General features: G+C 63.8%; 44 protein-coding genes, 1 tRNA gene and 9 pseudogenes. 30 read left to right on the forward strand and 24 right to left on the reverse strand.

All coding sequences use genetic code 11. The features are described 5' to 3' along the window. Window positions 1-146: 146 nt before the first annotated feature. Both NW75_RS24955 and NW75_RS05000 read left to right on the forward strand, forming a co-directional pair. Complete coding sequence (locus NW75_RS24955) at window positions 147-437, forward strand: hypothetical protein (protein WP_197057715.1); 291 nt, start codon at window positions 147-149, stop codon at window positions 435-437. Next, complete coding sequence (locus tag NW75_RS05000) at window positions 434-1,435, forward strand: site-specific integrase (protein ID WP_197057716.1); 1,002 nt, start codon at window positions 434-436, stop codon at window positions 1,433-1,435. Before NW75_RS24955 ends, NW75_RS05000 begins: the two co-directional genes overlap by 4 nt. Before the next feature lie 42 nt (window positions 1,436-1,477). Here the strand turns inward: NW75_RS05000 and NW75_RS05005 are convergent, their stop codons facing one another. The 3 genes from NW75_RS05005 to repC form a co-directional block, all read right to left on the reverse strand. Further along, window positions 1,478-2,005: an RES family NAD+ phosphorylase gene (locus NW75_RS05005; RefSeq protein ID WP_033964119.1), complete on the reverse strand. Its 528-nt coding sequence runs from the start codon at window positions 2,003-2,005 to the stop codon at window positions 1,478-1,480. After that, entirely contained in the window at window positions 2,002-2,391 is a 390-nt protein-coding gene (locus NW75_RS25925) for an MbcA/ParS/Xre antitoxin family protein (RefSeq protein ID WP_167356472.1), read from the reverse strand. The genes NW75_RS05005 and NW75_RS25925 overlap by 4 nt, the downstream gene beginning before the upstream one ends. 214 nt (window positions 2,392-2,605) lie before the next feature. After that, window positions 2,606-2,872 carry a replication initiation protein RepC gene (repC, locus tag NW75_RS05015; protein ID WP_033964123.1) on the reverse strand — a complete coding sequence of 89 codons (267 nt, stop codon included), beginning with the start codon at window positions 2,870-2,872 and terminating at the stop codon, window positions 2,606-2,608. A gap of 17 nt (window positions 2,873-2,889) precedes the next feature. On the opposite strand from repC, the pseudogene NW75_RS05020 reads away from it, so the two are divergent. The 6 genes and pseudogenes from NW75_RS05020 to NW75_RS05040 form a co-directional block, all read left to right on the forward strand. Then, window positions 2,890-5,493: pseudogene (locus tag NW75_RS05020) on the forward strand (Tn3-like element ISMpo10 family transposase); the annotation flags it as partial. 88 nt (window positions 5,494-5,581) lie between these two features. Then, on the forward strand, window positions 5,582-6,811 hold the full coding sequence (locus NW75_RS25930) for a ParB/RepB/Spo0J family partition protein (protein WP_231564963.1): 1,230 nt from the start codon (window positions 5,582-5,584) through the stop codon (window positions 6,809-6,811). Between the two features lie 74 nt (window positions 6,812-6,885). Further along, on the forward strand, window positions 6,886-7,086 hold the full coding sequence (locus tag NW75_RS25935) for a hypothetical protein (RefSeq protein ID WP_231564964.1): 201 nt from the start codon (window positions 6,886-6,888) through the stop codon (window positions 7,084-7,086). Then, window positions 7,083-7,640 carry a hypothetical protein gene (locus NW75_RS25940; protein WP_231564965.1) on the forward strand — a complete coding sequence of 186 codons (558 nt, stop codon included), beginning with the start codon at window positions 7,083-7,085 and terminating at the stop codon, window positions 7,638-7,640. The genes NW75_RS25935 and NW75_RS25940 overlap by 4 nt, the downstream gene beginning before the upstream one ends. Before the next feature lie 137 nt (window positions 7,641-7,777). Then, window positions 7,778-8,700, forward strand: a pseudogene (locus tag NW75_RS05030) (ArdC family protein). Further along, window positions 8,697-9,737, forward strand: coding sequence for a phosphoadenosine phosphosulfate reductase domain-containing protein (locus NW75_RS05040; protein WP_231564966.1), 1,041 nt, complete (start codon window positions 8,697-8,699; stop codon window positions 9,735-9,737). The pseudogene NW75_RS05030 and the gene NW75_RS05040 overlap by 4 nt, the downstream one beginning before the upstream one ends. Before the next feature lie 38 nt (window positions 9,738-9,775). On the opposite strand, the gene NW75_RS05045 is transcribed toward NW75_RS05040, so the two are convergent. Continuing rightward, a complete protein-coding gene (locus NW75_RS05045) occupies window positions 9,776-9,958 on the reverse strand; it encodes a hypothetical protein (protein WP_156142969.1) in 183 nt (60 codons plus the stop codon). 120 nt (window positions 9,959-10,078) lie between these two features. Between NW75_RS05045 and NW75_RS05050 the strand changes: the two genes are divergently transcribed. Next, on the forward strand, window positions 10,079-10,714 hold the full coding sequence (locus tag NW75_RS05050) for a hypothetical protein (RefSeq protein ID WP_033964128.1): 636 nt from the start codon (window positions 10,079-10,081) through the stop codon (window positions 10,712-10,714). Between the two features lie 137 nt (window positions 10,715-10,851). Continuing rightward, window positions 10,852-11,349, forward strand: a complete 498-nt coding sequence (locus tag NW75_RS05055) for a DUF6927 domain-containing protein (RefSeq protein ID WP_231564967.1) — start codon at window positions 10,852-10,854, stop codon at window positions 11,347-11,349. Between the two features lie 299 nt (window positions 11,350-11,648). On the opposite strand, the gene NW75_RS24965 is transcribed toward NW75_RS05055, so the two are convergent. The 6 genes from NW75_RS24965 to NW75_RS05085 are packed head-to-tail and all read right to left on the reverse strand — an operon-like array spanning window position 11,649 to window position 19,590. Next, entirely contained in the window at window positions 11,649-13,994 is a 2,346-nt protein-coding gene (locus NW75_RS24965; protein WP_197057717.1) for a TOTE conflict system archaeo-eukaryotic primase domain-containing protein, read from the reverse strand. Beyond that, entirely contained in the window at window positions 13,991-15,862 is a 1,872-nt protein-coding gene (locus tag NW75_RS05065) for a TniQ family protein (protein WP_197057718.1), read from the reverse strand. The genes NW75_RS24965 and NW75_RS05065 overlap by 4 nt, the downstream gene beginning before the upstream one ends. Window positions 15,863-15,891: 29 nt before the next feature. Next, complete coding sequence (locus tag NW75_RS05070) at window positions 15,892-17,025, reverse strand: TniB family NTP-binding protein (protein ID WP_197057719.1); 1,134 nt, start codon at window positions 17,023-17,025, stop codon at window positions 15,892-15,894. Continuing rightward, on the reverse strand, window positions 17,022-17,504 hold the full coding sequence (locus tag NW75_RS05075) for a hypothetical protein (protein ID WP_156142970.1): 483 nt from the start codon (window positions 17,502-17,504) through the stop codon (window positions 17,022-17,024). Before NW75_RS05075 ends, NW75_RS05070 begins: the two co-directional genes overlap by 4 nt. Further along, window positions 17,420-19,138, reverse strand: a complete 1,719-nt coding sequence (locus NW75_RS05080) for a DDE-type integrase/transposase/recombinase (RefSeq protein ID WP_033964135.1) — start codon at window positions 19,136-19,138, stop codon at window positions 17,420-17,422. The genes NW75_RS05075 and NW75_RS05080 overlap by 85 nt, the downstream gene beginning before the upstream one ends. Further along, on the reverse strand, window positions 19,135-19,590 hold the full coding sequence (locus NW75_RS05085) for a hypothetical protein (RefSeq protein ID WP_033964136.1): 456 nt from the start codon (window positions 19,588-19,590) through the stop codon (window positions 19,135-19,137). Before NW75_RS05085 ends, NW75_RS05080 begins: the two co-directional genes overlap by 4 nt. Window positions 19,591-19,952: 362 nt before the next feature. Here NW75_RS05085 and NW75_RS05090 point away from each other — a divergent pair, with 362 nt between their 5' ends. The 3 genes from NW75_RS05090 (at window position 19,953) to NW75_RS05100 (ending at window position 21,575) form a co-directional block, all read left to right on the forward strand. Then, window positions 19,953-20,696, forward strand: coding sequence for a hypothetical protein (locus NW75_RS05090; RefSeq protein ID WP_033964137.1), 744 nt, complete (start codon window positions 19,953-19,955; stop codon window positions 20,694-20,696). 110 nt (window positions 20,697-20,806) lie between these two features. Next, on the forward strand, window positions 20,807-21,007 hold the full coding sequence (locus NW75_RS05095) for a hypothetical protein (protein ID WP_033964138.1): 201 nt from the start codon (window positions 20,807-20,809) through the stop codon (window positions 21,005-21,007). A 61-nt stretch (window positions 21,008-21,068) separates the two neighbouring features. Continuing rightward, window positions 21,069-21,575 carry a hypothetical protein gene (locus NW75_RS05100; protein ID WP_033964139.1) on the forward strand — a complete coding sequence of 169 codons (507 nt, stop codon included), beginning with the start codon at window positions 21,069-21,071 and terminating at the stop codon, window positions 21,573-21,575. 217 nt (window positions 21,576-21,792) lie between these two features. Here the strand turns inward: NW75_RS05100 and NW75_RS25945 are convergent, their stop codons facing one another. Next, a complete protein-coding gene (locus NW75_RS25945; RefSeq protein ID WP_231564968.1) occupies window positions 21,793-22,287 on the reverse strand; it encodes a Dyp-type peroxidase in 495 nt (164 codons plus the stop codon). 41 nt (window positions 22,288-22,328) lie between these two features. Continuing rightward, window positions 22,329-23,099 (reverse strand): annotated as a pseudogene (locus NW75_RS25950) (Dyp-type peroxidase); the annotation flags it as partial. Window positions 23,100-23,273: 174 nt separating this feature from the next. Here NW75_RS25950 and NW75_RS05110 point away from each other — a divergent pair. The 3 genes and pseudogenes from NW75_RS05110 to NW75_RS05120 all read left to right on the forward strand — a co-directional run bounded on the left by NW75_RS05110 (window position 23,274) and on the right by NW75_RS05120 (window position 25,129). After that, entirely contained in the window at window positions 23,274-23,708 is a 435-nt protein-coding gene (locus tag NW75_RS05110; protein WP_052192226.1) for a DUF736 domain-containing protein, read from the forward strand. A 127-nt stretch (window positions 23,709-23,835) separates the two neighbouring features. Then, window positions 23,836-24,827, forward strand: a pseudogene (locus NW75_RS05115) (DUF2493 domain-containing protein). A gap of 65 nt (window positions 24,828-24,892) precedes the next feature. After that, window positions 24,893-25,129, forward strand: a complete 237-nt coding sequence (locus tag NW75_RS05120; RefSeq protein WP_033964140.1) for a DUF6117 family protein — start codon at window positions 24,893-24,895, stop codon at window positions 25,127-25,129. 665 nt (window positions 25,130-25,794) lie between these two features. Here NW75_RS05120 and NW75_RS27675 read toward each other — a convergent pair. Further along, window positions 25,795-26,277 (reverse strand): hypothetical protein, encoded by a 483-nt coding sequence (locus NW75_RS27675; RefSeq protein ID WP_331386001.1) that lies wholly within the window; start codon window positions 26,275-26,277, stop codon window positions 25,795-25,797. Between the two features lie 23 nt (window positions 26,278-26,300). Between NW75_RS27675 and NW75_RS27680 the strand changes: the two genes are divergently transcribed. From NW75_RS27680 to NW75_RS22740, 9 genes and pseudogenes are all read left to right on the forward strand, one after another. Then, window positions 26,301-26,768 (forward strand): DUF2493 domain-containing protein, encoded by a 468-nt coding sequence (locus tag NW75_RS27680; RefSeq protein WP_331386002.1) that lies wholly within the window; start codon window positions 26,301-26,303, stop codon window positions 26,766-26,768. A 254-nt stretch (window positions 26,769-27,022) separates the two neighbouring features. After that, the gene (locus NW75_RS24285) at window positions 27,023-27,169 is read left to right on the forward strand and encodes a hypothetical protein (RefSeq protein ID WP_156142971.1); all 147 of its coding nucleotides are present in this window, start codon (window positions 27,023-27,025) and stop codon (window positions 27,167-27,169) included. Window positions 27,170-27,723: 554 nt separating this feature from the next. After that, complete coding sequence (locus NW75_RS05135; protein ID WP_331386003.1) at window positions 27,724-28,017, forward strand: CopG family transcriptional regulator; 294 nt, start codon at window positions 27,724-27,726, stop codon at window positions 28,015-28,017. Window positions 28,018-28,164: 147 nt separating this feature from the next. Further along, the gene (locus tag NW75_RS05140; RefSeq protein ID WP_033964142.1) at window positions 28,165-30,210 is read left to right on the forward strand and encodes a type IV secretion system DNA-binding domain-containing protein; all 2,046 of its coding nucleotides are present in this window, start codon (window positions 28,165-28,167) and stop codon (window positions 30,208-30,210) included. Continuing rightward, a pseudogene (mobF, locus tag NW75_RS05145) lies at window positions 30,207-33,168 on the forward strand (MobF family relaxase). Before NW75_RS05140 ends, mobF begins: the two are co-directional and overlap by 4 nt. 17 nt (window positions 33,169-33,185) lie before the next feature. After that, window positions 33,186-33,860: a lytic transglycosylase domain-containing protein gene (locus tag NW75_RS05150; RefSeq protein WP_033964159.1), complete on the forward strand. Its 675-nt coding sequence runs from the start codon at window positions 33,186-33,188 to the stop codon at window positions 33,858-33,860. Window positions 33,861-33,935: 75 nt separating this feature from the next. Further along, window positions 33,936-34,211: an HU family DNA-binding protein gene (locus NW75_RS05155; RefSeq protein WP_033964144.1), complete on the forward strand. Its 276-nt coding sequence runs from the start codon at window positions 33,936-33,938 to the stop codon at window positions 34,209-34,211. Between the two features lie 356 nt (window positions 34,212-34,567). After that, window positions 34,568-34,867, forward strand: coding sequence for an SRPBCC domain-containing protein (locus NW75_RS25960; protein ID WP_231564969.1), 300 nt, complete (start codon window positions 34,568-34,570; stop codon window positions 34,865-34,867). 860 nt (window positions 34,868-35,727) lie between these two features. Next, a complete protein-coding gene (locus NW75_RS22740) occupies window positions 35,728-37,329 on the forward strand; it encodes a recombinase family protein (protein WP_081988639.1) in 1,602 nt (533 codons plus the stop codon). Here the strand turns inward: NW75_RS22740 and NW75_RS05170 are convergent. After that, window positions 37,289-37,363 (reverse strand) — tRNA-Glu (locus NW75_RS05170). The two genes, NW75_RS22740 and NW75_RS05170, sit on opposite strands and share 41 nt — an antisense overlap. A 141-nt stretch (window positions 37,364-37,504) precedes the next feature. Here NW75_RS05170 and NW75_RS24295 point away from each other — a divergent pair. Then, window positions 37,505-37,651 carry a lmo0937 family membrane protein gene (locus tag NW75_RS24295; RefSeq protein ID WP_010407531.1) on the forward strand — a complete coding sequence of 49 codons (147 nt, stop codon included), beginning with the start codon at window positions 37,505-37,507 and terminating at the stop codon, window positions 37,649-37,651. Window positions 37,652-37,675: 24 nt separating this feature from the next. Here the strand turns inward: NW75_RS24295 and NW75_RS05175 are convergent, their stop codons facing one another. The 3 genes from NW75_RS05175 to cysS form a co-directional block, all read right to left on the reverse strand. Then, a complete protein-coding gene (locus NW75_RS05175) occupies window positions 37,676-39,262 on the reverse strand; it encodes a class II 3-deoxy-7-phosphoheptulonate synthase (RefSeq protein ID WP_033964147.1) in 1,587 nt (528 codons plus the stop codon). Between the two features lie 676 nt (window positions 39,263-39,938). Then, window positions 39,939-40,874, reverse strand: a complete 936-nt coding sequence (locus NW75_RS05180) for a D-2-hydroxyacid dehydrogenase (RefSeq protein WP_033964149.1) — start codon at window positions 40,872-40,874, stop codon at window positions 39,939-39,941. A gap of 108 nt (window positions 40,875-40,982) precedes the next feature. After that, a complete protein-coding gene (gene cysS, locus NW75_RS05185) occupies window positions 40,983-42,410 on the reverse strand; it encodes a cysteine--tRNA ligase (RefSeq protein WP_033964150.1) in 1,428 nt (475 codons plus the stop codon). 153 nt (window positions 42,411-42,563) lie between these two features. On the opposite strand from cysS, the gene rpsU reads away from it, so the two are divergent. The 4 genes from rpsU to galU all read left to right on the forward strand — a co-directional run bounded on the left by rpsU (window position 42,564) and on the right by galU (window position 44,971). Beyond that, on the forward strand, window positions 42,564-42,770 hold the full coding sequence (gene rpsU / locus NW75_RS05190) for a 30S ribosomal protein S21 (protein WP_010162663.1): 207 nt from the start codon (window positions 42,564-42,566) through the stop codon (window positions 42,768-42,770). Between the two features lie 83 nt (window positions 42,771-42,853). Continuing rightward, complete coding sequence (locus NW75_RS05195; protein ID WP_033964151.1) at window positions 42,854-43,435, forward strand: FKBP-type peptidyl-prolyl cis-trans isomerase; 582 nt, start codon at window positions 42,854-42,856, stop codon at window positions 43,433-43,435. 1 nt (window position 43,436) lies between these two features. Next, window positions 43,437-43,991, forward strand: coding sequence for an FKBP-type peptidyl-prolyl cis-trans isomerase (locus tag NW75_RS05200; RefSeq protein WP_033964160.1), 555 nt, complete (start codon window positions 43,437-43,439; stop codon window positions 43,989-43,991). A gap of 110 nt (window positions 43,992-44,101) precedes the next feature. Then, the gene (gene galU / locus NW75_RS05205; RefSeq protein ID WP_033964152.1) at window positions 44,102-44,971 is read left to right on the forward strand and encodes a UTP--glucose-1-phosphate uridylyltransferase GalU; all 870 of its coding nucleotides are present in this window, start codon (window positions 44,102-44,104) and stop codon (window positions 44,969-44,971) included. Between the two features lie 29 nt (window positions 44,972-45,000). Here galU and NW75_RS05210 read toward each other — a convergent pair. The 7 genes and pseudogenes from NW75_RS05210 to NW75_RS22745 form a co-directional block, all read right to left on the reverse strand. Continuing rightward, window positions 45,001-46,012 (reverse strand): annotated as a pseudogene (locus NW75_RS05210) (NAD-dependent epimerase/dehydratase family protein). A gap of 18 nt (window positions 46,013-46,030) precedes the next feature. Continuing rightward, window positions 46,031-47,329 (reverse strand): UDP-N-acetyl-D-mannosamine dehydrogenase, encoded by a 1,299-nt coding sequence (gene wecC, locus NW75_RS05215; RefSeq protein WP_033964153.1) that lies wholly within the window; start codon window positions 47,327-47,329, stop codon window positions 46,031-46,033. Then, window positions 47,313-48,443 (reverse strand): non-hydrolyzing UDP-N-acetylglucosamine 2-epimerase, encoded by a 1,131-nt coding sequence (wecB, locus tag NW75_RS05220; protein WP_033964154.1) that lies wholly within the window; start codon window positions 48,441-48,443, stop codon window positions 47,313-47,315. Before wecB ends, wecC begins: the two co-directional genes overlap by 17 nt. Before the next feature lie 35 nt (window positions 48,444-48,478). Beyond that, window positions 48,479-49,230 (reverse strand): annotated as a pseudogene (locus tag NW75_RS05225) (HesA/MoeB/ThiF family protein). Between the two features lie 133 nt (window positions 49,231-49,363). Beyond that, window positions 49,364-49,747 (reverse strand): hypothetical protein, encoded by a 384-nt coding sequence (locus NW75_RS05230; protein WP_033964155.1) that lies wholly within the window; start codon window positions 49,745-49,747, stop codon window positions 49,364-49,366. Further along, window positions 49,744-50,189: pseudogene (gene dut, locus NW75_RS05235) on the reverse strand (dUTP diphosphatase). The gene NW75_RS05230 and the pseudogene dut overlap by 4 nt, the downstream one beginning before the upstream one ends. Window positions 50,190-50,246: 57 nt before the next feature. Beyond that, window positions 50,247-50,698 (reverse strand): annotated as a pseudogene (locus NW75_RS22745) (phosphopantothenoylcysteine decarboxylase domain-containing protein); the annotation flags it as partial.

A 50,698-nucleotide genomic window follows, 5' to 3' on the forward strand; every position in this document is an offset into this window, starting at 1 on the left:
CCAGCGCCGCCGGGGAAGGTGGGCGGCCGATGCGGCGGTCAGGGCGGGCGTGAGGCGAACCGAATCCATGCCGGCCAGCCTAGCCGACGCGTGCGGTTTGTGCCAGACTTTCCGCCCCGGAACGCACAGCTTGTCTTTGCGCTCTTATGACTGATAATGTTGGCTTATCGTTCGTGTTGGTCTTTATAGAGAAGATGGCCAGAATCGTCGATCAGAACCCCGAAAATCGTACTCGGCACGGCTCCCCTCGATCACAGGAAACATCCTCGGATGTCGACCGCATCGCGCCCTCGGCCGAGCCGGACGCCTCGACCGACGACCTGCCCGACATTGTCGACCTCGTCATGGAAATGAGCCGCGGTCCCGACGATACCACGGCGACTGACAAGGTGGAGCCGCTTCGCCCCCTCCCCTGCCGGCAGCCACGGGCAAGGTGAACCCTCTTCCCGGCCACCTCGAGCACCTTGCTGACCGGGCGCGGTCCTATGTCGAGGCGGCGAGCTCGGCCAACACGCGCCGTGCCTACGCCTCCGACTGGAAGCATTTTTCCTCCTGGTGTCGCCGGCAGGGTGTTGAACCGCTGCCGCCGGACCCGCAAACCGTCGGGCTGTACATAACAGCCTGCGCCTCCGGCACGGTGACCGGCGACAAGAAGCCGAATTCGGTCTCCACCATCGAACGCCGGCTGTCTTCCCTATCCTGGAACTATTCCCAGCGCGGATTGTCGCTCGACCGCAAGGATCGCCACATCGCAACGGTCATGGCCGGCATTCGCAACAGGCATGCCGCCCCTCCCCGGCAGAAGGAGGCGGTGTTGCCCGAGGATCTGATCGCCATGCTGGAAACGCTCGACCGCGGCTCTCTACGCGGTCTGCGCGATCGCGCCATGCTCTTGCTTGGCTTTTCCGGCGGCCTGCGCCGTTCCGAAGTCACCGGCCTCGATGTCGGCCGCGACCAGACCGAGGACGGCCGCGGCTGGATCGAGATCTTCCCTGGCAAGGGCATGCTCGTGACGCTGCGCGGCAAGACCGGCTGGCGCGAGGTCGAGATCGGGCGCGGCTCCTCCGACGCCACCTGCCCGGTCGTCGCACTGGAGACCTGGCTCAAGCTCGCCCGCATCGGCCATGGACCGTTGTTCCGGCGTGTTACCGGACAAGGCAAGAAGGTCGGCGCCGAACGGCTTAACGATCAGGAGGTCGCCCGGCTGGTCAAGCGAACCGCGCTGGCGGCCGGCGTGCGTGGCGATTTGCCGGAAGGCGAACGTGGCAAGCTCTTTTCCGGCCATTCGTTGCGCGCCGGCCTTGCCTCCTCGGCCGAGGTCGACGAACGCTATGTCCAGAAGCAGCTCGGCCACGCCTCCGCCGAAATGACTCGCAAATATCAGCGCCGGCGTGACCGCTTCCGCGTGAATCTGACGAAGGCGAGTGGGCTGTAAAAGGCCCCCTCCCCTGCCCCGCGTGTTCCCGGTGCGAAGCGGTCAGGAACCTTCGCGCCAGGACAGCTGATCCTTCGGTAGCCGGCCGCTCGGATCAAAGACCCTCACCTCATGCGGGAGGTCGGGGCCCCATGTCCAAAGCACCAGATTCAGATCATCCCTTTCAGCGCCTGGGGCAAAACTCGGCACGAGAACGCCAGCAACACCCTGACCATGGAGCCGGTCATATATCGACCATGACGCGGGCCGATCGCCGTTGGAAAGAGCTGTCGCCCATGCACAGCTCATATCATCAAGATCGACCCGATGCTCGGCTCTCCCTTCCTCTGTCGTCAGGTCGGCGATATCCTCGCAATCAATTTCATACGAGCAGAGCACGCACGGATCTATTCGATGTGCGAAGCCCTGATTGGCTTCCTTGACGGCTGTCATGATGCTTAAGCCGAGATAGAGCGCCGGCACCCCCTTCGGGTTGAAACGCGCACCCCTTACCGCGGCGCCGTCGCCAGATGTCGGCTTGAAGGCCCATCGCGGATCATGCGCCCGATAGCAGGTTCCTACGAACCTCACGCAAATCCGCCAAGCGCCATGTGGTCGAGATAGTCCCGAACGGCCGCGGCCTTTCCTTCCTTGACAAGAGCTTCTGCCGTTCGTCCGCCAAACGCGGGCAAGGGCTGGGCACGATACCAGGCCATGGCTTGTTCCTTGCCGCCGGCCCACTCCGTCACACGGCTGATGATCTCCAGCATTTCACGAAGTCGCCCCTGTGCCTTTGGAGCTCGGCTGCGTTCGGCACGGTAGAGTGTCTCCCGGGCAAGCCCCGCTGTTTCGGCGAGCTGGGTCTTGGACATCCCAAAGCCATCCGCCAACTGGTTGATCGCGATCCGCCCGGCTCGATCCATGTATGACAGCACGAGGGACTCGCTTCGTACTAAAACTTTTTGAGCTTCGGTCACCGTTGCACCTGTCATACCGCAAAACATACTTCTTGTGCAAAATGTATGGCGCTGGTGAGAGAATTGCAATCCTTACCGAGCATCAGGTTCTCGTTCTCTCCGGGACACGAAAATCCAGCCATTTGTCCTCCGTTCGGAGGACAGGTAACGCTGAAACGTTCCAAATGGGCGGAAACCCATGTCGGCGACAGCACCGTCTGACCGGCTAACAGGCTCATCGACTCCGCCTTCGCAGGCTGTTCAAGAGTGAATCCGAGACCTCAAGCCGCGGACCGGGTTCAGATGTCACGTTCTCCGACGTTTGGCGATGTTTTCCTTCATCCAGCCTGGCGCGCAACAGGGCCATGACCATCGGCCAGGTCGAGAATTTCCCTTCCCGCGCCTTGTCGGTCAGGCTGCGCAGATATCCGCCGGCGCTGTTGATCTGGTCGGATCGCTGGTAGATCGCCGCAAGCGCGATTGCCGCCTGAACCTCGCCCATGGCAGCGCTGCGCGAAGCAATGGCTCCTGCCGATCGCGCTGACGACGACCAGCGGGGCTAGGCTGGCGCGCGTGATGCTGGATGAGTGCCGGCGACGGCGCATCATTGTGCCGGGCATCAGTTCGGTCGAGCGGATGGTCGCACAGGCGTTGCTCGATGCCGAACGCCATGTCGCCGAGCATCTGACCCGAGGACTCGATGCTCGACAGCGCCGGCTGCTCGATGCGCTTCTCCTGCCCCACACAGGCACGAACTTGAGCGATCTGGCCTGGGTGCGGCAGTCACCCGGCAAGCCCGGCCGAAAGACATTCGCCGCCATCATCGAGCGACTGACACTGCTTCGGGCCATCGGGATCGATCCGGATATCGCCGTAGGCGTCCATCCCGAGCGCCTCCGACGCCTGTGCCAGGAAGGCGTGCGGCTGACCGCGCAACATGTTCGGACGCTGCAAGCGACGCGGCGTCGCGCCACATTGGTGGCGACCATCCTCGAAACCATCGTTACCCTCACCGACGATGCGGTGCTGATGTTCGATCGCCTGCTTGGGCAGATGTTCCGGCGCGAACAGAACAGCGCGGACACGACACTCAAGCGCAACCGGCGCACCATCAACGGCAAAATCCGGCTGCTTGCCCAACTCGGCGCTGCCTTGCTCGCCGCCAAGATATCAGGTGGCGATATCGGCGCTGCGGTCGAGGCAGCGATCGGATGGAATGATCTCGGCCGCGAGGTCGATGAAGCCCGCAAGCTGATCCGCCCCGATTCGGTCGATCCCGTCGCGGTCGCCGCGACCAATTACCCCGTCCTCCGACAGGTCGGTCCCTCGTTCATCGCCTCGTTCACATTCGGGGCGGTGCCAGCCTGCCATGCGCTCGCGCGAGCGGTCGCGATCATGCGCGACCTTCATTTTGGTCATCTGCGCAAATTGCCTGCAGGCACGCCAGTCGGCTTCATCCGGCAAGCTTGGCGTCGGGCGATCGGCACCGGCATTCCCGATCGCAGGATCTATGAATTGTGCGTGCTGGTCGAGCTTCGCGACCGGCTTCGCGCCGGCGACATGTGGGTCGAGGGAAGCCGACGCTATCGTGCTGTCGAGCAGCAACTCATTCCTGCCCCCGTATTCGCCAACATGCGCGCGGCCGGCCCCTTGCCGATACCGGCACCGGATACGGCCGATATCTGGCTGGCCGAACGACGCGCCCGCCTCGCCCGTCGATTGGCCGAGGTCGAGCGAAAGGCGGAGACGGACGCGCTGGAAGACGTGCAGCTCAGCTTGGGCAGGCTGCGGATTTCGCCCTTGAAGGCGATTACTCCCGAGGTATCCGATACCGCCCTTGCGCCGCTCTATGCGCATCTGCCCGCGATCCGCATCACCGACCTTCTTGCCGAAGTCGATCGATGGACCGGGTTCAGCCAGTGCTTCACGCATCTGCAAAGTGGCCGTGCCGCGGATGAACCACGTGCGATCCTCACGGCGGTGCTCGCCGATGCCACCAATCTGGGCCATACGCGCATGGCGGAAGCCTGCAATCTCGTGACCCAGCGCCAACTCGGTTGGCTCGCCTCATGGCATCTGCGCGAGGAAACCTACGGTCGCGCGCTCGCCCGGCTTGTCGACGCCCAACACACCGCGCCGCTGGCCGCGCTGTTCGGGTCCGGCACCTCGTCCAGCTCAGACGGTCAGAACTTTCCGCTCGACCGCCGCGCCCAGGCAACCGGCGCAGTCAATCCGCACAAGGGGACAGAGCCGGCTGTCTCCTTTTACAGCCACGTCTCGGATCGCTACGCGCCGTTCCATTCCACAGTTATCTCCGCTTCGGCGAGCGAGGCGGCACAGGTGCTCGACGGGCTGCTCCACCACGGCGCCGATCTGCACATCGAAGAGCATCACGTCGATGGCGGGGGCGTCTCCGACCATGTGTTCGCGCTATGTCATCTGCTTGGGTTCCGGTTCGCGCCGCGTATCCCGAATATCGCCGCACGCCGTTTGCACCTGTTTAACGGCATCGAACCCGGCCCCGATATTGCGCCGCTGGTCGCGGGCCGCATCGACGAAGGTCTGATCGAGGCACACTGGGACGACGTGCTGCGACTGGGAACCTCGATCCGCACAGGCGTCGTCAGCGCCTCGATCATGCTGGAACGGCTCGGCTCCTATCCACGCGCCAACGGCCTGGCACTGGCGTTGCGCGAGATCGGTCGCGTCGAGCGTACCCTGTTCACGCTCGACTGGATCGAGCAGCCCGAACAGCGTCGCCGCGCCACCCGCGAACTCAACAAGGGAGAAGCGGAAAATGCCCTGAAACGCGCCATCTTCTTCCATCGCATCGGCCGTATCCGCGATCATGCGCTGCAAGCCCAAAGCCATCGGGCGAGCGCGCTGAACCTCGTCGCCGGTGCCATCGTCCTGTGGAACACGACCTACCTGCAAGCCGCCCGGATGCATCTCGCCAACCTCGGCCGGCCGGTCCCGCCGGACCTGCTGCAACACCTATCACCGCTCGGTTGGCAGCATATCAATCTCACCGGCGATTACCTCTGGACCGATCCCGATGCGCCATCCACCGCGCTCAGACCGCTTCGCCAGATGCGCGCCGTCGAAGGCACGGCAAAACCTTAGCGTATATCTGGGTCCGTTCTGTGTACCGACCCCAGGCTTGCGTGACCGTCGGACAACGGCGCGCTGATCCCCCAATGGAGTATGACCGATGATCCAGTCCGTGAAGGTCAAGAACCTGTCGCTGTCGAAGGACAATGTGCGCAAGTCGAACCGCGATGCCGGCATCGACACCCTCGCCGCCAACATCGCAGCCCAGGGGCTGTTGCAGAACCTGATCGTCACCCCGCTCAAGAAGGCGGGTACGTTCACCGTGAAGGCGGGCGGTCGCCGCTTGCGCGCGCTCCAGCTCCTGATCGAGCAGGGCACCCTCCCCGCTGACCACTCCGTGCCGGTTCTCGTGCTCGGCGACGACGACAATTCGATCGAGGCGAGCCTCGCCGAGAACTTCCAGCGCGTGCCGATGAACCCGGCCGACGAATGCACCGCGTTCAACTTCCTGATCCAGAAGGGCATGACCGCCGAGGATGTCGCCAAGCGACAGGGCGTCACCACCCGCTTCGTCGAGCAGCGTGTCCGCCTCGCCGAGCTGGCGCCGTGCGTGTTCGAGGCGCTCGCAGCCGGCGAGATCACGCTCGGCGTTGCTCAGGCATACGCCGTCACCACCGACATCGACCGTCAGACCCGCGTGTTCACCCAGATGAACAGCTCATACTACGGCGACAATCCCGACAACATCCGACGTGCCATCCTCAACGGGACGGTCAAGGCGAACGACGCCAAGGCTCGCTTCGTGGGTCGCGATGCCTATGTCGCCGCAGGCGGTCGCATCGAGGGCGACCTGTTCGCGACCGCAGGCGACGAGAACTGGATCGATGTCGACGTCATCGAGACGCTCGCGGCCAAGAAGCTCGAAGCCGCGGCGGCCGAACTGGCGCAGGCCGAGGGCCTCGCGTTCGTCACCCCGATCGCGGCGACGCACGTCCCCTACGACGTCGCACATCAGCTTCACGAGTTTCACGCTCCCGCGCGTGCGCTCACCGAGGAGGAAACCGCGCGTGTCGAGGCGCTCTCGGCCGAGAACGACGCCCTGGTCGACCAGCTCGAGCAGGAACTTCCCGACGGCAGCACCGAGGCCGAGGCGGCAAACGCGCGCATCGAGGCGATCGAGCGCGAGCTGGAGGCGATCGACGATGCCCGCCATGAGATCGACCCTGCGGTAAAGGCGCAGATCGGCACGTTCGTTTATATCGGCGGTGACGGCGAGCCGCGCGTTCACACCGGCCTGTTCAGCGAGAAGCCGGTTGTCGACCCAACGCTCCGCCCAAGGCAACGGGCGGCGCAGCCGGGGAAGGTGACTCCGACCAGGGGCCGAAGCTGAGCGCCACGCTGATCGACGAACTGGCGACCCAGCGCCGCCAGATTCTCGTGGCGCATATCGCCAGCGATCCCTCGATGGCGCTCGACCTGACCATCTTCCTGATGGCACAGAATGTCGTGTTCGAGCAGAGCCACATCCCGAACCACTCGACCCTGAAGTCGGGTGCGGCCGCCTTCCCGATCTTTGCCTTCCGGGACGAGGGCTCGATGCGTCTCAGACCATCGACGACCAACGCCAGCGGCTCGATACGAGCTGGGCGGGCCACAAGACCATGACCGAGCGGTTCGACGCCTTCCGTGCGCTCGATGACGAAGCCCGGGGCGCATGGGTTGCATACTCGATAGCACGAACTCTCGAGCCGACACTCAACGTCACCGAGGGCTATCGCAGCAATGGCTTCCACGACCATCTCGGCCGCCTCCTCGACATCCAAGTCGAAAATTGGTGGCGCCCGACGGCCGAGAACTTCTTCGGCCGCGTCAAGAAAGGTGTCATGCTGGAAGCCCTCGAGGAGATTGGCGGCCCGATCCTGCGCGGCCGCTACAAGGACGCCAAGAAGGGCGACCTTGCCGCAACCTGCTCGTCGTTGTGCAATGGTCAGGGAATTGTCGAAGCCGAGATCCGCGAGAAGGCAACGGCGTGGTTGCCCGAAGCAATGCGCTTTGACGGGATCGAGAAACCATCGCGGTCGATGCTGCGCTCGACCTTCATCAATGACGTCGATGATGGCGATCCCGTCGATGACGAGGATCTGGCCGGCGAGGAAGAGGACGGCGCATCCGATCTGGACGCAGACGAGGATCATGAGGGGTTAAGCCAAGCGGCGTGACGCCGGCTTGCACATTTCGAGGCGACTGGGGGCGACACTCTTCACGGAGTGTCGCCCCTCTTTTTGTGACCCGTCGCATCCCTTCGGAGGAGAGGACGCGCAGACGGGTACGCCTCACCACGACCAGGAGAACGACCGTGGCCACGACCACCAATAAACCGTCGCCTGCCGACATCATCACCAACACCATCATCGATAAGCTGGAGGCCGGCGTTCGTCCCTGGGTCAAGCCATGGCGCCCTGGCCTGGGCGGTCGACCGCTACGCGCGACCGGCGACCCCTACAAGGGTATCAACTGCTTCTGGTTGTGGCTGTGCGCCGAGAGCGCGGGCTACAACTCGCGCACCTGGATGACGTACAAGCAGGCGCAGGCGCTTGGCGGACAGGTCCGTGAGGGCGAGCGCTCGCAGATCGCGATCTTCTACAAATCCTACAGCAAGTCCGTCGAATCCGTCGTCACCGGCGATACCACCGACGAGTTGCGCCGCGTGCTGCGCTCCTACGCCGTGTTCAACTGCGACCAGATCGACGGGCTTTCGCCTGATTACTACCCCAGCCCGGTCAGTATCGTCCCTCCCGCTGACCAGCTCCCCGACCGCGCGCAGCGCTTTATCGAAGCGCTGCCGGCGAAGGTCCAGATGCGCGGCGATCGCGCGTTCTACGACCGCATCGCCGACAGCATCACCATGCCGCCCGTCGAACTGTTCTCGACCCGCGCGTATTGGGCGTCGACGCTTGCCCATGAGGCAGGTCATTGGAGCGGCCACCCTGACCGCCTCGATCGCACCTTCGGCAAACGCTTCGGCGACGACGCTTACGCCTTCGAGGAGCTGTCGCAGAGATGACCTCCGCGCTGCTCGGTGCCGATCTTGGCCTGCCGACCTCTCATCTCGATGACCATGCCGCGTATATCGCCTCGTGGTTGAAGGTGCTGCGCAAAGACAGCCGCGCGATCATGACCGCGGCCGCCAAGGCCGAAGCCGCAGCCGGCTACCTGCTCCGCGCGACGGGACTCGACGTCTCGGTCGAGCCCGAGGACCAGATTCGTGAAGCGGCATGACCGGGCAGGACGCCCGCCTCGACCTAGGCGCCTACCGGCGCTTCGTCGTGGCGTTCAGTGGCGGCAAGGACAGCCTTGCCGCCCTCCTGCACCTCCTCAGCCTCGGCGTGCCTTCGCACGCCATCGAGCTGCACCATCATGATGTCGATGGCCACGGCCCGACCTTCATGGATTGGCCATGCACGCCCGGCTATGTCCGTGCGATCGCCGAGCATTTCGGCATCGCGCTCTACGTCTCGTGGCGCGAGGGCGGCTTCGCGCGCGAACTGGCGCGCGACGACGCGCCGACCGCGCCGATCGCGTTCGAGACGCCGACCGGCATCGGCCGTGCCGGAGGTAACGGCCCTGCCGGCACGCGTGGGCTCTTTCCCCAGACGTCTCCCGATCTTCGGGTGCGCTGGTGCAGCCCCGCGCTGAAAATCGATGTGCTCGCGGCCGCGATCCGCAATCAATCGCGCTTCCTCGATGGTCGCACGCTCGTCATCACCGGCGAGCGCGCCGAGGAAAGCCCGTCTCGCGCGCGCTATGCGGCCTTCGAGCCGCACCGCACCTCTACGCTCGGTCGCGGCGTCGACCACTGGCGTCCGGTCCACGATTGGACCGAGCGGCAGGTCTGGGATTTGATCGCACGTTCGCGGATCCGGCCCCACCCGGCCTACGTCCTGGGATGGGGCCGGCTATCCTGCCGTGCGTGTATCTTCGGCTCCCCCGGCCAATGGGCGACGCTTCGCTCCGTCTTCCCGGCCGCTTTCCAGCGCATCGCCGCCAACGAGGCGGCGAGCGGCAAGACCATCCACCGCTCGCTCAGCGTGACGCAGCTCGCGGATCGCGGCACTCCGTTTCCGGCTGCGCTTCTCCATCCCGACGAACTAGCCCAGGCGGACGACCCGGCATGGCGTCTCTCGATCCTAGCGCGTCCTTGGACGCTCCCTGCCGGCTGCGCTTCGGCGATCATGCAGGGCCGTTATAACTCGCTTACGGGCGGTATACTAACTCGTCCGTTATGTATTTTCTCGAGCTGGTCTGATCTTCTTTGATTTCGCCAAAAATCACTCCCAGCTTTCCGATGGCCTCGTCACGTTTTGAGAGATTCAGGCAGCCATTTTTTCAGTCGATCGACCTCTCCCTCCACGTCTTCGAGCCCGTCGCTCACGATGATGTAATAGTCGCTGTTCGGCTTATTCGTATCCGGATCGATCCACACGAGCTGCTTCCGGTCCGCCGTGATCTTCCAATCGCCCCAAACGCTATGGCTCATTCGGTATCCCTTCGGATGTTTCGCCATCAAGAACGGTTCCCGCAATCTAACGATCCCGCGTGAGAGGAGAGGGAGCCTTCGGCCTTTTTGGGCGCGTCCTGGCGCTCGGGAGGTTCGACAATGCTCTACGACACGCATTACCGCCACAATGAGGCACTCTCGCCGGAGGCACTCACCACTCTCCCCGCCGCGCTCCACGCTCTCAACGCAGGCGTCGACGACTGCCGGCGTGCCGGCAAGGCGATCGACCGCGACGCCGCCATCTTGCTGCTGATCCGCAATTTGGCCGCTGTCGCGGAACGCAACGCGCCTAGCGTCAACAATCTGCGGCTCCGCTGCGCGGAAGACCGCATGACCGTCATCGCCGGCTCGGCCTTGCTCGACATCGCCGGCAACAGCGTCGCCGGCGATGTCACGGCGAAGCGTGTCTTCCATCGACAGGCTCGCCTCGCGCTCGCTTCGCTTGGCGAGGCAATCGGCCTCAATCAGCACGACGTCCGGATCGACACCGAGCTGGGGGCTATCACGGACGATGGCACAACCGAGCTGCGCCATGCGGACCTGTCGATCCGGGTCCGTCCGCACAGCTTCCTCCCTGACAGTGAAGTCACCTTCAACCGCTGCCGGGGTGGCGAACACGCTGGCCCCGTCCAGCGTGCGCCGATCGCCGAGCTGCTGGATGCTGCCGCGTTCCAGCGCCGGCTCGCTGTCACGGTCGGCGACGTAGGCGCTCAGCGCCTCGCCGCTGCCGCTTGAACTTCTAATCTCAGGAGCATCGCCATGGGTTGGCTCTACATGCGCGACATGCGCGGGCACGCGACGCCGCGCGCTATCTCGACAACCAATTCACCTACTCGCGCGACGATCACCGCCTCACCGTGTTGGCCTCGTCGATGATCGGGTCGACCTATTATGCCGCGTGCGAACGCATCGAAGCGAGTGGTGATCGGGAGGTGTTCGCCGTCGTCTGCCTCACCAGGCACAACCCGCGCTCCACTGACGGTCATGTCTTCGGGTATAAGGATATGACTGAACACATGGGACCTTGCGAAAGCGAGTGCCCCGCGGCGATCCTTGACGAGCTGACCACCACCGACAGCAAGTACGCATCGGAGTGGCGCGAGCGCTGTCGCGCGAACCTCGTTGCCCGAAAGCTCGAACAGGCGAAGCCGACGCCGAAACCGGGGCAAACCATCATCTTCGATGAACCCATGCGCTTCAGCGACGGCAGCGACCGCGCCCGCTTTGAGGTGGTCGCCAATCCCAAGGGTAGAACGCCGCTCTTCCGTGACCCGGAGAGCCGCGCGATCTGCCGGATCCCGGCCTTCCGCAAGCGGTCCTATCGTATCATCCACGCCGCGATCGTTCCGAAGGACGCGTCCAGTGGCTGACCGTGCGCCCGTGATCGCTGCCTGGGGCGCTGGCGTCGATTCCACCGCCATGTCTGTGGAGAATCGATAAGCGCATATGACGTTGACGGTTGCGGGCGGCGTCCGGCGACCGTCGAGAACCATTAATCTCATTCGCAGAATCGGTTCTCGATTCGCCGGCGGCTTCCGAGAATCGATAAATGATTCCACCCCCAGATTACTCGATGCTGTAGCCGAGCGCGCGATATCCGGCCTGGCGCTTGGCGGCCATGCGCGAGAGCATCGGGACCGCATCGTCGATATAGTCATAGACGAGCACGTCAGTTTTCCCCCGCGTGCCGGCGATGCAGGCGCCCTACATACTGGGCGAGCGTCCCTTTCCAGGAGATCGGCATGGTCAGGAACAGCGTGTCGAGACGGTCGTCATCGAACCCTTCGCCGATGTAGCGGCCCGTTGCGAGAATAAGCCGCTCCTCGCTGTCAGGCACACGCAGTGCGGCGTCCGCTACCTTGCGTTCCGCCGCGCTCATTCCACCCCGCAACACCACGAGGTTCCGCACGAACCGGGATAACCGGCCCTGCAGATATTCGAGATGGTCCTTGCGCTCTGTCAGGATTACCGGCGACCGCTTCGCCTCCAAGGCACGCAGCACGTCATCGAAGATAAGATCGTTTCGGGCCACGTCCTGCGCCAGCGCGGCATAAACCGCCGGCATCGGCGGTCTGTCCATGATCGCGAGCGGCTGCGGCAGCCGGAATGCCGTGCGTCGTTGCCGTGTGCGATGGGCGATCCCGCGGCGGGCAGCCTGGGTTCGCGCATCCACCCGATAGCGGATCGGGCCGCACTGCATGAAGATGATCGGCTGATGCCCATCCTTGCGCGCAACCGTTGCGGACAGGCCGAGCACGAACCTGGCCTTGGCGCGCCGAGCCACAAGCTCGAAGCTCGCCGCGGACAGGTGATGGCACTCATCGACGATGAGGTGACCATAATCGCCAACCAGATCCGAGACCTCGCCGTGCCTTACGAGGCTCTGTATCAGCGCCACGTCGATCACGCCTGTAGGCTTCCGCTTGCCGCCGCCGATCGTCCCGATCAGCTTCGGATCGATATTGAGGAACGTTCGCAGCCGTTCGACCCATTGGCTGAGCAGTTCCTTGCGATGGACGAGCACGAGTGTATTGACCTGCCGCTTTGCGATGAGGTGTGCGGCTACCACCGTCTTGCCGAACGCCGTTGTCGCGGCCAGCACCCCATCATCATGCGGATCGAGCGCGTCGACCGCCTTTTGCTGGGGTTCTTCGAGATCACCCTGGAACGACAGACCGTCCGGGAGCGGAGTCCCTGCCATTCGCTGGTCGTCGATCCTGACAGTGCTTCCATGAGCAGCGATAAGCGCGACCAGTTCGTCGAGGCATCCTCGCGGCAGCCCGATATGTTTCTGGTGAAGCTCCGCGCAGGAGATGATCCTCGGCTTGCCGAACGTCGGCAGGCGCATCGCCTGCGCCCGATAGAACTCGGGATTCTGGAACGCCGCGAGCCTGACGATCTGCGCGGTTAGCGCCGCCGGCAACCCAGTCCGGTCGATGTAGACCTGATCGCCCAGCACGATATCGAGTGTCCCAGACAGCGGTTCGGCCACAGGCAACAAGGGCGGCCGCCGGGACGGTGTCATCCGCCAGGGCTCGGCGGCATGCTCGTCCTCCACCGGCATCCGCACACCCAGCACCCGCCCGCGCATTTCCGCGTCGGCCACCATGCGCGCGGCGTCGTGCGCATCCAGCTGCGACAGCGAAGACAGGAACGCCCATTGATCGGGATAGGGGCGCAACTGCTCATCCACGAACAGGCTGTTTCCCCGCCGACGGGCGTGCCCCTGCAGCGGCAGCGCGATCAGATTGCCGAACCCGCCGAGCGGCATGGTGTCCTGGCTCGGGAAGAAGCGATCATAGGAGCCGAACCCGATCTCCGGACGTCGCTCCATCGTGTCAGTCAACAGCGATGCGCCAAGAGCGCGGGCGGTTCGTGCCGGCACGGCGTCGGCGAAGAAGATCCAGACATGCCCGCCATTGCCGGAACGGGATCGCTCAAGTGCCGCAGGCACCCCTCGCAGGCGGCAGGTTTCCATCATGGCCAGCGCGTCCTCGGCCCAGCTTGCCTTGTCAAAGTCGGCTGCGAGGAACCGGCAACTCTCATCGGAAAGCAGCGGGTAAACGCCTGCCACGAAGTCGCCGGCATCCGATCGCGAGGATGCGCCGCCGCGCAGATGCTTGTCGATCACCTCGTTCGTCACGGGCAGGAAAGCCTGGTGCGCGCACTCGCCGCATTTGACCTGTGGCTTGTCGCAGAGTCCGCGTTTCCATTCGTTGCCGCAGGCGGGTGCATAGCCACCGCGCCCGGTCTTGCGATTGTCCCAGCGCAGTGGGAAGACATCCTCGCGACCGGCGAACAGCCTGCGGAACAACGCGACCTTCTTATCTGTCGGCGATGTCGCGGTCACCGGAGCGTCGGAGAACAGGGAGATCGCATCAGCTTTTCGGTGCTCGGTCGATTGTTGCGTCGCGACGGCGTCCAGCGCTGCGATCACCGCTGCCCGCTCGTCATCCAGCGCCTTGAGCCGGGCCCGCAGCCGCGCCGCTTCATCCGTGCCGGCAGATCCGTTCACATTGCTGCAGTCGTTTCGGGCAACCGATCACGGTAGACTCCGCGGATCACTTTTTCGGCGCTCTCGCGGTGATAGAAGGGCTGCAGCTTTCGGCTTCCAGCGATCGCCGGCACCAGACCGGCGCTCCGCAGATGTTGATGAACCCTCACGGCATGCGTAGCTTTGCCGGGGATGCGCGCCAACTCGGCAGCGCTGACGAAGCGCGCGCCGAACGCTTCGACCTCTGCTCGCCGTAAGGCGGGCATGATCCTGAGGGGTGTCTGTTTCCTGTCGATTGTCAGCCATCCCATTTGCTTGAGCTTTGCGACCGTCGGGATGGTCACGCCGAGGTGCCGCGCAGCTTGCGCCATGAGCATGAACATCGGATCGTCCTCATATTCGAGGCCGGTGATCACTGCGTCGGTATCGACCAGTATCTGCGCAAAGCCCCGTTCGCCGCGCAAGCGGCCCGTAGCCCTGATCTGGCCACGCAGCAGCCCGCCGATAATCGCCTCCGAAGAGCGATAACAGATGCGCACGGCCCGCAGGATCGTCTCGCTGCCTGGCGGCGGCGCTGTGACGAACGGCGCATCGCCGTGCAAAGCCATAAGGAAGCGGTCGAGATCTGCCAGACGATACTGCGCCGGGATCGACGCTCCACCAAGCGGGAAGGCGCGGGGAAGATAATGTCGCGCTATGAGCGCCTTGAACAGCCCGAGACCGACGCCGAGATAACGCCGTGCGTCCTCGGGAGAACAGGACTCGCGGAAGAAGGCCGTCAACGGCTCCTCGAGGGATTTCGGCACGACCATACCCCGGGCGTTGCTCGGCAGCGAGTCGATCAACCTCAATGCCGCAGCTACGGTCGCGACCCGTTCAGCGGATACGCCGCAGAGCTTCGCCAGACCGCCTAGCGTGGTGAGATCGCCTTCTGTTGCGGGTTGGCGGAACAACATCGTGCCTGCTGTTATCGGCACATTCTTCACCACATGATTCCTGACGACCTCCCGGATCGGGTCGAGAGTCGGATTGGTGGACAGGCCGAGCCAGTATTGCAGACGCCCATAGACACCCACAGGCGTCAGACGCTTGAGCGGACATGCCGCCAGCATCCCGTCCAGCATCTTTTCGAACTGGTTGGGGAAGTCCTCGCAGACCGCAAAGCCCGCCGCCATGGTGCGGGCACGTTCCGCCGGCTCCTGCCGGCGCCAGCTGATGATCGATCTGCCCCAGCGTGCGACCGAGCCCACCCATTGCATGATCTCGGCGCGTCCGCGACGCCAGGCTGTCGAGGAACGCGTGGAGATACGGGGTCCATCACCAAGCCTGCCGACAAGATAGGCATCGCCGATCTTGCCGTCCGACGTGATCGCTTCAGTATATTCCTGCGTCAGATCGTGCCCACATGTGCAACGCGCTGGTGAGAGGTCCGAACGGCGGAACACGTGCCGACAGGCAGGACATATCGCCAGCAGCGCCCGACCGTGATGAGGACAACTCGATACCTTCGCCAGGTCCCACCAGGAGCGCCGCCACGGCCGACAGGCGACCGGCCCGTGACCCCGCTCGATATCCGATCGCATGCAGTCCGGGCAGATACGGGCGAAGTGACAACTATAGCTGATATTGCCGCTGCGGCTCACAAGCTCACCTGCAAGGACGCTCCCACCCTCGGTCTGCAGTATCGAGTTACGGAGCAATGTTTCGAGCGGGACGCCGCTGAGCCGCGCGATATCGTGAAAGCGTCGCCCACGCTCCATATCCCGAACGAAGTCGGTCCGGTCGACCAGCGGCACTTGACGCGCAAATTCCAGCTGGGTTTCACAGCCATGCCGCAGGGCAAGCCGGTTGAACAGTGCCCAGCCTGGCTCGAACGTTGCCGGCCGCACCCGCAACGCAAGTCGAGTTGCCGATGCTGTCATAATCCCTCGCGCACGAAGGGCCGCAGGGGTTGCGCGCCCCTTCCGCGCAGCTTTGTGACGCGGCTCATGTTCTTGGGCGACGGAGGTACGGCGTCGCGCAGCCAGATCTCGCGCAGGCGTTCGGCCGAACACAGGAAGGGGTTGTCGTGGTGAGCCGGGCCGCCGCTCGGAACTGACGGTACATCCTCAAGGATCGCATCGAAGTCCAGCATATCCCTGACGTCGGGCTCATAAATCGGATGCCAGCCCGCATGAACCTCTCCCAACAGGTTCAGATCGATCGACCGCTGGCTGATCGCCAGTGCCACGCTCAGCGCCTGGCTCAGATATTTGGAGACGATCCCGATCTCGCCGCCCGTCGCGACGTAGATGCGTTTTGCCATCTCGTGCTTCGCGAGGCCGGACGCATCCGGCAACCCCATCATCTTCTCCATGACGCCGAGCACGCCAGAGAACATCGTGCGGCCGCTCCGCGTCGCCCAGTCATAGGGCTTGAGGATGATCGTCGGTTGCAACCGGCGGCGCAGTTGCATCGTCTTCTCGCCCGCCACGGAGATGTCGAGCAACCGGGGAAGACCCGCGATCACGATCTGGACTTTTACCCGGTTGAGCAACGACTTGATGAACTCGGTCACTTCCGCCGTCATGTCGGGATTATTCTCGTTCACCATGTGATGCCCTTCGTCGATGAAGATCATCTCGGTGCCCGTCTCCTCGGCATAGAAGGCGATCTTCTCGATCACCTCGCTGGCGTTCCAATGGTCCCGCGCACGATAGCCGTAGGCGCCGAGGATCGCCCCCACCAGCGCCCGTCGCGTCGTCCGTTCCGGTGCTTCAACATAAACGATGCGGCGGATATCGGCATCCTCCGTCGCGCTATCGGGATAGTCGGCCATATAGTCCTCGAGCGCCGTCGTCTTGCCGGACCCAGCAGAGCCGATGATGAGCAGGGCCCGGGCCTTGAAGCGTCGGCCGTCCTCGCGCGGGCGGTATCGGCCATGTAACTCGCGGATCGCCGCCTTCGCGCCCATGTGCCGCGTATGCGGGATCACCGTGGTCTCGAACGCAAGCACGGCGTCGGGCACCGCTGGCCGTGCCGGTAACGTCGCGGCGCGACGACGATGTGTCATCGCCTCGGGTCCGACCATTGTGCAACCAGAGCCTCGATGTCCGCGTCGAGATCGATGACGGGAGGCGACGGCACCGGTGCCTGTTTCGCCGCACGTGGTGCGGTTTCTACCGCCGGTGCCGGCGTTTCTATTTCAGGCGGTCGCTCTTGGCCTTCGATCGGCGTGAAGTAGCGACCGTCGGTCTCATACCGCGCCGCCCGCGTCTTGCTGCGGACTTTACTCGCCTCACTTTGCAGATCTCCCGCCGTCTGTTCGGCAAGGCTGCGCGCCGCTTCGAGATCGGCGACCGTCACCGGCGCATTCTTCGGCAGGCTTCGCTTTGCGATCGAGCGATGGATCTTGTGCTGATATTTGGAGACGCCCCGCGATATGCACTGGTCGACACACGGGATCATCAGCCATTCGCCACGCTCGTCGTCGAGCAGCCAGACCTCACCCAGATCATAGGGATCGTAGCGTAACTCCCAGTCCTTCTCCAACCCGCCGCGCGCGCCAGCAGGGGTTCGAGCTTCTCCCGATCAGCATAGAGTAGCCCCTCATATTGGATGCCGATGTTGGAGATGCGCCGGAAGAAGGTCTCTCCGGTCAGCCGTACAATATGGTCGAAGTCGGGAACCGGGCGCACTGGGTAAAGTGCGCTGAGTTCTCGCCAGCGCTCATAGGGCGTGCATTTCAACGTATCGTGGACGCTGTGATGATAGTCGTCGACGATCCACTTGAGGATACGACTGCGCACATCCTCGAGCGACAGCCTTGCCCGCGCCACCGGATCATAGAGATCCATGGTCCGCGACGATGTCGTGCCTTCCTCATGGCTGAACACCTGCACGCCGATGGTCTGGAACACGCGCTCGACCGCGCCCTTCAACCATGGCATTTTCACCGGCAGATTGACGATGCCGATGTCGAGCATCCTGGCGGCCGTCTGCAGCGATTGCGACCGGAACTCCTTGCCGTTGTCGCAGATCAGCCATTCGGGCACGCCGTGGCACGGCCAGTCATGCTCGATATCGGCGAACCCGGAGAGATCCTTCTTCCACAAGGAATGGGCAAGCGCTCTCTGGAGTGAGGCATAGGACGGCGCCTCGAAGCTCAGATGGACCCCTATGATCATGCGGGTGGCGCGATCGAGAAGCGCGGTGAGCCAGGGCCGCCCCAAGGCGCGGCCGCTCTCCGGATGCACCACCACCAGATCGATCAGACAATGATCCACCTCCACTTCTTCGAGCGGCCGTTCTGGCGGGCGCCGCCGCTCGAAGATGCCGAACTTCAGCCAGGCGGCACGCCGGCCGAAGCGACGCTCATATTCCTGTCGCTCGGTATAATTGTCGCGGATAAACACCCGGAAGGTGCGGTCGCTGACCGCAGGAACATCCTGTTCGCGGCACAGATCGACATAGCGGCGATAGGCATAGTTCTTCCGCCGCCGCGGCATGCCCAGATACCAGACTTCGACGGCTTGCCGCATGAGCTTGTAGGTATCGGGATAATCGCCGTTCGCGCGCGCATAGCGGGGTTGGCGTGCCCCGCGCCGATGATAGTGCGGGATCAGGAGCCGGATATCGCGACCGTGCCGACTCCATATGCCATACCACGCCCGTACTGTATAAGGATTGGGCCGGGCCACTGCCTTGGTGCGGCGCGGTTCGCCGTTCCCTTTTCGCCGCTCCGCGACCATCCGGGCCGCAAGCGCGGTATCCTCGCGTTCCCATTGTTCATGATGCGCGTCGAACACGGCCTCAGCAGCAGCGGCATAGGCGCCCATAAGTGTTGGGTGCTCGCCGCGAATCGCGTCGACCATGCGTACATAGGTGTCCCTGCGCTCGGCCTCGCGGCGGATTTCTTCGGGCCAGAACTCCCAGGTTTTCTCCAGCGTCTCGGCGATGGCCTTGGGCAGGCCGTCCGCATTGCAAGGATGATGCGTCAGCCGCCGGGCACCATAGACGATGTCGATTTCATCGTCGCTCCATGTTCGCGCATCGCTGCCGCTCTGCGGTCGCATCAGATAGCCACGGCGCTTGCGCTCAATCACCAACCAGAGCGCCACCTGACCTTGATCGTCTCGGATCGAGAGCGTGTCGCCTTGCTGGAAGCGCATCGGCGTTGCGTTCATTTCGCATTCCTCCCCCGCATGAGGACGGTATCGTCATCGAGCGGTCGCTCGAGATCCATCGCAAACTCGCCGACTGCCACGAGGCCGAGCACGATGTTGACATGCACGGGGCGGCCGCCGAGCGCCTCGGCGGCTGCGCCCAGGTTCGACGGAAAGGGGAGGCGGGTGATTGTGGTGTGGATCGCGTGGAGGTTTTCTGCCGCTAGCACCGCCACCGTTGCGCGCAGGCGTCGCGCATTCGACAAGCGTGGCTGTCGCCGGATATCGGTATCGAGCCACATCTCGTGCCGGGCCCCACGCGCGGCGCACTCGGCTTCGATTGCTGGCAACCGTCCGCCCAATGTCGGGTCAGCCGCCAATCGCGTGGCCAGTTTCACCTGCCGGTAGATGACCTCGCCGCCCACCGTCTCCAGCCGGATATCGGGGGGTGTAACGCCGCTGTCGGCCCGCATCCGTCCAAACGAAGGTTTCCCGTTGCACCCCGAACTGCGCAACATCGGGATCGAAGTCGAGAAGTAACAGCGCATCGCGCTCGAGCAGGCTCTCATAAGGCAGCGCATCGCCAGCCTTGATCGACTGATACCAACCCGTGCACGATCTTCGGCCTGGCCGGTCTGCCGGGTTTCGGGCGAACCGCACCGTTGCGTCAGAACGCAAACGGGCTGATTTGTCGGTCACGCCGACATTCGCTATTCTCCTTATGGGAACGACTCGAATTGCCGGATCAGTATAACTGCTTCCGCAAAGGGCGTTAATCGGTTCCGCTCAGAAGCGCGCAGAAACCTATGCGTATCTCCCAATCTTCCAGAAATGGATGGACGATCACGGCATCGAGCATCATGTCGTCCGTTACGTCCCGAAGCGCTTCAAACATTGGCCGCCCTACTTCACGTTACTTGAGAACTGCCTGACTAACGCGACCCTGCCGTCAATCAGTTTCGGGCGCCATTCGTGTTCGTCGAAATGGAAAATTCAGCCTCAAGACCAATGGGTTGCGAACTGGGAGCCGGCGCGGGCAGCATGGGCTCGCGGCGAGCGTGTTGTCAAGCTGATCGGCTATGACAGCTCGCCTGCCGACACCCGACGATACGCCCACCGCGAGGGACATATTTCGCCCCTCTATGACTATCATTATCCCCTGCGCGACTGGGTTTGGGATCGTGAACGTTGCGCCGCGCGCATCCGCGCAGAGGGCCTTCCCATTCCGATTAAATCCGCCTGCTGGATTTGTGCCGCCCAAAAATCGCACGAATTGATGAGCTTACCCCGTTGGTGCCTCAGGCTGATCGTACTGCTGGAGGCCCGCGCCGCCCCGAGACTTCGTAACGTCGAAGGCCTCTGGCGCAGTTCGACCAAGTCCCGCCCGGGCTCGATGACGCGGTTCATTCGAGACAACGCCTTGCTGGAGGCGAGTGAAATAGACGCCATCATCGCTGGATCTCCGGTCGACTTGGTCGATTTCCAGCGTGTCGCCGCCGATATCCCCGTCGAGCGCCGCCCTCAGATGCGCGAATGGATTGAGCGGTTCAACGAAGGCGTCGATCGCCTCGCAGCCTGACCACCGAATTTCGCCTGGCGCTCCTGACGTCGGTTCCCCCTTGTGCGCTACTGACGCAAAAATGCCGACTTGCCCCTGGTCGATTGATCTTGCGCCGCTGGATCCGACATATGCCCGATGACGACCATCGAAAAACCTACCGCGCCAATGCCGGCGCCGAGCGCGCGGCTGCCGCCAGGACGAACCTGCCAAACAAGCGCGCGATGCATCACCGCTCCGCCGACACCTGGGAAACCATGGCAGCAAGCGCGGAGGCTACAGCCAGGCGCGCGGTGATCAACGAGGCCGCCAAAGCCCAACGCGAAGAATAGGGCGTCACGTCACATGGCTTCCTGTTGACCAAAAGTCAGATGCATCGCCATTTACCCGGCGATGCGCCTGATCGATCACCTTGCCGCTCGCCGGGTTCTTTATCCCCGGCCAATTGCGACCATGCCGGATATCCTTGTGATCGATATCCCATCTCGGTACGCCGCTCCCAGCCTTCCGCTCGGACGTTACTATCCAATCGTCGTAGAGGCCCTCGCGGAACTCGACGAGATCGAGGCGTTCCTTTGCGCCGAACGCTCCTCTCCAGTGGTCCCCGATTTGTTCGACCGACGCGCATCGGCATTGAACAGTAACGCCATCATCTTCTGCCGTTACGCACCGCCGGATCCCGATTGGCCAATTCTTCTTCTCTGCCACTGGCCTGCCAACTTCACCACGATGGTCGCCGCAGCCAGCGATTTCTTCGCGCGTGGATGCTACACTATAGAAATGTTCGCCTCTATCGACGCTCTCGACAAGGCCGAACGCCGCTTGCTCGCCACCCTGGGCCGACACCAGCCGGTTATCGTCAAACCGATCAGCACCGGACTGTCTCTCGGACACTCATAACCGCCGAACCTCTGCGTCGCGATATCGGCATACGGACAAACCCCATTTTCGGGAGTCCGCGCAGCAACCCGCCAACGGCGCCACCTGAAGCCGCGGCGTGCCCAACGACTGCAGAGCGAATTGCCTCCCTGTTCGGCCCAACATCCCAGGGTGCCTTGAGATTCCCTCGCTCAGAATCCCAGCTAAGTACATCGCCTGACCAAGGGTTTTACACCGCTCACGACGGCACGGTTGTTGAACTGATTGGGAGGGACCGACCCGGCGTCTCTCCCGCAGCAATTGCCTGAAGCGCCGGCCGCGCCGGCGCGAAGAAGGTCGTGCCTGTATGCGGCGTCGAGAAGTCCAGCAGCCGGTCGTAAGCGCCGGGTGGGTCGCCGAGGTACATGCGCTGCAGCATCTTCTCGATCACCCACAGATATCGGGAATAGCCGATGAAATAGGTGCCAAACTCCCCATGACCCGCACGGCCGAAGGGCATGTTATCGCGCAGGATGTCATGCTCGTTCCCGTCAGCATCCACGATGGTGGCGAGGGACTTGTGCGATTTGCGCGGAGCATCGTCGTCGTCGATCTCGATATTGTCGATCTTCGTGCGACCCACGATCTCTTCCTGCAACGGCGTTGGCACGCGTCCCCAGGCCCCCAGATCGTGAAGATATTTCTGGATGACGACGTAGCTTCCGCCGGCAAACTCGGCATCCTCTTCGCCCACCAGCGCCGATGCAGGGAGGTCTGGTCAGTCGGATTGGCGGTACCGTCGACAAAGCCCAGCAAGTCCCGCGCATCGAAATAGCGGAACCCGGACACCTCATCCGTGAGGCTCACGGCCGCGCCGAGATTTGACAGCAGGATTCGCTCGAACTCGAAGCAGAGATCGACGCGTTCCGCCCTGATGTGGAACAGCAGATCGCCGGGCGTCGACGGCGCGCTGTGCGGCTGTCCGATGATCGGCGCAAACGGCTTCAGTTCACGCGGTCTCTTCCCCGGATGGAGCCGGTCCCATAGATCGCTGCCGATCCCCGCAATGCAGGACAGACGGGCGGAGAGGTCGCGGAACCCAACGGTTTTGACGAGATCATCGAGCCCGCCGAGAACGGAGCAGATCGTGCCAAGAGCAGCCTCACCGTCAGCGACCGTTAGAACGAGAAAGATCGCCGCTTGCGAGAGCGGCGCGTCGATGCTCTGCGCATCGATCGGCACCCTTTCCCAACTATTCCCCGCCACTCCGACATTCTCCCAGACAAGGTTTGCCCGATCCATAGCCTCACGGCTCACATGACTCTTCCCCGAGACATATAGATTCGGTGATAGGTCTCCCCGCTCGGTTTGTGAGGTATCTCTCCCATCATCCCGAATCCACCCTCTGAAACCTGAAAGCGATTTTCGGCAAGCGGCAAACCACTCATCGCTGCCGATCGAAATCGCCCCTTGATCAGGAACGCCCGTACGCGGGGGCCAGCCGCCCAACTTCCACCCACATAGCCCGACCTCGGCACGGGCACTTGCCTGTGCGCGGGGCGGCATAGGCGCGTTAGCGGCGGTGTGCGCGGCGAGCGGTGGCGGGGCAGGGCGGGGGGAGAGGTCGCATTGCCCCTCGCGCGGCACCGCGCGCGGTGAGGCCGGGAACCAGAGGAAAGGGGGATCTGGAGGAGTGTCGCCGAGATGGTCTCGAGAGCGACATTCGAAGGAGTTGAGACGATGAACATTGGTGAATTCAAGAAGGAGAACGGCCGGCTGATGGGTTCGGTCTTCACGCGCACCATCGATCTGCCGCGGATCGGGCTTCGCCCGGTCCAGAGCCAGAGCGAGAAGGCGCCGATCTACGAGATCGTGGCGCTGAACATCGCGCGGCGCTGGGTGCAGATCGGCGCGCTCTGGGAAGCCGTGTCGAAGAAGACCGGTGAGGTCTTCCTTGCGGGCCAGATCGACGATCCGAGCCTGCCCGAGCCGCTTCCGGTCGCCCTGTTCCCGAACGAGGCGGGTGGCTTCACCGTCGCCTGGCGTCGCGAGAATCTCGGCGGCGGGTTCGGTGGCGGCTTCGGCAGCGGTGGGTTCGGCGCCAGCCAGCGCGACTATGCGCCCCGGACCCAGGACGGCTTCGGTGACAGCACCGCCGGCGCCGACGGCACCTGAACGGCGACCGGACGAACGCGGACGTGGACGAAGACATCCCGTTCTAAGCCGCGTGAACGAGGGCCGGGGGTGCGTCCAGCGCTCCGGCCCTTTTTTTGTTTCCCTTTTCGACAAGGAGTTCGCCATCATGGCTCGAACCACATCCCCGAACAGCGTCAGCCGACTGGCCGACCTTCCCACCCTCTATGCCGAGATGATCGCCACCCCCGAATTTCAGGCGGCCTTCGGCGATCCCATGCCGCTCAGCATCGTCGAACTCGGCGACCAGCCCGGCGAACATGACATGCCCGAACCCTTCGCGGTGCAGGCCGAATGCGGGGCGATCATCGCCACCATCTTTGATCTCTTCGCGGGCACGCGGCTGGAGCCTCTATCCGCAGAGATCGCGTGGGGCTTCGTCAACAGCTTCCATTTCGTCGCCGGGAAACTGGAACGCCGCGAAGACAGCCTCGCTTCCGAAATCGGGGATCTCGTTCGACATCCCGACATGAGCGAGGTCTATAATAACGAGCTGGAGGAAAAGCAGCTCCTCTGCCAGTCGACCGCCGAGCACCGCGAAGCGATCGAGTGCATGCGCGACTATGCGGGCGAGATGTACCGCGCGCAGTCGGGCTGGCCGTGGTCGCCGGCGCGGGGAAGCCGGGCATCCTCCGCATCTTCGGCGAGTCAGATCGCGGCACAGGATTTCCTCCGCGCTCGCGAACTCGCCGCCCGCGAGAAGCACAGCCCGAAGGACCGATCGTCGTCTTTTCCGGACCCGCCCAGTGGCACGATTGGGAAACCCTGTGGGCGCGGCTCGACGAGGTTCATCAGCGCGTGCCGCACATGTCCCTCGTCACGACCGGTCAGCGCAAAGGCGCCGACGCGATCGCGGCCGCATGGGCGGCGCGCAACAGCGTGCCGCTGGTGGCGTTCGGGCTATACGGCTCGGGCCGGAAAACGGCCTTCACGCGAAACCGCAAGCTCGCCGAGCTGAAGCCCGTCGAGGCGGTGCTGTGCGAAGGCTCGGGGTTGCAGGCGAACCTCTATCAGACCCTGAAACAGGCGGGGGTGCCCATCCATGCCTTCCGCAAGGCCGATCAGGTCGCCGATTCCGCGGTGCGCCGGATGCGGGCCTGAACATCGGGGGGGGGGGCGGGGGCCTGGCTCCCGCCTCCTTTCCCACCGTTTCACAGGAGGCCGACATGGCCATACCAGATGTGTATCGGCGCAATTTCGCAACCCTGCGCCGCGCGGCCGAGGACGGTAATCTCGCCCTCATGGAATGCACCGACGCGCTCCCCGGCGTCCCGCGCTACGTGATCTGCGCCGTGGGTCGGGACGACGGCGCTTATGTGATGACGCCGTTCGGCCACCTTCACGACGGGAACCCCTATGAGGCCTATCTGCCTCCCGCAACCGACAGATCGGACCAGTCATGATCGCTTATGGCGGTTGCACCGAGCCCGGCGGTATGGAGCCTGCCGACGAGCGATGGGAAGCGTCGTGTCCACGTTGCGGCGAACCAGCCGAGCACGGGCGTGTCGAGCGCGCGGAAGGCTCGCTCAATATCTATCGCACGGTCGCCTGCGATCATTGCGGGCACCATGAAGGGTTCGATTGGCTGAGTCCCTGACGATCTGAGGTTCCTATGATGGCCGGACGCGTTCCCGCGTGCCGGCTATTTTTATGCAAGTGCGTCGAGCAACCGACAGGCTTCGCCCTTCTCCTTCACCGCCTTGGGAGGGCGTTATGCGCGGCCTAGCGTCTCACAATCCTCAGACGTGCGGGACGGCCAGTGCGGACAAAGGGTCCGCACCGGCCGATGCGATTCGGGGGGCATCGAGCCCCCCGAATCACAGCCTCTCTCTATCTATCAAGAAGTCCAAGGGTGGCACGGGGACAGCGCCGGCCTCAAGGACGACGGGGCCCCACCATTTTCTTTGGCGGATCGACGGCAGCACTTCTGCATCGGTGTTGGTGGCCGCCAAAGAAAATCGTGACCCCCATCGCCGCTTCGCGGTCGCTTCGCGATCCTTGACCCCGTCGCTCAGAGCCCGTGCCGGGGAAAATGCCTCTTAAAATTCAGGAGGCCATCATGACGCATTCACACCGTTCCATTTCGCGCTTCACCGACATCGCCGCGCTCTATGCCGAGGAAACGGCCGAGCCTACGGACCGCTTCGCCGCTGCCTTCACCGAGACCGTAGGTGAGTTCCGGATCGACCGCGCCGAGGACAGCACCGATGCCGGGATGCCCGACCCGCTGGAAGCCGAGCGCGCGACCGAATTGCTGGTCACGACGTTGTTCGACGTCCTGCGCGACACAAGACTGGAGAGCATCGCCGACCGGCTCGCCTGGGGCATCGTTCACAGCTTCCACAAGGTCGCCGGACAGCTCGACGGAGAAGCCGATCGGGCGGCGCAGCAGGTCAACGGGCTGATCCGCTCCGCCGACGGCAGCGAGGTCGCGACGACCGAACTGGAGGAAGCCCAGACGCTCTGCCAGTCCCTCGACGAAGCGCGCGACGCGGTCGCCTGCATGCGCGATCACGCGGCGCAGATGTACCATCCGAGACCGGCCGGCCATGGTCGGCACCGCGCGCGACATTGGTGTCGGGGAAGCGGACCGCCTCGGTCATCGCCGCCACCGACTTCATCGCCGCACGCCGCCAGCGCCGCATCGAGGAGCACGCGCCGCAGGGGCCGGTGGTCATCTTCTCGGGCGGCCAGCAATGGGAGGACCATCAGCTCCTGTGGGATCGGCTCGACGCGATCCACGCCCGGATCCCGGCGATGGTGCTGGCGACGACCGCCCAGAACAAGGGGTGCGACGCGATCGCGGCGGCATGGGCGGCGCGGTCGGGCGTGAAGCTGGTGGCCTTCACGCTCGACGCACGACTGGGCAAGCGGGCGGGGTTCGCACGGAACGAGCGGCTGCTGGCACTGCGCCCCGTCGAAGCGCTGGTCTGCGAGGGGTCGGGACTTCAATCGCACCTCGCCCGGATGGTCCGCGAGAAGCGGGTGCCGGCGCACTTCTTCCGGCTCTCGGATCAGCGCACAGCCAGCGCTGTCGCCTGAGATCGTGATGGGGATCGGTTGGGCATGATGCCCGGCCGGTCCCTTTTGTTGGCGTTGAGGACCGCCCCGCTCGGGAGCCCGATCAAAGATCGGGTCCGTCGCGGGGCGGTGCGACAGCTTTGCTGTCGGCCTCCTGCGCGTGGCTACGCCATGCTCGTCGCTGGGCCGCCCTTCGGGCGACTTTTCGGTTCGGGCGCTGCCGCTGGCAGCGTCTTCAGTGCCGAGACGGCAGGGCTTCCTCCCACCCGAATCGCGTGAGTGAGGACGTCCCTGAAATCCCGCTCGCTCAATGCTTCGATCGGGAGGTCCGTGACCATTCCAGCATATCGGTCGCGCAGGGCGCGGCGGGCACTTTCTACTTCTTCAGCGACCTTGCGCTGACGCGCTTCGAGGTCGGCTAGTCGCTCACGTTCCGTCATTTTGGGCATGTCCATCGTCCTTGTGATGGGTCTGCCCGCCGCCCGGCATTGTAATCCGGGTTGGCCCGCATTCAATCCCGAACTTGGGGTATGGACTTCATGAAGGTCCAAGGCACCGCGATCGAGATGAGCTTGCCGGCGTGCCGCCGGCGAGAAGAAGAAATCCCCTGCCGGGGATTGTCCGCCCGTGCCCGGTCGAGACAACGCAGCGCGCGGAGCGCTGCGAAGGGGAGCACTCACGGCCTTGGCCGTTTGTAATGCACCGTACGCACGGGTGCTGCGCGGCTATTCCGACGATAAATCAATGCTATAAGCCTGTCCGACAAGTCCGACGCTGGACACGGCGCGGCGTCCGACATGTCACCCGCGAACGACAGTGCGTCGAGCAAATCGTTGGATTTGCGCGTCTATTCCTGTCTGACATGTCGGACAGCATAAATCGTTGAAAAACAGCGGCATCCGCGCTATGATGCGCTTGCTTCAAGACTTGCCCGTCGAGCTCCCAGTGCTGGAGCTACGACATGATCAGAATAAGCGTGCGGATCGACAGCGCCCTGCACGACCGCCTCAACCGGCGCGCGGCCGGCGCCGATCTCTCCCTCTCGGTGTTCATTCGGTCCGTTCTCGAACAGGCCGCCGATCCCCGCGGCCGGTACATCTATTCGTCGCAGGACGAGATCCTCGCGACCTGCATTCAAATCCTCACCATCCTCGGCACCTCGATCGGCCAACGGACCCCGGACGTTCTGCAAAAGGGGATGGCGGAGCGCGCGGCATATTGCGGGACAGGGGTCTGCTCGACCCGGAAGCCGACCGATGAGCGGGGATGAACGACGGGCTGATCCCACCCCCACCGCCGAGCTTCAGGCATCGCCGCAGCTGCCGACCATCCCCTGGACGATCGGCTTCCTGCCGCTCCTGTATCTCGGGCATCCCAGATCGGTCCTTCCTGTCCATGTGGACGCGGGAGACGCACGATGAGCATCTTTCGCAACGACACGCTCGGCTCCTGGACCCGCGGCGGACAGGCGATCGTCCACAATGTCCGCATGACAACCCAGGTGTTTTTCCAGACGGTCATCGCGGGGTTCGTCCTCTGGGTGATGGGCACCATCTGGTATGCGCTCGAAATGTCGACGGACTATGAGCGCTTCATCCTGCGCAAACTGGTCGAGGCGAGCTTCAAGGTCGATGCGGCCGCCGGCACCAACGATCCGGTGTTGTTCAAGACGCCGGCGGGACACCAATATTGGACGTCAGCCGATTGGCTGCTCGCCTCCAAACTCGCCAAGCAGACTCTCCATAAGGTCGAGCTCGACCTCATCCACGGGGCGTTGATCGCCGGCGCCTTCGCGCTGCTGGCGCTGTTCTTCGCCTGGTTCACATTCACGCGCACGGGCAGGGGACTCGGCTCGAACGAGTATTTGCGCGGTGCCCGGTTCGGCACGATCCGGCAGGTCAAACACTTGCTCCGCCACCAGCGCAAGGGGAGCTTCTCGATCGGCGGCGTCCCCATTCCGGATGCCTATGAGCCCGAGCATGTGCTCCTGTGCGGCGCGCCCGGCACCGGCAAGACCAACCTCATCGTCAAGATGCTCGAGGGGATCCGCAAGGAGGGCAAGCGGGCGATCGTCTATGATACTGCCGGCACCTTCGTCGAGAAATTCTACCGCCCGGGAAAGGACATTCTTCTCAATCCACTCGACAAGCGCACCAGCCGCTGGTCGCCCTGGGGCGACGTCCCGCGCGATTACCATTATGACCAGATCGCTGAGTCGACGATCCCCGACAAGGCGGGTGATCCGTTCTGGGCGAAGGCCGCCCGCGGCACGCTCGTCGCGGTCATGCGCAAGCTCGCGCATCAGAAGCAAATGCTGGTCTCGATCCTGCTTGATCGCCTGTTGCGGTCCAAGCTGAAGGATCTTGCAGCCTTCGCCGCTGGTACCGATGCCGCGGCTTTCATCAGCCTCGAAGGGGAGCGCACGTCTGCCGGCATCCAGGCCGAACTTGCCTCCGTCATGCGCAGCTTTTCCTATCTCGACGACACCCGCAAAGGGCTGTCGATCCGGGACTGGGTGGCGAACGAAAAGGGGGACGGCTGGCTCTTCATCACCGTCAAGGCCGACCAGCTCCCGTCGCTTCGGCCCCTGATCACGGTCTGGCTCGATATCGCCATTTCGGCGATCATGAGCCTGACGCCCGATCGCCGCCGACGCCTCTATTGCGTCATCGACGAACTCCCCACGCTGCAGAAATTGCCATCGCTGTCCGACTTCCTAGCGCGCGCCCGCAAATATGGCGGGTGCGGTATCCTGGGGTTCCAGTCCTACCCGCAATTGGAGGCGACCTACGGTATCCAGGATGCCGCTGCGATCACCGGCTATTGCTCGACCTGGGTGGCTCTCCGCGCCAACGACACCCCCACGGCAAAGCATGTTTCGGAGAATCTCGGTCAGGTCGAACAGGTCGAGGCGAACGAAGGCATGTCCTACGGCGTCAACGACATGCGCGACGGCGTGAACCTGTCGCGCATGCAGGTGACCCGCCCGCTGGTCATGCACACCGAGGTCACCAATCTGCCCAACCTGTCGGGTTTCCTGCGGTTCGGTCGCAACCTGCCGGTGGTCCATTTCCAGGACCGCTTCAACACCGTCGCGACCATCGCCGACGCCTTTGTCGAACGCGATACGCCGCCGGTGCGCGACCGGGATGGCGAGGCCCTGATCGCCGCGATCCATGCCGAAGCCAAGTCAACCGAGTCGCCATCACCGCCGCGACGCAAGAAGGCTGCACGACCGGTGCCGCCACCGCCTCCGCCAACATCGCCTGACCTCTTCGAGGGCGGCAGCAGTGGGGCCGCCGAGGGGGAGGGGGTTGAACCGAAACCCGCCGAAAACCCGCCGACAGACCCTGTCGCACCTGCTCCGGCCTTCACGCTTGCCCCCCAACGGGGCCGGACCCGCATCGAACTCGATGTCTATGATCGCGAAAATGGCCCGGCCAGGCCGGCGCGGCCGGCATGATCCATCCCCGCCGCCTGAAAGGTACGCCCGGCAATATTGCCCGCTATTATACGGTGGGCGATTATTACACCAAAGGGAGCGACGAACATTCAGAATGGGGTGGCCGGATAGCGGTTGAGTTAGGGCTATCCGGCCCGGTCGATCCCCAGACTTTCCAAGAGTTGCTGGCCGGAAAGATCGACGACCAGCAACTCGGCCGCCACCGTGCCAACGGCGAGATCGAGCATCACCCCCGGCTGGGACTTCGCCGTCAATGCGCCGAAATCGGTATCGATCATGGCGCTGGTGATGGGCGACGAGCGGATAATCGCCGCCCATGAGAAAGCAGTCGGGACGGCGCTCGAATATCTCGAAGAACATGCGTCCCTGCGCCGACGCGACAACGGCCAGATCGTTCACGAGACGACTGGTCGACTGATTTTGCCCGCTTCACCGAACATGCCAGCCGCGAGCTCGATCCCCATCTCCATACCCATGTTGTCGTGATGAACATCACGAACCGAGAGGACGGTTCGTCCTGGGCCAGCCTCGAGACACGGGCGATGTTCGCCGAGCAGATGGTTGCGGGGCAGGTCTATCGAAAACGACCTCGCCCATGAGCTTCGCCAGATCGGATACGAAGTCGAATTCGACCCCAGACGGGGGCTGTTCGAGATCGTCGGCGTTCCCAAGGACTTTATCAAGGACACCTCCCAGCGCGCTGGACAGATCGATGCCCATGCCAAGGAGCATGGGCTCACCGGACAGGCAGCGCGTCGCCAATCCTTCTACCAGACGCGCGGTCCCAAGGTGACGGCGACACTCGACGAGTTCCACATCCAGTGGGCCGCGCGCGCGAAACCCTATGAGGCGGACCTCGCCAAACTCACCGCGCAGGTCGAGGAACGGGGCACGTCGATCATCGACGTCGACCGCCGAACCGCCGGTCGCGCGAGTCTGTTCGGCCTGCGGCAGGCGGAGACACGCGAAGCCGTGAACAATCTCGGCCGCATGTACGGGTTGGCGCTGGCCAGCCATGTCGGAGAGGTGAGGCTTGCCGATGTCCGGCCGTTGCTTGCCGAGCATGAGGCGAAGCACAAGCTCCTCGTCACCCGTGCGCCGACGGGCGATCAGACTCTAACCCGCGGCCGGACCAGCAGGCGCAGCGCTCGCCAGGAAATGGCGCTGTCGCAGCACCTCGCTTTGGCCCTGGATGATGCCCGACCCATCGCCACCGCCGACCGCCTCCTGGTCGCGCTGGAGACCGCTGGCCTCACGCCCCATCAGGAGCAGGCCCTCGTTCAATCGGCCTTGTCGCGGGACCGGGTCACTGGCATCCACGGCGTCGGCGGCGCCGGCAAATCGACGTTGATGAATACCCTGAGACAGGCGGCCGAGCCGGGAACGGTGCTGGTCGCGCTGGCCCCCACATCGTCAGCCGCTGCGACCACGGGTCAGATCGCGGGTGTCGAATCGAGAACGGTCGAAAGCGTTCTCACCAGCGGTGGTCGCGGCATCACCGACCGCCATGTTCTCCTCCTCGATGAGGCCGGGCAACTCGGGACACGCCAGGCCATTCGCATCCTCGAGATCAGCCGGATGACGGGCGCGCGGCTGATCCTGCTCGGCGATGACAAGCAGACCGGCGCGATCGAACAGGGGAAGCCCTTCTGGCTGATGCAGAAGTTCGGCCTCGCCACGGCGCAACTCACCGAGTCGATGCGCCAGCAGACCAAAAGCATGAAGGCCGCGGTCACCCATGCGCGGGCCGCGGAATATGCCGCCTCGCTGTCACACCTCGACAAGGTCGTGAGCGGGGAGGGGGCCGAGGCGCTCGCCAAGGGCCTCGTCGCGGAATGGACCCGGCTCAAGCCGGAGAACCGCGCCACCACGAACATCCTGGTGCTCGACAATGCCACCCGGCTGATCGTGAACTCAAAGATTCGCGAAACCCTGAAATCGGAAAGCGCGATCGCGGCCGAAGACGCACGGCTCCAGGTCCTGACGCCGAGCGGCATGTCCGACCAGGAGAAACACTATGCCCGATTTTATTCAGGCGGCCAGGTCGTGACCTTCACGCGGGATCAGCTCGGCGCGGGGATCGCGCGCGACGTCCAATATCGTGTTGTCGGTATCGGACGCGCCGAGAACGGGCGGCAGGTCGTGCGACTGGTCGACGAAAACGGCCGGATGATCCGCTGGGATCCGCGGCAGAGTCAGGTCAAGCAGATCAACGTGTTCAACGCGGAGAATCGCGACCTCGCGGAAGGCGATCGCATCCAATGGCGTCTGGTGAACAATGCGCTCGATCTAAAGAATGCCGAGCGTGGCACGGTCGAAAAGATGGATGGAACCGTTGCCACGATCCGTTGGGACCGAGGCGAGCGCGTGCAGCAGATCGACCTGTCCGAGCACAAGCACTGGGACCACGGATACGCAGAGACCGTATATTCCGCGCAGTCCAAGACCTACGCCCGGGTGTATGTGCTGGCGCCGGTCAATTCCGGGCTCGTGAACGGCCAGAATTATTATACGGCGATCACCCGCGCGCGCTTCGGCGTGAAGCTCTGGACCGAGGACGAGAAGCGCCTCGCCGAGAAGCTCGAGACCCATTCCGGCGAAAAGACGTCCGCGCTGGAAGGGCTCGGAAGGCTGGACAGGGATAGCCGCGACAGCCTCGCCGCGCGTCATGCAGACCCGATTGAGCGAGCTCGGGCGGACCAGGATCGTGAGCGGTCCGAGCGGCGCGACATGGCCCTTGGCCGGCAACTCGACCAACGGACGAATGCGCCAAGGGGCCTGCCGGAGCGGCTGGCTGAAAATGCCCGCGGGATTGCCGACATCCTCGACCGCTTCCTGCAATCTGTCGTCGATCGCGCGCCTGCCGAAGCCGATCGCGCCGACGCCCGAACCGACCCAGCGCCCGCCCAAGTACATGACTCCCGTGACGCCGATTCCGGCCACGGTCCGGAACATTGATCACGGAGCAGTTTGCCATGAACCACACCGCCTTTGCATTTTCCGCCCGATGCCGCCTCAAATCTATTCTGCGCGCCGGCTGCCTTGCCGTGGTGTTCGCGGCATCCACCGCGGCTTCACCCTCGGCGGGGATGGCGAGACCTTCGGAAGGCGCCATCTCACACTGCATTGCACGTGCCGCTGGTGGGAAGGATTGGCTCGAGAAAACCCTGTGGGGACTGCGCGACCAGGAAGGCGGATGGGTCGGCGCGGAGGTCGCCAATGCCAACGGATCGCATGACCTGGGGCCCCTTCAGATCAATAGTTGGTGGGTGCCAAAGATCGCAGCGGTGCTGCGGCGGCCCGAGCAGGAGGTTCGCACCTGGCTCAAGTCCGATGCCTGCTTCAATGCCGATGTTGCCCGCTGGATCTTCCTGTCGGCCTTGCGGGCGACCGGTGACTATTGGGCCGCGATCGGGGTCTATCACAGCCCCACAGCGTGGCGCCAAAGGCACTATGCCCTGAGCGTCGCAGACCACCTCACGCGGCGTTTTGGCCCTGCGATCTTCGCCGAACGGCCTGTTAGGCTTGGCGGTGCTTCGGTCGCGACGACCCCGCAATCGCCCGACTCGCCCACCAACGAGGCCAAGCGGGAGCGAATGCTCGGGTTCGGCGTGGTAGCGCGCTCCGTATCGTCAGAGGTGCAAGATTAAGCGGCGCGGTGGCAGCAGGCTTGTCGCTCTATCCGCTCCTCGATAGATCAGCAGGGGAACAACCAGGAGTGAAACATGAACAACAGCGACCTCGCCGACCATCTTTCCAGCGCCACCGGCTCGAGCAAGGCCGACGCCAAGAAAATCGTCGATACTGTCTTCGCGGCGATTGCGGACGCGGCGGCGAAGGGCGAGGAGATTTCGCTCAACGGCTTCGGCAAGTTCAAAGTGAAGGCCAGCGCGGAGCGCGAAGGTCGCAATCCCTCGACTGGCGCGACCATCACGATTGCGGCCTCGAAGAAGCTCTCGTTCACGCCCGCTAAAGCGGTGAAGGACAAGCTGAACGGTTGAACCAATTCTTGGTCCAGGCGCGTCCCTCAACGATCGCGCCTGGACCAAGAAAGCCGGCCGTCGTTTTCCTCGTGTGGAGGCCGGTTTGGGGTTTTCCACACTAGGGTTCGGCGGCGATGGGTTCAAAGTTCCTTGTGTCTAAAGCGTCTGCTGGCGCGACTTCGCGACCGCCCTCTATCATACAGGTTTCATGACAGACCCTCGAACCCACACAGCTTCTCGCACCATCGTTGCGCCACCACGTGCCATCTTCCGCGCTTTTCTCGATGCCGAGGCCCTTGCGTCATGGCGTGCGCCCAAGGGCATGACTGCGAAGATCCTCGCTTTCGACCCCCCGTGTTGGGGGCAGCTATCGGATGACATTCGTCTATTCCGAGACCGAGCGTGGCCGAGGCAAATCAACGGAGAATACCGACGTTGTCGAGGCACGCTTCATCGAACTGATACCGAATGAAAAAATTGTCGAGGCTGTCGAGTTCGAGTCCGCCGATCCGGCCTTTGCCGGCACCATGACGATGACCACGATATTCACGGCCGTCGCAAACGGCACGAAAGTGACGTTCACCGCCGAGAACGTCCCCACGGGGATCAGCGAAGCTGACCATCGCGCCGGCATGGATTCGTCATTGAAGAATCTTGCCAATCTCGTTGAATAGGCCCGCAATCGACGCTTAGTCTTTCTATGGGCGTTTGCGAGGAAGATAGCGCCTGACCGCCCGCGACATCATCGACACGCTGAGCACTGTAGATCGGCTCGAGTGCGGGAACTGTTGATAAACGGTGGCACGCGAGTTACAATAACCTTGCTCCAAGACATCCCGCTGAGCTCCATCGATTGGAGCGGCGACGTGATAATGACGGTGCGCCTCGGTGGGGCCTTGCTTTGGCACCTCAGGCAATGCGAATGTCCCTTACACGATAATCGCATCGTACGGCGATGAGGCGCGCCCGATCTTCTAACACGAGGTACGGGAACGCCAATGATTCCTCGGCCGGGCCACGAACGCCTTACGGTCAGTCCAACCCTCCTCCGCAACCTAGAGCGCAGGCTACGGATCAGGAGCCTACTCAGTCTGCATGTGAATCCTCAGCGGGGAGCTCGACCCAAGAGACTCCACGGGAACCTCGCATTGCGAGGCGCGATAAATTCTCACGGCAGCTGATTGAGGATGCCAGTGGGATATTCGCACGACGACTGGGCCGGCCAGTGTCTCAGGACGAAGCGAGGATTCTGCTAGGCGACCTGACCGACTATTATGAGCTCGCCATCGCCCGACGTCGGACCATTGTCGTTCGACAACCGTCAAGGGAATGCGACGACGACACGAACGCCGGATAACCCAGCCAAGCGGTTTGTCTACGCCGAATCGGCAGCTTGACGGGTCAATGCTATCGCAGAATAAATAGTGAACAGAACGGCACGGCGGCACGGCCACAATTCCCCAGCGATAGGCGCGTTTCGCGGTTGGAAGTGGGGAAGGATCGTGATTGAGAGCAGAGAAGGAATTGTGGAACAATGGCGAAACCCAGAGCGAAGCTGAGACGGACGGTGGCACGTGCGTCGGTCCACCACGCATTGAAGAAAGCGGTTCTCTACGCTCGCGTCTCAACGTCGGAGCAGGAGCGCGAGGGATTCTCGATTCCTGCCCAGCTCAAACTTCTCCGAGACTACGCAGCGATCAACGACATCGATATCGTAGCCGAACATGTCGATGTAGAAACCGCGCGGAAGGCCGGGCGTACCGAATTTGAAGCGATGCTTGCGTACCTACGACGCCATCCATCGGTCCGAATGATCCTGGTCGAAAAGACCGATCGGCTGTATCGCAACCTCAAGGACTGGGTGACGCTCGACGAGTTGGATATCGAGATCCACCTCGCCAAGGAGGGTGTCGTCCTTTCCAAGGATTCCAGGTCTTCCGAGAAGTTCATGCACGGCATCAAGGTGCTGATGGCCAAGAACTATATCGACAATCTATCAGAGGAAGCGCGCAAGGGCATGACCGAAAAGGCCGCGCAGGGTTATTGGCCTACCCTCGCTCCACTCGGTTACCGCAACATCCGCAATGATGCTGGGCGGAAGGTGATCGCGGTCGATCCCGAGATCGCACCGATCATTGCGCGCCTGTTCGAGCTGTGCGGAACCGGTAATTTCTCAATCAACGAACTGGCAGCGAAGGCGCGCGAGCTTGGTTTGAGGTATCGTCGAAGCGGCAAGCTCGTCAGCAGTACGAGTACGATTTTCTATATTCTCAGAAATCGGCTCTACACCGGCTCCTATGAGTGGGACGGTAAGCTTTACCAAGGCCTACACGACCCGATCGTCTCGCTCGAGGCTTGGGAACTAGCTCAGGAAGTCATCGATGGCCGTAGCGCATCCAATGTCCGCGCGAGTCCCAAAGATTTCGTCTACACCGGCTTGATGACGTGCGGCCACTGCGGCTGTGCGATGGTCGCGGAGATAAAAAAGCAGAAATACATCTACTACCATTGCACCGGCTTTAAGGGAAAATGCCCTGAGCGTTACGTCCGCCAGGAGGCGCTTGACGTTCATTTCGAACAGATGCTTTCGCGGCTTCGCCTCGACGACGAGATTTTCGGTCTCGTACAGCGAGCGCTCCGCGAGAGCCATGGCGACGAGAGCCGCGAGCGTGATGAAGCCAAGGCGCGGCTGACTGCCGAGGCAGACAAGCTCCAGGAGCGTCTTGACACCATCTACCTCGATAAGGTCGATGGACGTATCACCAAGGAATTTCACGATCGCATCGCTACCACCTGGCGGGAGGAGAGAGCGCGGGCGATCCGAGGACTCGAGCACCTCAATAATGCCGACGAGGCCTATGTCGACGATGGCGTGGCGCTGCTCGATGTCGTCAGGAACGCCCACAAAGGCTTTGCGGAGATGGCCCCGGAATACCGGCGTCGAGCTCTAAATTTGGTACTTTCGAACTGTACTTGGGCCAATGATCGGCTGACCGTAGAATTCAGGCAGCCCTTTGGAATGCTTGAAGAATTATCACGGGCCGCGTTCACTCTCGGCACGCCAAACCAACCCCAAAATGAGGGTTTTGACAGTTTGGTGACCCCTACGAGAATCGAACTCGTGCTTTCGCCGTGAGAGGGCGACGTCCTAACCGCTAGACGAAGGGGCCGTAAGGCGGAGGAGCGGCCTTACCGATCCCGCCTCGCGGCGTCAAGCGAAGTGCCGCGCGCTCGGAACCTGCCCGGCGCGTGGGCGTTTCCCTAGCCGATACCGCCCGCACCTGCGGAGTGGCGTAATGGGAGGATTTCCGATGCTGTGGACCATCGTCGTCGTTTTGCTGGTGCTGTGGGCGCTGGGTTTTGCCGTTCATATTGGCGGTGGGTTGATCCACTTGCTGTTGGTGATCGCCTTGATCGTCGTGGTCGTTCGCCTGCTGCAGGGCCGCAGCGCGCTCTAACGGATCCGCGCGGCGCGGGGCGGTTCAGGCCGCCGCGCGCCGCCGTTCCGCCATTTCCACGTTCAGCATTTCCGCAAGCAGGAAAGCGAGCTCGATCGACTGGCCCGCGTTGAGCCGCGGATCGCAATGCGTGTGATAGCGATCGGCGAGCGATTGTTCGGTCACGTCGACCGCGCCGCCGGTGCATTCGGTGACATTCTGCCCAGTCATCTCGGCATGAATGCCGCCCGCGATTGAGCCTTCCGCGCGGTGAACCGCAAAGAAGCCGCGCACTTCGGCCAGGATGCGGTCGAACGGGCGCGTCTTATAGCCCGTCGCTGCCTTCACCGTGTTGCCGTGCATCGGATCGCAGCTCCACACCACCGGATGCCCTTCGCGCAGCACCGCGCGCACCAATTTGGGCAGGCCCGCCTCGATCTTATCATGGCCATAGCGCGTGATCAGCGTCATGCGGCCGGGCACGCGGTTGGGGTTGAGCGTGTCGAGCAAGCGCAGCAGCGCGTCGGGCTCAAGGCTTGGGCCGCACTTCATGCCGATCGGGTTGCCGATGCCGCGCAGATATTCGACATGCGCGCTGCCTTCGAAGCGCGTGCGATCGCCGATCCACAGGAAGTGCGCGCTGGTGTCATACCAGTCGCCTGTCAGCGAATCCTGCCGCGTCAGCGCCTGTTCGTAGCGCAGCAGCAGCGCCTCATGGCTGGTGTAGAAGCGCGTCTGCGCGAGTTGCGGCACCGTCTCCGGGCTGATGCCGCACGCGGCCATGAAATCGAGCGCTTCGCCGATGCGGTCGGCGGTTTCGGCATATTTTTTGGCCCAGGGGCTGCGGCCCATATAATCGAGCGTCCAGCGATGGACTTGGGCGAGATTGGCATAGCCACCGCCAGCAAAGGCGCGCAGCAGATTGAGCGTCGCCGCCGACTGGCTATAGGCGCGGATCATGCGCTGTGGATCGGGCAGGCGACCTTCGGGCGTGAACTCGATATCGTTGACGATGTCACCGCGATAGGCGGGCAATTCCACGCCATTTTGCACTTCGACATCGGACGAGCGCGGCTTGGCAAACTGCCCGGCCATGCGGCCGAGCTTCACCGTCGGCAGCTTCGACGCAAAGGTCAGCACCACCGCCATTTGCAGGATGACGCGGAAGGTGTCGCGGATGGTGTTGGCGCTGTGCTCGGCGAAGCTCTCGGCGCAATCCCCGCCTTGCAGCAGGAACGCCTTGCCCTCGGCGACGCGCGCGAGATCGGCGGTGAGGTTGCGCGCTTCCCCGGCGAACACCAAGGGCGGGAAGCTGGCGAGCGTGTCGGTTGCCGCGTCGAGCGCCGCCGCATCGGGATAGGTGGGCATCTGGCGCGCGTCGGCGCGCGTCCAGCTATCGGGGGCCCAGCTGCTCATGTCATTCTCCGTGCGAATCGAAATGTACCAATCGGCATGGGTGGCGATGCCATTGGCCGCGATCTGATTGACGACCGGGCCGCTGGCGCGCTTGCCATCTTCTTCCCAGCCCTGAACGGTGGAGCCGGGCGCGCCATACCACGCGCCGAACGCCGCCCGGCTGAGCGCGCGCTCTTCGCGAAAGTGCTTGATCTTGAGGCCGGCCATCGTCGTCATGGGCGGCGCATTACCCAATTGGGGTAAGGGCGGCAAGCGCGAATTTTCCCAGATGGGGTAAATTAGGGTTTGGGGTGAAGTTGGACGACCGGGATTGGTGGGAAGCGGTCGTTGACGCTGCACATCGAAGCTGTAGTTTTGACCGATGCCCATTCGCCGCTCTCTCTGCGTAGTGTTCCTGTTGGGAATGAACTGTCCAGCTGTTGCTCGCAGTCCAGAGCCTAGAGTCGAAACTGGCTGGATTTCTGATGGAGTGAGGTCATGCGTCTTCGACGAAGGTCCTTCGACTTCGAAGCCAACCCATTGCTCTCAGTATCACCGCGTAATCGACCGCAAGACCACAGGCGGTAGTGTGTGGAGCGAATATGAATGGATGTGGAAAGGCAGCAACGGCCTTGAAGTGCATTACCGTGCCCGTATCGGCACTGCCGGTATAAGCGCTTTCACCATCGGAGAACTGTTCGATGGTAGATCAAATCTACCGGGACGCGCGAGCAAGAACGCAGTTTCATATTCACCAAGCAGAGAGGAGTTGGTGATTGGGGTGCCAGGTGAGGAGTACGAGTTCTCCGTAAAGGGTGGAGCGTTCTAACCGTCAAGCCGACAAGTCAGTCGGCGTTTACCTGACGTCCGCAAGTGGGCGACTTCTGCCTGCCGGGATGGATCAGACCGCTCCCTAATACCCCGCCCCCAAATCCACGACATTTTCCATCGCCCGTCCCGCCAGGAAAGCGTCGAGGTTGCGCAGGAACAAGGCGGTGGCGCGCTGGAACATTTTGGTCTGGCTGCGGCCCGACAGGTGCATACTGTGGATCGCATTGGGCGCGGACCATAAGGGATGCTCGGCGGGCAGGGGTTCGGGGGTGACGGTGTCGAGGAAGGCCCCGGCGATCGTCTTTTGGGTCAGCGCCGCGATCAGCGCGTCCTGATCGACCATGTCGCCGCGCGCGATGTTGATGAGCCAAGCGTCGGGCTTCATCGCAGCAAGCTCGTCCGCGCCGATCAGCGTCTTGGTCGCGTCGGTTGAGGGGGCGGCGAGCACCACCCAGTCGAAATCGCCGAGCCGCGCTTTCCAGGCCTCGGGCGTCAGCGTGCCGCCCTGGCCCGAGCGGGTTACCCCCGTCACCGCGACACCGAAGGCGGCGAGCCGTTCGCCGATCAAGCGCCCGATTGCGCCATAGCCGACGATCAGCGCGGCTGTTTCGAACAGTTCGAGGCGGCCCGGGGCATAATCGGGCCATTCGTGGCGGTCGGCGCTGCGCACCACCCTGTCGAAGCGCTTGGCGGCGGCGAGGATGCCGAGCACGGCATATTCGGCCACCGCGATGGCATTGATGCCCGCGCCATTGGTCACCACCGTCCCGCGCGCGGCGAGTGTCGGCAAATCGAGCGCCTCGACCCCGGCGATCGCGGTGAACAGCCATTTGAGCGATGTCCCCGCCGCCACCGCTTCCGGGGTCAGCCCGTGCGGATAGAGGTCGACCCAGCCGATTTCGGCGTCGGCCATCGCGGTCGTCGCTTCCTCGCGCGTCGTCACCCAGGTCACTTCAAGCGCGTCAGGAAGCCGATGTTCGATCAGCGCGCGCGCGAGCGCAGGGAGGACGGCCTTCATCAATGTCTCCTATCGTGCGCGATCACGATTCCCGGCGTACCGACAGATCGTCCCCCGCATTGTCTGCTGTGCAGCTTGAACGAGGAGGTGTGAGAAGGAAAGAGGGAGCTAGACCGCCAATTTCCAGTCCCAGGCCAGCGCATCACCATCCATCACCTCGACACCGACCGCCGCCAGTGCATCGCGAATCTCATCTGATCGGGTGAAGTTCTTTGCCGCACGCGCTTCTTTTCGGGCGGCGAGTTGGGCATCGATGTCCGCCTCGGTGACGATCGCGGTCACCGGGCGCACGCGGAGTTCGCTGCGGGTCAGCGTGGCGAGGTTGAGGCCCAGTACCGCATCGAAATCGTCGAGCGCCTGCAACCGAGTCGCGGGCGACAGGCGCTTGTCCGCCAGCAGCTCATCCAGCACCGGCAGCGCGCGCGGGGTACCCAGATCATCGCCGACCGCTTCCTCCAGCCGCGCCAGATAGGGTTCGGCATCGCCCTTCAGCGTGCCGTCATCGCGCGCGCGCAGGGCATCGCGCGCGATCACCAGCCGCTTCAGCCGCGTGAAGGCGGCGGCAAGGTTCTCCCACGTAAATTCCAACTCGCTGCGATAGTGCGCCTGCAGGCACATCATGCGGTAGGCGAGCGGATGGAAGCCCGCATCGACCAGCGTCTGCAAGCGCAGGAACTGACCCGTAGACTTGGACATCTTGCCGCCGCGGTCCACCAGGAAGTTGTTGTGCATCCACACTCGCGCGCCGGTGTCGTCGCACGCACAGAACGCCTGGTTCTGCGCGATCTCATTGGGATGATGGATCTCGCGGTGGTCGATCCCGCCGGTGTGGATGTCGAACGGGTGGCCAAGATGCTGCAGGCTCATCACCGAGCATTCGAGATGCCAGCCGGGCGCGCCCTTGCCCCAGGGGGAATCCCATTCCATCTGGCGCTGCTCGCCGGGGGGCGACCGCCGCCAGATCGCAAAATCCTGCGGATGGCGCTTGCCCGAGACCGGATCGATCCGGCTTTCGCCTGCGTCGGACACGGCGCGCGCCAGGCTGCCATAATCGGGCACGCGCGTGGTGTCGAAATAGAGCCCGCCGTCGATGAGATAGCAGTCCTGCTCGATTCGCTGGGCGAATGCGATCATTTGCGGGATGTGGTCGGTGGCGACGGTCCATTCGGCGGGCGGATCGATATTGAGCCGCGCGACATCTTCCTTGAACGCCGCAGTATAATGCGCGGCGATTTCCCAGATCGACTTGGCCTGCGCGGCGGCGGCCTTTTCCATCTTGTCGTCGCCGGCATCGGCGTCGGAGGTCAAATGGCCGACATCGGTGATGTTGATGACATGCTTGGTCGGGAAGCCCTTCCAGCGCAGCACGCGCCCGAGCGTATCGGCAAACAGGAAGGCGCGCATGTTGCCGATATGCTGATAGTTATACACCGTCGGCCCGCAGGTGTAGATTCGCACCAGGCGCGGATCGATCGGGACGAACGGCTCCAGCGAGCGCGTGAGGCTGTTGTAGAAGGTGAGGGGCGTGCTGCTCATTGCGCCCGCTTACAGACCGCTCCGGCCCAAAGTCACGTAAAAGGTGCGGTATGCCTTGAAAGTTCGGGCATCGCCGTGTAGGGCGCACGCCTTGCGACGCGGACCTCATGTTCGCGGCGGCGCTTTTCTATCGATTCGGAGCTGTTCGGGTTTATGCAAATCATCGTACGCGACAACAATGTCGACCAGGCGCTGCGCGCGCTCAAGAAGAAGCTGCAGCGTGAGGGCGTCTATCGCGAGATGAAGCTGCGCCGTCACTACGAGAAGCCGAGCGAGAAGCGCGCCCGTGAGCGCGCCGCTGCCGTACGCCGCGCGCGCAAGCTCGAGCGCAAGCGTATGGAACGCGACGGCGCACGGTAAGATCGTGATCGGGCGGGCGCTGATGCCCGCCACGACCTGATTTCGCCTGCCTATCTTTCTCGACCCCCTGCCCGGGAGCCACCATGTCGATCACCGCTGTCCCGCTAAAGCCCGTGAAGCGGAGCATTTTGGTGTATCTGTGGCTTGGCATCGCCGTCGCGCTGGTCGCGGCGGTTGCACTGGCGTTCCAGACTCAGGTCAATCCCGCTACGGCCTTCCTCGCGCACAACGCGCGGACGAAGGGCGTGGTGACGACACCGTCGGGCCTGCAATATCAGGTGCTGACGCCGGGCACCGGGCCGAACCCGACCGACGCGGACGAAGTCCTCATCACCTATGAGGGACGCCTGCTGGATGGCACCGTCTTCGACAAGTCGCAGCAGCCGACCCCGCTCGAGGTTGGTGGGGTCGTACCCGGGTTCAGCGAAGCGCTGAAGCTGATGAACAAGGGCGGCAAATATCGCCTGTGGCTCAAGCCGAGCCTTGGCTATGGCGAGCATGTGCCGCCCGGCGGCCCGATCCCGCCCAATGCGGCGCTGGTGTTCGATGTCGAACTGCTCGATTCGATGCCGATCCTGAAGTACAAGCAAATGCAGCAGCAGATGATGCAGCAGCAGCAGGGGATGATGCCCCCGGGTGCCGGTGGACCGCCGACGGGCCGCTGATATGCGCGCGATCGCATTTGCCGCCGGGCTGGCGGCGCTGCTCCTGACCAGTGGGATTGCGCAAGCGCGGGTCAAAAAGCCGCTCCCGCGTCGCGCCCAGCCAGTCGCCGCAGTGCCGGTTACGGCCGATGCTTTCCTCGCTGCGAACGCGCGCGTGCGCGGGGTCATCCAGACTCCGTCAGGCTTGCAATATCGGGTGGTGAAACCCGGAACCGGGACGGAAAAGCCGGGCGACGGAGACGTCGCGCTGGTCAACTATGTCGGCAAATTGACGAATGGCACGACCTTCGACAAAAGCGCCCAACCCACGCCCTTGCCCGTCGCGGGGCTCGTGCCGGGTTTCGCCGAAGCGTTGAAGGCGATGCCGCGCGGCGCGCAGTATCGGGTGTGGATTAAGCCAAGTCTGGGCTATGGCGAGGCCGGTTCCGGGCCGATCCCGCCAAAGTCGGTGCTGGTGTTCGACATCGATTTGATCGATTTTATTTCGCAGGCCGCTTTTGACCAGTTGCGCCAGCAACAGCTTGCCGATCCCAAGACGGCTCCGGCCGCGCCCTGACGGGCGGTATCGAAAAACCGGCGTCCAAATTGATGGATGCCATATCCGGCCGGATCGGTATTGAGGCGTAACGAAGTAACCTTTCGCTAACGTATTTTTTCGGAGCAAAGATGACCGTCCGCCCGTTGCGTAAAGCCGTTTTTCCTGTCGGTGGTCTTGGCACCCGCTTTCTCCCCGCAACCAAGGCAATGCCCAAGGAGATGCTGCCGGTCGTCGATCGCCCGTTGATCCAATATGCGGTGGACGAAGCGTTGGAAGCAGGCATCGAGCAGATGATCTTCGTCACGGGACGCGGAAAATCGGCGATCGAGGACCATTTCGACATCGCGTACGAGCTGGAGGCGACCATGACCGCGCGCGGCAAGTCGCTGTCGATCCTTGACGCCACCCGGCTCAAGCCGGGCGCGGTCGCCTATGTTCGCCAGCAGGAACCAATGGGTCTCGGCCACGCGGTGTGGTGCGCGCGCGATATCGTGGGGGATGAACCCTTTGCGGTTTTGCTCGCCGACGATTTCATGGTGGGCAAGCCCGGTTGCCTGAAGCAAATGGTCGACGCCTATATGCAGGTCGGCGGCAACATTATCTGCGCGCAGGAAGTGCCGGAGGATCAGACGCACATGTATGGCGTGATCACGCCAGGCGTGCGCGACGGTGCCCTGACCGAAGTCAAAGGGCTGGTCGAAAAGCCCGCCAAGGGCACCGCGCCCTCCAACCTGTCGGTGATCGGCCGCTACATCCTCCAGCCCGAGGTGATGCGGGTGCTCGAAACCCAGGGCAAGGGCGCGGGTGGCGAAATCCAGCTGACCGATGCAATGGCGCGGATGATTGGCAATCAACCCTTCCATGGGCTCACCTTTGACGGCAAACGCTATGATTGCGGCGATAAGGCTGGGTACGTAACCGCCAATCTGGCGGTGGCCGTCGGGCGCGCGGATATTGGCGAAGCCGTCCGTGCTTTTGCGGTCGACCTGCTGAAATAAGGCTCGAGCGGTCGGGGCTGATCGGGCGCTCAGCAGCGCTCGATATAGCCGCGATACCAATCCACGAAACGGGGCACGCCGACATCGATCGAGGTGGTCGGTGCGAAGCCGAGGTCGTGCTGGATCGCGCTAATGTCGGCGAAGGTATCGGGCATGTCGCCCGGCTGCATCGGCGCGTTGATGCGGATGGCGGGCTTGCCGCACGCCGCCTCGATCAGGTCGATCAGCCGGTCGAGCCGCTCCGAACGGTGGTTGCCGATATTGTAGAGCCGGTGCGGGGCCGGGCTGCCGCCGGCCTTGATGCTGCCGTCATCGGCAGGCGGATGGTCGAGGCAGGCGACGATCCCGGCAACGATATCGTCGATATAGGTGAAATCGCGCCGCATATCGCCGTGATTGAACACCTGGATCGGGCGACCTTCGAGGATCGCGCTGGTGAACAGCCACATCGCCATGTCGGGCCGCCCCCACGGCCCATAGACGGTGAAGAAGCGTAACCCCGTTTGCGGCAGGCGATAGAGATGCGCGTAGGTTTCGCTCATCAACTCGTCGGCGCGCTTGGTCGCGGCGTAGAGCGACAAGGGGCGGTCGGCGCGGTCGTCGACCTTGAAGGGTACGCTCGCATCGCCGCCATAGATGGACGAGGACGACGCATAAACGAGATGCGCCACGCCGCGCTGCCGCCCGAGTTCGAGCAGGTTGAGGTGCCCGGCGATGTTCGAATGGATATAGACGCGCGGATTGTCGATCGAATAGCGCACCCCCGGCCTGCGCGCCGAGATGGACGATGCGGGTGAATCGTGCGGACCCGAGCGCTGCATCGAGCGCGGCATGATCGGCGAAATCGACGCGGTGTAGCGTGAAGCGCCCCTCGGCCTCCGCCGCGATCGCCGCGACGCGCGCTTCCTTCAGGCTGACGGGATAATAATCGTTGAAATTATCGATGCCGATGACGTGCTCGCCGCGCGCCAGCAGCGCGCGCGCGACGTGCATGCCAATGAACCCGGCGACACCGGTGACGAGGATGGGGTCGGTCGACATGGCGTTCCCTATCAGGCCTTAGCTGGCGAGGCGCAACGCTTCCGTGCGGACGGGCGCGCGGGGCTGATCGGGCCAGATACCGCGTGTGTCATAGACGATCTTGTCGGCGCGCTCATCGACCGGCACCGATTTGAACACGTCATGATCGACCAGCACGATCATGATGCCGCACGTCTCGATCGCGGTGTCGATGTCGGTCAGCGTCGTGCCGGTGCCGTCAAACGCGGCGGGCAGGGCGCGGGTATAAGGTTCGACCACATCGAGCCGATCGCCGAAGCGCTGCGCGAGTGCCGTCGCGACTTTCAGCGCGGGGCTTTCGCGGAAATCGTCGATATTGGCCTTGAAGGCGAGGCCCAGACAGGCGACGCGAACGCCCGGGTGCGCCGCCACCATCGCCTCGGCGCGTTCCACGACATAGTCGATCTTGGCGTCGTTTACTTCGCGCGCGGTGCGGATCAGCGGGGTGTTGTCGCGATCGGCATGGACCAGGAACCACGGGTCGACCGCGATGCAATGCCCGCCGACGCCGGGGCCGGGCGACAGGATGTTGACGCGCGGATGGCGGTTGGCGAGGCGGATCACCTCCCACACATCGACTTCCATCGTATCGGCGACGCGGCTCAGTTCGTTGGCGAAGGCGATGTTCACGTCGCGGAACGCGTTTTCGGTCAGCTTGGTCATCTCCGCCGCGCGCGCGGTGGTGGTGACGCACGCGCCGCGCACGAAGCGGCGATAGAATTGCAGCGCTTTGCGCGCACACCGCGGCGTGATGCCGCCAATCACGCGGTCATTGTCGATCAGCTCGACGAGGATGCGCCCAGGGAGAACGCGCTCGGGGCAATAGGCGATCGCGATGTCGGCGCTCTCGCCGGTCTTGCCGGGCACCTTCAGGTCGGGGCGCAACTGCGCGAGCAGGTCGCGCACCTTCTCGGTCGTGCCCACGGGCGAGGTCGATTCGAGGATGATGACGTCGCCCGCCTTCAACACCGTAGCAATGGTGGTGGCGGCGCGCAGGACGTAGCCGATATTGGGCGCGTGATCGTCGGCAAAGGGCGTCGGCACCGCGATAACGAACACGTCGGCGGGTTCGATCTGCGTCGCCGCGCGCAAGGTGCCGCGCGCGACCACACCCGAGACGAGGCCGTCGAGATCGACTTCCTCGATATGGATCTTGCCCGAATTGACCGTCTCGACGACATGTTCGGACACGTCGATGCCCAGCACCTTGGCACCCGTGCGCGCGATTACGGCGGCGGTTGGCAGGCCGATATAACCCAGCCCGACGACGACAACCTTCAGTTCAGCATCCGAAACCATCGGCGATTACCTTTGCGATCCTGCCGGACGCATGGCCGTCGCCGAACGGATTGTGGGCGCGTGCCATGGACTGGTACGCGCCCTTGTCGTCGAGGAGGGTTGATATTTCGGAAACGATCCGTTCGGGATCGGTCCCAATCACCTTGGCCGTGCCCGCCGCCACGCCTTCGGGGCGTTCGGTCGTCTCGCGCATCACCAGCACGGGCTTCGCGAGTGCGGGCGCTTCTTCCTGCACGCCGCCCGAATCGGTCAGCGCGATGTCGCACAGCTCCAGCGCGCGGATGAAATGCGGGTAATCGAGCGGATCGATCCGCGCGATATTGGGCCGGTCGCCCAGCACGCGGTTCATCGCCTCGACGACATTGGGGTTGGGGTGCATCGGAAACAGGATTGCCACGTCATCGCGCGCGGCGATGCGGGCGAGCGCGTGCGCGATATTGTCCATGCCCCCGCCGAAATTCTCGCGCCGGTGGGTGGTGACCAGGATGATGCGCTTGCCCGCGAAACGCTGCGCAATCGCGTCGAGCCCGCTCGCGAGCGTCGGGTCCGCGACCAGCTTGGCGCGCGTCGCGTACAGCGCGTCGATCACGGTGTTGCCGGTGACGTGGATCGTCGCGGGGGCGATATTCTCGCGGCGCAGCGCGTCGGCGGCGGTTTCGGTCGGCGCGAAATGCTGATCGGCGATCGGCGCGACGATGCGGCGGTTCACTTCCTCCGGCCAAGGCTGGTAAATGTCGCCCGAGCGCAAGCCCGCCTCGACGTGGCTGACCGGCACCTTGCGATAATAGGCCGCCAGCGCACCGACCATCGCAGTGGCGGTGTCGCCCTGCACGATCACCCGGTCGGGCTTTTCGGCATCCATCACGTCGCCAAGCCCGGTCAGCAGCCGCGCGGTCAGGCGGTCGAGCGTCTGGCCCGGTTCCATCAGGTCGAGATCGATATCGGGGCGCAGACCGGCGATGCTGAGCACCTGGTCGAGCAGCCCGCGATGTTGTGCGGTCACGCAGGTGCGCACGTCGAGGCCGCCCTGCGCCTTGAGCGCAGCAACCACGGGAAAGAGTTTGATCGCTTCGGGCCGGGTGCCGAAGATGACGAGGATGCGCGGAGAGGTCATGGCAGGCGCATAGCGTGCGCTCCCTTAAAACCCCGCTAACTGCATCCCCCGCATCCGGGATCCTTGGGCAGCACGATCGTGCGGAAGCGGAAGGCGAGCGCGTCGATCAGCAGCAGCTTGCCCGCGCTATCCTCGCCGAAGCCGACCACGCTGCGCATCGCCTCCAGCGCGGCGAGGCTGCCCATCACCCCGGTCATCGCGCCGAGCACGCCCTGTTCGGCGCAACTGTCGCCCGCCTGATCGGCCACATTGCCGACGAAGCAGCGATAGCACGGCTTGTCCGCCTCCCAGCCGCGAAAAAAACGCCGAGCTGGCCTTCGAACTGCCCGACCGCCGAGGAGACGAGCCGGATCCGCAGCGCGTGCGCGGCGTCGGCAACGGCGAGACGCGTCGTGAAACTGTCGGTACCGTCGATCACCACGTCCGCTCCGCCAAGGAGGCGGGCGGCATTGTCGGGGGTCAGCCGCTCGGGGCGCTGGTCGATCACGACATGCGGGTTGATCCGGTGAGCCGCGAGCGCCGCCGCCGCGACCTTGCCCGCGCCGACATCGGCATCGCCGAACAGGGTTTGGCGTTGGAGGTTGGAAAGATCGACGGTGTCGTCATCGATGACGATCAGCCGCCCGACCCCGGCTGCTGCCAGATATTGAATGGCTGGGCTGCCAATACCGCCTGCGCCGACAATCGCGACCGACGCGGCCTTCAGCCGCATTTGCCCTGCGCCACCAACCTCGCGCAGCACGATATGGCGGGCGTAGCGGTTCAGCTCTTCGTCGGACAGCGTCACAGGCAGCCTGTCAGAGGCACAGCTTTGGTGTTTCGCGCCGTTTTCCGTTCGCCCTGAGCCTGTCGAAGGGCCTTGCTCAGGGCAGGCTCAGCCCGAACGGGATGGGGATGATCCGGCCTCTCCGAGGACGGCACTAGGCGTTCCACTCGAACACGATCGTCGCGCGATACCAGGCGTCGGTCGCGCCCGGCCGCATCGGCAGATTGCCCCGCGCAAAACCGGTGACGAGGCCCGCCGCATATTGTTCGACCGTCGGGCAGGCAATGGCGTGCGGCACCGCGCGCCGCACCGTTCCGTCCGAGGCGATCAAGGTCGCGACGTCGACACGCACGACATAATGGCCATCGGCCGGCTTGGGCACGGCGCAGCGCCCGGCGGTGATTTCGGTCGCCACGAACCCGGACAGCTCGGGCGTCACCTTGGGCGGCGCGAGATAGGGGATCGGTGCCAACGCCGACCAGTCGGTCGGCATGGCGGGCAGCTCCGCCGCCTGGAGCAGAAGCAGCAGGGCGATCATCGCCCGGTCGACCCGAAGCCGCCGACGCCGCGCGCGGTATCGTCAAGCGCCTCCACACTTCCAGCACCGCGCGCTGCACGGGGGCGGGGACAAGCTGCGCGATCCGGTCGCCACGCGCGATTGCGAACGGCTCCTGCCCGAGATTGGCGAGAATGACTTTCACTTCGCCGCGATAATCGCTGTCGATCGTACCCGGCGTGTTGAGGCAGGTGATGCCGTGCTTCAGCGCCAGGCCCGAGCGCGGGCGAACCTGCACCTCATATCCCGGCGGAATCGCGATGGCGAAGCCGGTTGCAATCGCCGCGCGCGCGCCGGGCACGAGCACGGTTTCCTCGGCGGCGACGACGTCCATGCCCGCCGCACCCTCGGTTGCATAAACGGGCAGGGGCAGGCCTTCGCCATGGGGGAGGCGTTTCAGCGCAATGGTAATGGAGCCACTCATCGCCGGATCATAGCAGTGCGTATCGGGCGTGTCGAAGGTCGCCGAGCCGTTCGGCGCAAGCGTTGCCAAAATGCGATCGGCCAGCCGCGCCGCGACCTCGTCCTTCGGCAGCCGCTCCCAGCTTTCGATCCCGCCTGCAGTAACGATGTGGACGGCATTGGCGGCACCCCCCATCACGTCGCCCGACACGTCGTTGGCGACGATCCAGTCGGCGCGTTTGCGCGTCAGCTTGGCGGTGGCGTGCTCGGTTACGCGCTCGGTCTCGGCCGCAAAGCCGATCAGCAGGCGCGGGCGCAGCGGGCTGGCGGCGAGCGTGGCGAGGATGTCGGGATTCTCGACAAGCTGCAGCGTCGGGGGCCCGTCCGGGCCTTTCTTGATCTTCTGCGCGGTGCGGTCGACTCGCCAGTCGGCGACGGCGGCGACCATCATTGCCGCATCGACCGGCAGCGCCGCTTCGACCGCCGCTGCCATCTCCAGCGCGGTCTCGACATCGATGCGCGTCACCCCCG

Source organism: Sphingomonas sp. Ant H11 (assembly GCF_000797515.1).
In the GTDB taxonomy this organism is placed as follows: domain Bacteria; phylum Pseudomonadota; class Alphaproteobacteria; order Sphingomonadales; family Sphingomonadaceae; genus Sphingomonas.

What these genes read in the sequence shown, in the direction of transcription:
- NW75_RS05230 (WP_033964155.1), bottom strand. Translation starts at nt 49,747, where the DNA reads ATGATCGCCCTGCTGCTTCTGCTCCAGGCGGCGGAGCTGCCCGCCATG.
- NW75_RS25940 (WP_231564965.1), top strand. Translation starts at nt 7,083, where the DNA reads ATGACCGAGCGGTTCGACGCCTTCCGTGCGCTCGATGACGAAGCCCGG.
- NW75_RS05080 (WP_033964135.1), bottom strand. Translation starts at nt 19,138, where the DNA reads ATGAACGCAACGCCGATGCGCTTCCAGCAAGGCGACACGCTCTCGATC.
- NW75_RS24955 (WP_197057715.1), top strand. Translation starts at nt 147, where the DNA reads ATGACTGATAATGTTGGCTTATCGTTCGTGTTGGTCTTTATAGAGAAG.
- wecC (WP_033964153.1), bottom strand. Translation starts at nt 47,329, where the DNA reads ATGGTTTCGGATGCTGAACTGAAGGTTGTCGTCGTCGGGCTGGGTTAT.
- wecB (WP_033964154.1), bottom strand. Translation starts at nt 48,443, where the DNA reads ATGACCTCTCCGCGCATCCTCGTCATCTTCGGCACCCGGCCCGAAGCG.
- NW75_RS05150 (WP_033964159.1), top strand. Translation starts at nt 33,186, where the DNA reads ATGAACCACACCGCCTTTGCATTTTCCGCCCGATGCCGCCTCAAATCT.
- NW75_RS05180 (WP_033964149.1), bottom strand. Translation starts at nt 40,874, where the DNA reads ATGAAGGCCGTCCTCCCTGCGCTCGCGCGCGCGCTGATCGAACATCGG.
- NW75_RS05040 (WP_231564966.1), top strand. Translation starts at nt 8,697, where the DNA reads ATGACCGGGCAGGACGCCCGCCTCGACCTAGGCGCCTACCGGCGCTTC.
- NW75_RS05045 (WP_156142969.1), bottom strand. Translation starts at nt 9,958, where the DNA reads ATGAGCCATAGCGTTTGGGGCGATTGGAAGATCACGGCGGACCGGAAG.
- cysS (WP_033964150.1), bottom strand. Translation starts at nt 42,410, where the DNA reads ATGAGCAGCACGCCCCTCACCTTCTACAACAGCCTCACGCGCTCGCTG.
- NW75_RS05110 (WP_052192226.1), top strand. Translation starts at nt 23,274, where the DNA reads ATGAACATTGGTGAATTCAAGAAGGAGAACGGCCGGCTGATGGGTTCG.
- NW75_RS25935 (WP_231564964.1), top strand. Translation starts at nt 6,886, where the DNA reads ATGGCGCTCGACCTGACCATCTTCCTGATGGCACAGAATGTCGTGTTC.
- NW75_RS05100 (WP_033964139.1), top strand. Translation starts at nt 21,069, where the DNA reads ATGCGCCTGATCGATCACCTTGCCGCTCGCCGGGTTCTTTATCCCCGG.
- NW75_RS05140 (WP_033964142.1), top strand. Translation starts at nt 28,165, where the DNA reads ATGAGCATCTTTCGCAACGACACGCTCGGCTCCTGGACCCGCGGCGGA.
- NW75_RS05120 (WP_033964140.1), top strand. Translation starts at nt 24,893, where the DNA reads ATGGCCATACCAGATGTGTATCGGCGCAATTTCGCAACCCTGCGCCGC.
- NW75_RS25960 (WP_231564969.1), top strand. Translation starts at nt 34,568, where the DNA reads ATGACATTCGTCTATTCCGAGACCGAGCGTGGCCGAGGCAAATCAACG.
- NW75_RS05085 (WP_033964136.1), bottom strand. Translation starts at nt 19,590, where the DNA reads ATGCGGGCCGACAGCGGCGTTACACCCCCCGATATCCGGCTGGAGACG.
- NW75_RS05055 (WP_231564967.1), top strand. Translation starts at nt 10,852, where the DNA reads ATGATCGGGTCGACCTATTATGCCGCGTGCGAACGCATCGAAGCGAGT.
- NW75_RS24295 (WP_010407531.1), top strand. Translation starts at nt 37,505, where the DNA reads ATGCTGTGGACCATCGTCGTCGTTTTGCTGGTGCTGTGGGCGCTGGGT.
- repC (WP_033964123.1), bottom strand. Translation starts at nt 2,872, where the DNA reads ATGGGCGAGGTTCAGGCGGCAATCGCGCTTGCGGCGATCTACCAGCGA.
- NW75_RS22740 (WP_081988639.1), top strand. Translation starts at nt 35,728, where the DNA reads ATGGCGAAACCCAGAGCGAAGCTGAGACGGACGGTGGCACGTGCGTCG.
- NW75_RS27675 (WP_331386001.1), bottom strand. Translation starts at nt 26,277, where the DNA reads ATGGCCGGCCGGTCTCGGATGGTACATCTGCGCCGCGTGATCGCGCAT.
- rpsU (WP_010162663.1), top strand. Translation starts at nt 42,564, where the DNA reads ATGCAAATCATCGTACGCGACAACAATGTCGACCAGGCGCTGCGCGCG.
- galU (WP_033964152.1), top strand. Translation starts at nt 44,102, where the DNA reads ATGACCGTCCGCCCGTTGCGTAAAGCCGTTTTTCCTGTCGGTGGTCTT.
- NW75_RS05095 (WP_033964138.1), top strand. Translation starts at nt 20,807, where the DNA reads ATGCCCGATGACGACCATCGAAAAACCTACCGCGCCAATGCCGGCGCC.
- NW75_RS05195 (WP_033964151.1), top strand. Translation starts at nt 42,854, where the DNA reads ATGTCGATCACCGCTGTCCCGCTAAAGCCCGTGAAGCGGAGCATTTTG.
- NW75_RS05050 (WP_033964128.1), top strand. Translation starts at nt 10,079, where the DNA reads ATGCTCTACGACACGCATTACCGCCACAATGAGGCACTCTCGCCGGAG.
- NW75_RS05200 (WP_033964160.1), top strand. Translation starts at nt 43,437, where the DNA reads ATGCGCGCGATCGCATTTGCCGCCGGGCTGGCGGCGCTGCTCCTGACC.
- NW75_RS05175 (WP_033964147.1), bottom strand. Translation starts at nt 39,262, where the DNA reads ATGACGACGATGGCCGGCCTCAAGATCAAGCACTTTCGCGAAGAGCGC.
- NW75_RS05155 (WP_033964144.1), top strand. Translation starts at nt 33,936, where the DNA reads ATGAACAACAGCGACCTCGCCGACCATCTTTCCAGCGCCACCGGCTCG.
- NW75_RS05070 (WP_197057719.1), bottom strand. Translation starts at nt 17,025, where the DNA reads ATGACACATCGTCGTCGCGCCGCGACGTTACCGGCACGGCCAGCGGTG.
- NW75_RS25930 (WP_231564963.1), top strand. Translation starts at nt 5,582, where the DNA reads ATGATCCAGTCCGTGAAGGTCAAGAACCTGTCGCTGTCGAAGGACAAT.
- NW75_RS05090 (WP_033964137.1), top strand. Translation starts at nt 19,953, where the DNA reads ATGGACGATCACGGCATCGAGCATCATGTCGTCCGTTACGTCCCGAAG.